Here is a 57,455-nt window from a genome sequence, read left to right as displayed (position 1 = left end):
GTTCCGCGGGGGCGGCGCCGGCGTCTTCGCGCAGTACTCCGAGGAGGCGGCGCATCTCGGTGAGGGCGGTGCGGGCGGTGTCGCCGATGTCGCGGAGCTTGCGGGCGCCTTCGTCGGGGAGGCCGGGGGTGGTGAGGCGGGCGGTTTCCGCCTGCACGGAGATCATCGAGATGTGGTGGGCGACGACGTCGTGGAGTTCGCGCGCGATGCGGGCGCGTTCGCCGCGGGCGGCGTGTTCGTAGAGGGTGTGCGCGATGGCGCGTTCGGTGGCGTTGTGGGCGGCGGCGGTGCTGCGGGCGCGGCGGGCGAGGCCGGTGGCGGTGGCGGCGGCGAGGAGGACGGCGGCGGCCACGGCGAGCAGCCGGCCGGCGGCGTCGAGCCGGCCGCCTTCGGTGGCGCCGGGGTCGCCGACCGCGTAGCCGGCGCCCGGCAGCACGAGGAGGACGGCGAGGGTGCGGGCGCGGCGGGTGCCGTGGCGGGCGAGGCGGTGCAGGAGGAGCGCCTGGGCGGCGACGCCGGCGGCGACGGGGGCGCCGAGGAGGGCGGCGAGCGGGGCGTTCGCGGCGGTGGTGAGGACGGCGGCGGGGGTGGGGTGGGTGCGCAGGAGTGCGACGGGGGCGGTGGCGCCGAAGGCGAGGAGCAGGGCGGCGGTGAGGCGGTCGCCGGCGCCGGCGCGCAGGACGGTGTCGACGGCGGCGAGGAGGGCGAGGAGCGCGGCGGCGGCGACGGGCCCGTCGGGGGAGGAGGCGAGGCGGCGGAACGGGGGAGCCGGGACGCGGCGGGCGGTCGTGCGGTCCGCGTCGGCCGTACGGTCGGCGTCCTCCGCGTACGTACCCTCCGCCCCGCGCGTCACGCCCGTACCCCCCGTCCACTCCCCCCGTGCTCCCTTCACCCCGCCATTGTCCCTGCGTACGCCCCTTCCGGCGTCCCTCCCGCCCTGGACGATCGCGTCCCCCGCACGAGCTACCCCGCCGCCCGCAAGACTCCTCCCCCGCGTGACGACCGGCCCGCCGCCCGGTTCGTAGCCTCCTCACCATGGCAGCGTCAGAAGCAACCATCGAGGTCCGGGAGCTGCGCAAGCGCTTCGGTCCCGTCGCCGCCGTGGACGGCCTGTCGTTCACGGTCGTGCCCGGTCAGGTCACCGGGTTCGTCGGCCCCAACGGGGCCGGGAAGTCCACCACCATGCGCATCGTCCTGGGCCTCGACGCCCCGGACGCGGGCAGCGCGCTGGTCGGGGGCCGCCCGTACGCGGCGCTGCGCCGCCCGCTGCAGCACGTGGGTGCCGCGCTGGACGCGGCGGCCGTGCACCCCAGCCGGCGCGGGCGCGACCACCTGCTGTGGCTGGCGCACTCGCACGGGCTGCCGCCGCGCCGCGTCGACGAGTTGCTGGAACAGGTGGGTCTGGCATCGGCCGGGCGGCGGCGGGCCGGCGGCTACTCGCTGGGGATGCGCCAGCGCCTCGGCATCGCCGCCGCGCTCCTCGGCGACCCGCCGGTGCTGCTCTTCGACGAGCCGGTCAACGGCCTGGATCCGGAGGGCATCCGCTGGATACGCGGCTTTCTGCGCCGGCTGGCGGTGGAGGGCCGGGCGGTGCTCGTCTCCAGCCATCTGATGAGCGAACTGGAGGACACCGCGGACCACCTCGTGGTCATCGGCCGCGGCCGGCTCGTCGCGGACATGCCGGTCGCCGAGGTGCTGGCCGCGGCGTCCGGTGGCAGGGTCGCGCTGCGTACGGGGGCGCGGGAGCGGGCGATGACGGTGCTGGCGGCGGCGGGGGCGACGGTGGCGGCGACGGGCCGGGAGTCGCTGACGGTGTCGGGGCTGCCGGCGGAGCGGGTGGCGGAGCTGCTGGGCGCGGAGGCGGTGCCGTTCTCGGAACTGGCGGCGCACCGGGCGTCGCTGGAGGAGGCGTACATGGAACTGACGCGCGGCGAGGCTGAGTTCGCCGCCGGCCCGGAGGGGGAGGGTCCGCTGTGAGTACGGGTATCGGTTCCGGTACGGGGACGGGTGTGGACTCGGGTGCGGACTCGGGCGTCGGCGCCGGTTCGGGGGCGCGGGCGGGTGCCGGGGGTGTGGCTCCGTACCGCTCGAAGCTGCCGCCCGCGCGTGCCGGCTTCTGGCAGTTGCTGCGCGCCGAGTTCACGAAGCTGCGCAGTGTCGACCGGTGGCTGCTCACGCTGCTTGCGGGTGTGGTCGTGACGGTGCTGGTGTCGCTGGTGTCGGCGGGCGGCAGCGAGACGGCCACGTCCGACGACGGCGGTGGCTCCGGTACGGAAGCGGCGGCGCGGGTCGCCGACTCGTTCCGCTTCGTGCACCGGCCGCTGGCCGGCGACGGCAGCGTGACCGCGCGCGTGACGGACCTGACCCCGGGGGAGGGCACGGACGCGCCGTGGGCGAAGGCCGGTGTGATCGTGAAGGCGGGTACGGAGCCGGGGAGTCCGTACGTGGCGCTGATGCGCACGGCGGGGCACGGGGTGCGGCTGCAGTACGGGTTCGAGCACGACGTCGCCGGCGGCGCCGTGGCCGGAGACGCGCCGGTGTGGCTGCGGCTGACACGCGAGGGCGACCGGCTGACCGGCTACGAGTCCGCCGACGGCGAACGCTGGCGCGAGGTCGGCAGCGTGCCCGCGGCCGGGCTGCCGGACACGGCGCGGGCGGGGCTGTTCGTGGCGGCGCCGGAGACGGTGCGGGTGGAGCGGTCGTTCGGGTCGCTGAGCATCGGGGCGGGGCCGAGTGCGGCGACGGGGGTGTTCGACAACGTACGTCTCGAAGGGGGCGGTTCCGGCGGCGCGGGGAGCATTGAGGCGCGTACGGACTGGCGGGACGAGGCCGTGGGGCCGGCGTCCGGCCCGGCGGCGGCGAACGGCCCGGCCGGCGGCACCGAGCGCGTCGGCGGCACGTTCACCGTCACGGGCTCCGGCGACATCGGCCCGCTCCTGCCCGCCGGTGACCTGACGTGGATGAGCCTGGCGGGGGCGCAGGTCGGGCTGATCGCTTTCGCGGCGCTGGGCGTGCTGTTCATCACCGCCGAGTACAAGCGCGGCATGATCCGTACGACGTTCACCGCCGGGCCGCGCCGCGGGCGGGTGCTGGCGGCGAAGGGCGCGGTGCTCGCGGCGGTGGCGTTCGCGGCGGGGCTGGCGGCGGCGGTGCTGTCGTTCCTGGTGGGGCAGCATGCGTTGCGGGCGGGCGGGCACCGGCCGCCGCAGTTCCCTGAGGTGTCGCTGGCCGAAGGGCCTGCGCTGCGGGCGGTGGTGGGCACGGGGCTGCTGCTGGCGCTGGTCGCGCTGTTGGCGCTGGGGCTCGGGGCGCTGCTGCGGCACACGGCGGCGGCGGTGACGATCGTGGTGGTGCTGTTCGTGCTGCCGCTGGTGCTGGGCGGGGGGCTGCCGCTGGGGGCGGTGGAGTGGCTGTTCCGGGTGACGCCGGTGGCGGGGTTCGGGGTGCAGAGCACGACGCCGCGGTACGAGCAGGTGGAGACGGTGTGCCTGCCGGAGGACGGGTGCATGCCGCAGGGGCCGTGGGCGGGGCTCGGGGTGCTGGCGGTGTGGGCGGCGGGGGCGCTGGCCCTGGCGGCGTGGCGGCTGCGGCGGCGCGATGCGTGAGGGAGGACTGGGACGGCGGGGGCGGCGGCAAGTGACCGGGGCGCGGGTGGCGTTCGGGGGCGTACGGGACGCGGGGTACGCGGCGCGGGCGGAGTGGACCAAGCTGCGCACCGTCCCCAGCACCTGGTGGCTCCTCCTCGCCGTCGCCGCCGTCACCGCGGCGGTCGGCGCGGGCGCGGTCAGCGGGCTGTCCACGGCGCACTGCCCGCCGGCGGGCTGCCGCGAGGACGTCGTGAAGACCAGCCTGGTGGGCGTCTGGGCCGGGCAGGCGGCGGTGGCGGTGCTCGCGTCGCTGGCGTTCACGGCGGAGTACGGCACGGGCACGATCCGTACGACGCTGACCGCCGTACCCGGCCGGCTGCGGGTACTTGCCGCGAAGTCCGCGGTGGTCGGCGCCGCGGTGCTGGTCGCGGGCGGCGCGGGAGTTCTGGGCGCGCTGCTCGCGGGGCGGGTGCTGGTGCCGGCGGGCTTCACCGCGTACGACCTGGGGGCGGGGCCGGTGCTGCGGGCCGGCTTCGGGACGGCGCTGTACCTGGTGCTGGTCGCGCTGCTGGCGCTGGGCCTGGGCGCGGCGCTGCGCGACACGGCGGGTGCGGTCGCGGCGTGCCTGGGGGTGCTGTACGCGTCGCCGCTGGTCGCGGGGATGCTGTCGGATCCGGAGTGGGCCGAGCGGTTGCAGCGCTACGGGCCGGCGTCGGCGGGTCTCGCGGTGCAGTCGACGGTGGACACGGCGGAGTTGCCGATCGGACCGTGGGCGGGGCTCGGGGTACTGGCGGCGTGGTCGGCTGCGGCGCTGGCACTGGGCGCGGCGGTGCTGCACCGCCGCGACGCGTGAGACGGGGCCGAGCCCCGGACGCCCGGAACCCGCGTCGCCAATCCCGGCCGCGTGCCCGGCCCGTACGAGCCCGGCCGTCACCTTCACCCCGTCATCCCCGCCCCGTCACGCCGACACCCCCTCCAGGAACCCCGTCACCGCCTCCCCGAACTCCTCCGGCGCCTCCGACCACGGCAGGTGTCCCGCCCCGGCCAGCACCACCCGCTCCACCCGCGGCAACGCCGCCACCAGCGAATCCACCGCCGTCCGCGGCCGGATGTCCGCCTCCCCGTCCACCACCAGCACCGGCACCTCCAACTCCGCACACCCGCCGCGCAGTCCGGCCGACCCCAGCTCCTTCCCCTCCTCGGCGACGAGCGCCGTGTTCGCCTCGGCGTTCACCCCGAAGAAGGGCGTCGCCATCCGCTCGGCCTCCGCCACCGCCCGCGGACCCGCCGGCGGTACGAAGTCCGCCGACCACTGCAGTACGCACGCCTCCCGCTCCTCCGCCGTACCCCGGCCGCCGCCCCGCGCCGCCCGGGCCCACAGCTCCCGCAGCCGCGGCCCCCGGGTGCCGAGCGCGGCGTCGAGGTTCCCGAGGAACGCGGGGCGCCAGGTCTCCTGCGGGTCGATGCCGGTGCCCGACACGTAGACCAGCCCGCTCACCCGCTCCGGGTGCGCCAGCGCGTACCGCAGGGCGAGGCTCGCACCCCACGAGTGCCCGAGGAGCACGGGCCGCGCCAGCCCGAAGTGCGCCCGTACGGCGTCGAGATCGGCGATCGCGCGCGCCATCGTGAACGGCCCGTCCCGGCCCTCCGACCGCCCGCACCCGCGCTGGTCCCACCGGTACGCGGTCGCCGCCCCGGCCAGCAGCTCCGCCACGTCCCCGAGGGTGTCCCACAGCCCCGGCCCGCCGTGGCAGAACACCACCGGCACCGCGCCGTCCCCCTGCCGCGCGGCCCACAGCCGCGCCCCGTCCCCGGCGGCCACGACCCTGCCGCCCGTCCGTCCCGTGCCCTCACCGCCCATCTCCGCACGTTATCCCCGCCGTTGTCCCGGCCCGCTACCTCCCCCGCAGTGCCCGCCCCAGCAGCCGCACCCCCTCGGTCACGGAGTCGGGGTGGCTCGCCGCGTAGCCGAGGACCAGGCCGGGCGGGCCGGGACGGAGGCGGTGCCAGGACAGGGGCTGCACCTTGACGCCGCAACTGAGCGCCGCCGCCGCCAACTCCGTATCGGTCACCCCTGCCAACCCCGCATCGGCTCTCCCCGCCAGCCCCGCGCCGAACGCCTCTGCCGCCGCTTCCCCACCCGGCCCGCGCCCGCCGTCCATCCCGCGTCCGCCACCCGTCCCGCGCCCGCCGTCAGTCCCGCGTCCCCCGTCCGTCCCGCCTTTCCCGTACGAACCGGAGCTGCCCGCCCCCTCGAACGTCACCGTCAGATGCAGCCCCGCCGCCGCCCCGTGCACCACCGCGCCCGGCAGGTGCTCCGCGATCGCCGCGATCATCGCGTCCCGCCGCCGCCGGTGCCGCCCGCGGAGCAGCCGCAGGTGCCGCTCCAGCTCCCCCGACTCCATCAGCCGCGCCAGCACGAGCTGCGGCAGCACCGCGTTGCCCAGGTCGGTGAAGCGCTTGGCGTTCACCAGCGCGTCCCGGTACCCCGGCGGCGGCACCACCCAGCCCACCCGCAGCGCCGGCGCCAGCAGCTTCGAGACGCTGCCCATGTAGCAGACGCGCTCCGCGAGCATCGCCCGCAGCGCGGGCACCGGCGGCCGGTCGTAGCGGTGCTCGGCGTCGTAGTCGTCTTCGAGCACGAGCCCGCCGCCGTCCTCCGCCCAGCGCAGCAGCTCGCGGCGGCGCTCGCCGCTGAGCACCGCCCCGGTCGGGAACTGGTGCGCCGGGGTGAGCAGCACCGCACGTGAGCCGGTGGCGCGTAGCGCGTCGACACGTATGCCGTCGGCGTCGACCGGCACCGGGAGGATGTCCAGCCCGCCGTTCTCCAGATGCTGGCGCGTGCCGAGCGAACCGGGGTCCTCCACCGCCACCGCCCCCACGCCGTCGGCGCGCAGCACCGGGTGCAGCAGGGTGAGCGCCTGGGCGGTGCCGGCGACGATGACGACATCGTCGGGGTCCGCACGGATGCCCCGGTTCCGGGCGAGCCAGCCGGCGACGGCCCGGCGCAGCGCGGGAGTGCCGTGCGGGTCGCCGTAGCCGAGGTCGGCGGCGGACAACTCGGCAAGGACGGCCCGCTCGGCGCGCAGCCACGCGGCGCGCGGGAACGCGGCGAGGTCCGGCAGCCCGGGGGTGAGGTCGATCGACGCCGGGGCGGCGCGGAGGACTTCGAACGCCTCGGGCCCGGGCGCGGCGGGGAAGAACACGGCCGGCTGCTCCTGCCCGGCCGCCCGGGGGCCGGGACCCGCGTCCACGGGGGCCGCGACCACCACCGTGCCCCCGCGCCGCCGCCCCTCGACGTGCCCGTCCTCCGTCAGCCGCCGGTACGCCTCCGTGACCACCCCGCGCGACACCCGCAGCTCCGCCGCCAGCACCCGCGTCGGCGGCAGCCGGCCGCCCACCGCCAGCCGGCCGTCCGCGATCGCCTCCCGCAGCCGCCACGCCAGCCAGTCCGCCATCCCGCCCGCCGGTGCGTCCCCGACGTCGAGCTGCAGGAAATCCGACCCGTACGCTTTGGACCTCTCGGAGGCCGTCTTCTCCACCCCGTTCATGGAGCCATCGTGGCACGGCCCACTGACAACGCCCCGCCGAAGTCCGTTGCCCCAGCTCGGACCGGGTTCCTCAGCCGGCGCCTCACGCCGTACGCACCCGTGCCCCACCCCGCGCCTCACTCCCCGAACACGAACTCCGGCTCCGCCGCCGTCAGCAGCGCCGCCTTCGGCGCCACGCCCCACAGCCGCTCCATCTCCCCCTGAACCGCACCCGTCAGCTCCGCCACATCCGCCGCAGCCGTCTCGTGCACCGCCTCCGCCACCACCAGCACCCGGCGCGTCGCCTCGCCGACCGCCGAATACCCGCTCTGCCGGTTGGTCCAGCGCCGCGCGTGCGCCCGCCCCGCCGAGTCGGCGAACGTCACCTCCCCCGCCGCCGGATGCTCGCTGCCACCGCCGAACGTCGTGTACGTCTCGTCGCCGCGCGCCCGGCGCACCTCCAGCCACGGCTCCGCGATCCGGTCCACATCCAGTACCGCGACCGGAATCGCATACGCCACGGAGACCGCGTTGCACAGGTCCACCACCGGGTGAATCCGCGGCAGCGACCCCTCCCGCCGCAGCCGCCGCAGCAGCGACTCCGACGCGCACCGGTACTGCGTCGGCCGCAGCCCCAGCCGCGTGTACGTCCGCCGCCAGGCCCGTACCTCGGGGAACTCCCCCTCCGTGCCCGCCGCCAGCCGCCCCCGCGCGACGTCCGTGTACGCCGCGACCCGCGCCTCCAGCTCCGCACCCGCCGCCGGCCCGGGAGCACCCCCGCCCGGCCCGGCCGCGTCGCCGCCGCCGAACTCCCCGTACAGCACCCCCGCCACCAGCTCCGGAAACTCCGCCCGCAGCTCCTCCGCATGCCCGAACCGCATCGTCACGCCACCGCCAGCTTCGCGCCCAGCCCCACGAACGACACCGCGAACACCCGCCGGATCCCCGCCATCACCCGCGGCCGCCCCAGCACGTGCCCCCGTACGGCCGCCGCGCACAGCCCGTACGCCACGAACACCGCGAACGTCAATCCCATGAACACCGCGCTCAGCCGCAGCATCGCCGCCACCGATCCCTCCTGGCCCGCCGGCACGAACTGCGGCAGGAACGCCACGAAGAACATCGTCAGTTTCGGGTTGAGCACGTTGAGCAGCACGCCCGAGACGATCACCCGCCCCACCGGCCGCGGCCCGGCCGCCGCGGCGTCCTCGACGACGAGGGCCTCCTTGTCGCGCAGCGTCGACCACGCCATGTACAGCAGGTACGCGACGCCCAGGTACTTCACCACCTCGAACGCCACGGCGCTGGCGTGCAGCAGCGCCGCCAGCCCGGTGACGGTCGCGACGACGTGCGGGACGGTGCCGAGCGTGCAGGCGAACGCGGCGACCACGCTCGCCCGCCGGCCGTGGGACAGCCCGGCGGCGAGGGTGTAGACCACGCCGGTGCCCGGCGTGACGACCACGACGAGCGTGGTCAGCAGGAAGGCGATGCTCAAGGAGGGCCTCCGGCGGTGGCGATTCGGCTAGGGCGGAACGGCACCCAGCCTCGTCCACCGATGGCCTGTCGGGCAGAGCCAAAGAGGACCGAGATCACGAGTCCATAACTAGGGCACCCCTTCGGCGTCCACCCCCGCCGCCACCATGTCCGCGAACGCCCGGGCCAGCGGGGACAGCGCCGCCCACCGCCGCACCGCCCACCCCGCCCACAGCGGCGGCAGCTCCGGTACGGGTACCAGCCGCACTCCCGGATGCCTCCCGTCCCGCCACCCCGGCAGCTCCGGTACGACGGCGTAGCCGAGCCCCAGCTCCGCCAGCAGGATCGCCGTGTCCCAGTCCGCGACCGACGTGTCGAACGCCGGCAGCCGCACCCCCGACTCCGCGAACCACGTCTCCAGATGCGCCCGCGAACTAGAGTTGCCCGGCAGCCCGATGAGCCGCACCGCCGCCAGGTCCGCCGCCCCCACCGCCGACCGCTCCGCCAGCGGATCGCCCTCCCGTACGGCCAGCACCCACCGCAGCTCCGCCGCGCGCCGCAGCTCCACCCCCCGTACCGGCGCGGCGATCGTGATCCACGCCAGGTCGGCGCCGCCTGCGGCCAGCGCGGCGACGCAGCCGCGGCTGGAGTTCTCCGTCTGGAACTCCAGGCTGACCTGCGGATACCGCTCGCGGAACGCGACGACCGCCGCCGACATGAAGTGCCGTACGGTCGTCGCCCCCGTCGTCACCCGCACCGAGCCGCCGTCCCCGCGTGCCAGGTCGCGCAGCCGCCGCAGCGCGTGGTCCACGCCGCCGATGCCCTCGGCGGCGGCGCCGCGCAGCAGCTCCCCGGCGTGCGTGGGCACCACCCCGCGCGGATGCCGCTCCACGAGGCTGAGGCCGACCTCCCGCTCCAGCCGCTTGACGTGCTGGCTGACGGCCGACTGCGTACAGCCCAGCTCCCGCGCCACCGCGCTCAGGCTCCCCGCCCGGCAGACGGCGACGAACACCCGCAGGTCGTCCAGAGTCATGCGCGTCAAGCTAACCCTTGGGGACGTGCAAGAACACCCGAGGATTGACTTGGAGGGACCGCCGCGCCCACGATGACCACGGTCTTCGCTGTACGCACCATCCGGAACGGGGCACCGCCCCGCACCCCGCCGGGAGCACCCCGCCGGAGCCGACCCAACGGAACGAGGACGCCGCCGTGGAACCGCTCGAAGCCGCCGCGCTCGCCGGCGCCGGACTCGTCGCCGGCGGCATGAACGCGGTCGTCGGCTCCGGCACCCTGATCACCTTCCCGACGCTCCTCGCCCTCGGCTACCCGCCGGTCCTCGCGAACGTCTCCAACACCGTCGGCCTCGTCCCCGGCGTCGTCGGCGCCGTCTACGGCTACCGGCGCGAGCTGCGCGGCCAGCGGCGCCGCATACTGCGCTTCGGCACCGCCTCCCTCGTCGGCGGCCTGGCCGGCGCGCTGCTGCTCCTGCAACTGCCCGCCGAGGCGTTCCAGGCAGTGGTCCCCGCGCTGATCCTGACGGCCTGCGCCCTGGTCCTCCTCCAGCCCGTCCTCAGCCGCAGGCTCGCGGAGCGCAGCGAGGACGACGACAAGGACGGCGGCACCCCGATGTGGTTCGGCGTCCTCGGTACCGGCATCTACGGCGGCTACTTCGGGGCCGCCCAGGGCGTCATCCTCATGGGACTGTTCGGCACCTTCGTCCGCGACGACCTGCAGCGCCTCAACGCCGTCAAGAACGTCCTCGCCGCCCTCGTCAACGCGGTCGCGTCGATCGTCTTCATCATCGTCACCGACGTGGACTGGACGGCGGCCGGCATCATCGCCATCGGCTCCACGCTCGGCGGCTTCCTCGGCGCGCACCTGGGCCGCAAGCTCACCCCGACCCTGATGCGCACGATCATCGTCACTGTCGGGACCACCGCCGCGCTCACGATGATCATCCGCTGACGGCAGAGCCGCCGCGCCCCGGAGGCCACAGGGGGCGCGCCCCGCGGGTACGCGCCTAGCCGAACAGCCGGTCCAGCACCGTCGCGATGCCGTCCTCGTCGTTCGACCCCGTCACCTCGTCCGCGACCGCGCGCAGCTCCGGGTGCGCTCCCGCCATCGCCACCCCGTGGCCGGCCCAGCGGAACATCGGTATGTCGTTGGGCATGTCCCCGAAGGCGATCGTCTCCGCGCCCTTCACCCCGAGGCGGCGGGCCGCGAGCGACAGGCCCGTGGCCTTGTCCAGCCCGTGGGGGAGCACCTCGACGGTGTCGGCGCCGGCCAGGACCACCTCGACGAGGCCGCCGACCGTGTCGCGGGCCGCGGCCGTCAGCGCGTCGTCGTCCAGCTCCGGGTGCTGGATGTAGAGCTTGCCGATCGGCTGGGCCCACAGCTCGGCGCGCTCCGCCACCCGGCGGACCGGCAGGTCCTCACGGGCCACCGCGCGGAAGCCGGGGCCGAAGAGCACCTCGCCCGCGAGCCCGTCCGCGCTGGCGGCCACCGCGACCTCGCCGACCTCGGCCTCCAGCTTCGCCACCGCGTCGGCGGCGAGACGCCGGTCGAGGGTCACGGAGGTCAGCAGCCGGTGGGCGCCCGCGTCGTACACCTGCGCGCCCTGGCCGCAGACCGCCAGGCCCTCGTAGCCCAGCTCGTCCAGTATGTGCCGGGTCCAGGCCACGGCCCGGCCGGTGACGACGATGTGCGCCGCGCCCCGGGCGCATGCCGCCTCGATCGCCTCGCGCGTGCGCGGCGAGACCGTCTCGTCGCTGCGCAGCAGCGTGCCGTCGAGGTCGGTGGCGATGAGCCGGTACGGAAGCCCGCCGCTCATTTCGCGACCGGCTCGAGCAGCTCGCGCCCGCCCAGATACGGCCGCAGCACCTCAGGCACCACCACCGAGCCGTCCGGCTGCTGGTGCGTCTCCAGGATCGCCACGATCGTCCGCGGCACCGCGCACAGCGTCCCGTTCAGCGTCGCCAGCGGGCGGGCCGCCTTCTTCTGGCCCTGCCCGTCGCGCATCCGCACCGACAGCCGCCGCGCCTGGAACTCCCCGCAGTTCGACGTCGACGTCAGCTCCCGGTACTTGCCCTGCGTCGGGATCCACGCCTCGCAGTCGTACTTCCGCGCCGCCGACGCGCCCAGGTCGCCCGAGGCCACGTCGATCACCCGGTACGCCAGGCCGAGCCCCGACAGCCACTGCTTCTCCCAGTCCAGCAGCCGCGCGTGCTCCGCCTCCGCGTCCTCCGGGGCCACGTACGAGAACATCTCGACCTTGTCGAACTGATGCACCCGGATGATGCCGCGGGTGTCCTTGCCGTGCGAGCCCGCCTCGCGGCGGAAGCAGGGCGAGAACCCCGCGTAGCGCAGGGGCAGCCGGTCGGCCTCGATGATCTCGTCCATGTGGTACGCCGCGAGCGTGACCTCCGAGGTGCCGACGAGGTAGAAGTCGTCGCGCTCCAGGTAGTACACGTCCTCGGCGGCCTGGCCGAGGAAGCCCGTGCCCTCCATGGCGCGCGGCTTGACCAGCGCGGGCGTGAGCATCGGGGTGAAGCCGGCGGCGGTGGCCTGGGCGATCGCCGCGTTGACCAGCGCCAGCTCCAGCAGGGCGCCGACGCCCGTCAGGTAGTAGAACCGCGAGCCGGAGACCTTCGCGGCACGTTCGGTGTCGATGGCGCCGAGGATGCGGCCCAGCTCCAGGTGGTCGCGCGGCTCGAAGCCCTCGGCGGCGAAGTCGCGCGGGGTGCCGACGGTCTCCAGCAGCGTGAAGTCGTCCTCGCCGCCCACGGGCACGTCGGGATGCACCACGTTCGCCAGGCGCAGCAGCAGGGCCTGCGTCTCGGCGGCGGCCTCGTCCTGCGCGGCGTCGGCGGCCTTGACGGCGGCGGACAGCTCGCCGGTGCGCCGCAGCAGCTCCTGCTTCTCCTCGCCCTGCGCGCGCGGGATCAGCTTGCCGAGCTGCTTCTGCTCGGCCCGCAGCTCGTCGAAGCGCGTACTGGACGACCTGCGCCGCTCGTCGGCGGAGAGCAGCGCGTCGACGAGGCCGACGTCCTCTCCACGGGCGCGCTGCGACGCGCGCACTCGGTCGGGGTCCTCACGGAGCAGGCGAAGGTCAATCACGCCAGCCAGGTTACCGGGGTACGAGGACCGGCTCGACGCCGATTTCCACCCCTGTGGATTTCTCGGCGCTTTGCGGTGAATAGCCGGTTTCGCGAAGCACGCTTCCCGGCGTACGGAGAAAAGGGGCGGGATGGTGCAATCAGGACATAAAGCCAGCGGACGTCCGCGGCGCGCACGGCAGTTGAGGAATCCTTTTCCACAGGTGGCCGCGGATCCCCAAAGTTATCCACAGGCGGGGGAGGTGGCCTGTGGAAGTCGGTGAAGATCGTTCCACCGGGCCGGTGCTGGCGCAGGAATTCCCCGATACGCCCCCGGCTACACACCCTTTGGAGCGGAATTGCCTACCGCCTTAGAGTGGATCAAGGGAATTCCCGTGACGAGTAACCATCTGAGCAGTTGGACGCCGGAAATCAGTCACTAGACAGATTTGTCGACATTGCCTGTTCGGGCTCCGGAGTTATACACAGCCAACGCCGACAGCCTGTGGATAACTCTGCGAACTGTGCACAGACCCCAGGTCAGGCCCGGCCGTCCAGACACCGCGTCAGCCAGTCGGACGCCTCCACGAAGGCCGTGTCCGACGTCCCCGCCCGCAGCGGCAGCACGTCCGCCGGCGACAGCCCTGCGCGCGGGTACGAACCGAGGAACCGCACCCGCGGGCAGATCCGCTTCAGCCCCATCATCGCCTCGCCCACCCGGCGGTCGGTGATGTGCCCCTCGCAGTCCACCGAGAAGCAGTACCGCCCGATGCCCTCGCCCGTCGGCCGCGACTCGATGCGCAGCAGGTTGACGCCGCGCACCGCGTACTCCTGGAGCAGCTCCATCAGCGCGCCCGGGTGGTCGTCGCCGAGCCAGATCACGACCGACGTCTTGTCCGCGCCCGTCGGCGCCGCCGGCCGCGCCGGGCGGCCGACGAGGACGAACCGGGTCTCCGCGTTCTCCGCGTCGTGGATGTCGGAGACCAGCGGCTCCAGCCCGTACACCGACGCCGCGAACTCGCCCGCGAACGCCCCGTCCACCCGCCCCTCCTGCACCTGGCGCGCGCCGTCCGCGTTCGACGCCGACGACTCCCACACCGCGTCCGGCAGGTGCCCCGCCAGCCAGCGCCGCACCTGCGGCTGCGCCACCGGGTGCCCGGTGACCGTCTTGATGTCCGCCAGCTTCGTCCCCGGCCGCACCAGCAGCGCGAACGCGATCGGCAGCAGCACCTCGCGGTAGATCATCAGCGGCTCGCCGAGCGCCAGCTCGTCGAGCGTGGCGGTCACGCCGCCCTCCACGGAGTTCTCGATCGGCACCAGCGCCCCCGCGGCACCCCCGCTGCGCACCGAGTCCAGCACCGCCGGCACCGAGACCATCGGCACCAGCTCGCGTGTCGCCGCCTCCGGGAGGGTGCGCAGCGCGGCCTCGGTGAAGGTGCCCTCGGGGCCGAGATAGGTGAAGCGGCTGGCGGACATGGGGGCGGCTCCTCGTGGGCGGTCGGCGAGACGGCCACGATACCCACGGGCGAGGGGCGGGGGGCGCCGGTCCGGGGAACGGACGATCATGGAGCGGCCCCGGTGCGGAAGCCGGACGCCCGTGCCGTACGAACCGGAGGGGCCCTGCCCGTAAGAACCGGGCGGCCTCTGCCGTACGCCCCTTACCGGCCCCCGTTCAGCCCTCCAGCAGCCGCTGCCCCACGTACTCGTCCTCCGCCGCCCCGCCCGGCACCGCGAACAGCCCGCTCGCCTCGTGCCGCAGGAAGCGCGACAGCCCGTCGCCCCGGTCCAGCTTGCGCTGCACCGGCACGAACCCCTTCAGCGGATCCGCCTGCCAGGCGACGAACAGCAGCCCGGTATCGGGCACCGGTCCGTCCTTGGTGTCCAGATAGCCGTCGTGGTACGAGAACGAGCGGCGCAGCATCGTCGCCCCGCCGTTCGACTCCGGCGCCGCCACCCGTACATGCGCGTCCCCCGCGATGGCGAGGGAGCCGTCCGCGAGTTGTTTGTTCATGTCCACCGGCGTCGTCTCCTCCCCGCCCGACAGCGGGGCACCGTCCGACCTGCGGCGCCCGATGACGCGCTCCTGCCGCTCCCGCGACAGGTGGTCCCAGGTGTCGAGCAGCATCCGGATCCGGCGGAACACGGCGTACGAGCCGCCCGCCAGCCACTCCTGCCCGCCGCCCGCGGACGCGGGCACGAAGACGTGCTTGTCGAAGTCCGGGTCCTCGGGCTTCGGGTTGTTGGTGCCGTCGACCTGCCCCATCAGGTTGCGTGCCGTACGGGGCCTGTCGGTGGCCCCCGGGGTGCGGTTGAAGCCGCTCATCTGCCAGCGCAGCACCGCCGCGTCGCCCGCCCGGCGCTGGAGCGTGCGCAGCGCGTCGAACGCCACCAGGGCGTCGTCTGCGCCGATCTGCAGCCACAGGTCGCCGTCGCTGCGCCGCCCGTCCAGCGCGTCGGCGGAGAACGGCGGCAGCGGGGCGAGCCCGTCGGGGCGCCGGCCGGCCAGCCCTGTGCGGTCGAAGAACGTCCGCCCGAAGCCGAACGTCACGGTCAGCGCCGCGGGCCCGGCGTCGAGCGCGCTGCCGGTGCCGGCCGCCGCCCCCTTGCCCTCGCTCAGCTCGCGGGCCGTCGCCGACCACCGCTTGAGCAGCGCCGCCGCCTCCTTGCGCCCCGCGCCCGGGGCCAGGTCGAAGGCGGCGAAGTGGCCCGCGGCCTGCAGCGGGGTGGTGATGCCCGCCTGGTGCGTGCCGTGGAACGGCACCCCGGTCGCGCCGATCGACGTCAGCGGCGCGGGGGGCGCGTCCCGCAGCGCCTCGGCGGCGGCCGCGCCGGAGGCGCCGCCGGCGAGGAGCCCCGCCGCCCCGGCGGCCCCCGCCGCGCCGACGAGGCGGCGGCGGGAGACCGGGTGCCGGGGGGTTTCTGCCGTCTCTGTGTCCGGTGCGGTACGGGCGGAACGTGTCGAACTCACGGGATCGTCAACTTCTTCTCTTCTGTCACCTGGTCGATGGGCGAGGTGCGCACGGTCATCCGGAGGGTCCACTCCCCGGGCATCGGGAGCTGCACGCCGGTGGCGGCCCAGTGCCCGTTCTCGACGGGGGTGGGCGTGACGTCGAGCGGGCCGACGTTCTTCTCCTCCAGGGTGAAGGAGAGCCGTACCTCGGGGACATTGAGGAGCTGGTTGTTGGCGTCCGTGAGGTAGATGTGCAGTTGGTTGTCGCCGGTACGACCCGGGTCCACGGTGACCTCCGCGGTCCCGGCGCCGCCCTGCCCGCCCGTGTCGTACGGGATCTTCACCTTGACCGGCCCGACCGGCTGCCGCTGCGCCGACTCGGCCGCGGCCTGCTCGGTCTCGGCCCTGCCGGGCTGGGTTCCCGTCAGGAGCGTCACGACGGAGAGCAATACGACGGCGAGACCGGTCTCGACAAGGACCGACTGGCGCAGGCCCCGGCGCACGGGGTCGGAGTCGCGCTCCTTGCGCGCGCGGGTCGCGTCGACGGCGGCCCGCTGGCGGGCGAGCTGAGCGGCACGGTCGGGGTCGTCGCCGGCGCGGGACCCGGCGTCGCTGCCGGCCCCGGCATCCGCGTCGGGCCCGTCGCCGGAGACGTCGTCATCCTGTACGGAGCCGGAGCCGGAGCCGGAACGCGCGCCGGAGCCCTGCGCCGGCACCGTGACGCCGTCCGACGTCCCGCCGCCGGAGGCGATCGCCGCCGTGCCGGAACTGCCCGCTCCGCCCGCCTCCGCGGTGGCGCCTGCGTGCACGAGCTGCGGCTGCGCCGGCTCGCCCTCCTCCTCCGCGCGCGCCGCGAGCCCCGAACCCGCCAGCCGGTGGGTCCAGCGCCGCGACGTCCAGCCCGCGGTGATCAGCACCGCGACCAGCCCCAGCTTCACCAGCAGCAACTGCCCGTACGACGTGTCCGTCAGCGCGCCCCAGCTCCCCAGCCCGCGCCACGCCTGGTACAGCCCCGTCGCGGCGAGGACCGACACCGACGTCAGCGCCAGCCGCGAGAAGCGGCGTATGACGTACGACGGGACCCGCGGCCCGAGGCGCAGGCTCAGCGCCAGCGAGGCGAGGCCGCCGAGCCAGACGGCGACGGCCAGCAGGTGCAGCATCGTCATCGGCACGGCCAGCCACGGCTGGATGCCGGTGGAGGCGTGCTCGGCCATGCCCCACGTCGCGGCGAGGCCGACGGCGACCACGCCGCCGCCGAGCCCGAGGCCGATGGCCAGGTCGCGGCTGCGCGCGGCGTCGTCCCCGGCGGCGGCAGACTGCGCGGCGGAGGCGGCGGCCTCGGCCGGCTCGGTTGCCGACTCGGCGGCGTCCGGCCCGGCGGCAGCGTCGGAGCCGGAGTCCGTACCCGTACCCGTACCCGTACCCGTACCGGCATCCTCACCGGCATCCGCGCCCGCGCCCGCTTTCGCCTCCGCGCGCGCGGCCTTCGCGCCGGGCGCGCTCTCCCGCCCGTACACCCCGAACAGCACCGCCAGCACCACCGCCGCCGCGCCCAGCAGCAGCAGCCGCGACAGCAGCGCCGTGCCCGGCCGGGTCTCCAGCACGTCGCGCAGCGAGTCGAGCCCGAAGTCCGCGCCCGTGTACGGCCCGCGCAGCAGCAGCAGCGCCACGGTGGCGGCGAACAGCAGCGCCCAGCCGCCGGTCGCCACCCGGCGCACGACCCGGTTGCGCCCGCCGCACACGCCCGCGAACACGGCGCCGCCGACGAGCAGCACGAAGCCCCCGTACGCCACGTAGCGAGCGGTGTCGTACAGCGCCTTGGCGCTGCCGTTGTCCTCGCCCGCCTCGGACACCGCCACCGTCGTCTTCGACGGCTTGCCCACGGAGAACGTGAAGGCGCCGGAGATGGGGTGGCTGTCGGCGGACACGGTCTTCCAGACCACGGTGAACGTGCCGTCCGGCAGCCCTGGGCGCAGCGCGGCCGTCGCCGTCTTGGCGTTGCCGTCGACGTGGGCGGCGCCGCCCTTGGTGACGTCGTTGCCGTCGGGGTCGAGGACGCGGATGGCGTCGTCGGCCAACTGGACGCCCTCGGAGAAGTCGAGTGTGACGGCCTGCGGGGCCTCCTGGACGACGGAGCCCTCGGCGGGGTCGGTGCCGGTGAGCGCGGCGTGCGCCGCGGCGGGGGTGGCGCCGGGCACGAGGACGCACAGCACGGCGGCGACGGCGGCGCACAACGCCCCGAGCGCACGCCCGCGATGCGCGCCCTTGCGATGCATCGACCGCCGGCGGATCGGTGCGCGGCGGGCTCGGTGGAGCTGTCCGGTTGGGGTCATGACACGCCTCTCACTCCGCGGGGCGGTACGTCGTCGGCTGCACCGGCACCTCGACCTCGATCGGCTCCGACTCGGCGAAGTGCAGCACGAAGGACACCTTCTCGCCAACCTCCGGCCGGCGATCCAGCTTCTCCAGCATCAGATGGGCGCCGCCGCGGGCGAGGGTCAGCTCGCCGCCCGCGGGCACGTCGAAGCCGTCGACGGCGCGCATCCGCTCGCCTTCGGTGGTGTGCATGGTGACGTCGTCGGCGAGGTCGGTGCTGACGGCGGTGAGCCGGTCGTCGGCCGCGCCGTCGTTGCGTACGGTCAGATAGCCGGCGGCGAGGTCCTTCATCACCGGCTGCGGTACGAAGCCGGCCCCGGCGCGCAGCCGGGGCCCGGAGCCCGGTCCGGAGCCGGAGCCGTCGCCGGACTCCGCCTTCCTCCCCGTACCGGCGTCGTCACCGGAACATGCGGTCAGGCCGAGGGCGAGGGACAGGGCACCAGCAGTAACTACTGATACCCGTCGCCTGCGCCTCACGGGTTCTGCCCCTTCACCAGCTTCGGCATGTCCTTCGCGTACTGGTCGGCCGTCACCCCGGCCAGATACAGCACGTGTGCCTTGTCATCCTTCGGCGAGTACGCCAGCACCTCCGCGCCGTGGCTGACGGTGATGCTGCCGTCCTTCTCCTTCACCGGCTTCTCCAGGTGCACGCCCACGCTCCGCGCGGCGTCCCTGACCGCGGCGAAGTCGCCGGTGAGGCCGATGAAGTCCTTGTCCTGGGCGTCGAGCCACGTGCCCATCCGCTTCGGGGTGTCCCGCTCGGGGTCGGTGCTGACCATGACGACCTGCAGCTCGTCCTGCTCGGCGCGGGGCAGCTTCTGCTTGGCGATGGCGATGTCGCTCATCGTCGTGGGACAGACGTCGGGGCAGTTGGTGTAGCCGAAGAAGAGGAGGGTGGGCTTGCCCGCCGTCTCGGCGACGAGGTCGTACTCCTCGCCCTCCGTATCGGTCAGGACGAGGTCCGGTTTCTCCTTCGGGGTGTCGAGGACGACACCGGGTTTGCTGCTGCCGCCGGAGATCTCCACGGCGGGTTTGGCGCCGTCGTCGCCGGAGTCGGAGCCGCAGGCGGTGAGGGTGAGGGCCGCGGCGGCGGCGAGGGCCGCGGCGGCGTAGGCGGTGGTCGTACGGGTTGTGCGCATGCTGTTGATCCTTGAGGGCTCGCGGGTGGCCCGCCCGGTGCTGCCGGCCGGGCCACCCCTTGCGTATACGTGCCGGGTGCGGGTGCCGCGCCTACTGCGCCGCGGACGAGCCGCCCGCGCTGCCGCTGCCCGCGCCGCGGCGTCGCGACAGCACGCCGAACGCGACGCCGCCGGCGCCGAGCACGATGCCGACGACGCCCAGCGTGCGGGCCATGGTGTCGGAGGAACTGCCGTCGTCGGCGGCGCTGTCGTCGGTGCCCTCGCCCTCGGCGGCGGCGGGTTCGGCGTCGTCGCCGTTCCCGGCGTCGTCGGCGTCGTCGTCACCGGCGCCGCCGTGGCCGCCGTCCTCCGCGGGGGTCAGGGCCAGCACGGGCGCCGGGCTCTCCGGCTCCTCCGCGCCCTCCCCGGGGACCTCGATCCAGCGGACGACCTCGTCGTTGTCGTACGTCTGGACCGCCTTGAACACCAACTGGTCGGCGTCCTCGGGCAGCGCGCCCATGGAGACCGGGAACCGCTGGAACGTCCCCGGCTCGACCTTCCCGCCGGACCACGTGACCTTGCTGACCGCCTCGGTGATCTTCTCGCCGTGCGACTCGATCGGGGTGTCGAGCTTGGCCTGCTCCACCTTCACGTCCCAGCCGGGCACGGGCTCGGGCATGACGGACGTCAGCGGGTGGTCGGTCGGCAGGGTGACCTCCAGCTTGATCGTGGAGGCGTCGTCGCGCTCGTTGGGCACCTTGAAGTTGACGGTGGCGTACCCGCCCTGCTCCGCCTCGCCGGGGTCGATACTGACGTGCGCGGCGGCCGGCCCGGCGAGGAACAGGACGGCGCCGGCGGCGACGGCGGTGCTGACGGACATTCGCCGCATACGGGATGACTTCATGACTTACACACTCCGGTGGGTGTGGATGGATTGGGGGTTGGCGCGCGTGCGGCAGCGGCGCGACCACCCGCTCACCCGAAGCCCTGCGCCCGCGTTCGCCCGTGTCGTATGGGGCGTGCGGCGCGTGGGCCGTAAGCCGGAAGGGGTGCCGTCGCGTCAGGCCGCGAGGGCGAAGGCCGGGGGCCCGCGGCGTACGACGGTGTGCTGCAGTTCGCGTACGGTACGGGCGCTCCGCTCGTCGTACGCGGTCGCCGCCCCGGGGCGCAGGTCCGGCCGGCCCGCGCCGTCGAACCCGGCGTCGAGGGCCCGCCGGTAGCGCACGGCGGCGCGCAGCGGGGCGAGGCCGGCGCCGGTGGCGAGGTGCAGCAGCGTCGTGAGCGCCGCGTCGCCGCGGCGCAGCAGCCACCCGGCGGTGAGGGCGGCGAGGAGGTGGCCGAGGACCATCGGCAGGGAGTACGTGGACAGGTCGAACGCGGCGCCGAGTCCTTCGCCGATCCCGCCGCCGTCCGCGGCGTGCCCGGCGCCCGTACGGCTGCCGGCGCCGGCGTCCGGGTCGAGCCCGGCGTTGGTGACGATCTCCCGGGCGCGGCCCTCGGTGAGGTTCATGGCGGCGTCGTTGCACAGCAGCCGCCGGGCGAGGTCGAGGGCGGCACTGCCGCCGTCGCCGCCGGAGCCGCCCGCGTGCGCACCGCCGTGGCCCCCGGCCGCGGTGCCGACGGCGCAGTGCTGCCCGAGCCCGAAGACCCCGTGCAGCCCGATCTGCCCCCCCGCCAGCAGCGCCGCGATCCCGGGCAGCGACCGCTCCCTCCCGGCCAGCGGCACGGCCACCGCGAACACCAGCGCCGCGGCGACGCCGAGCGTCCACAGCGGCACCGTCTCGTTCGAGGCCAGCACGTGCCCGCCCGCGGACAGCGCGACGCAGACCGCGGTGAACACCGCGGCCCGCAGAAGGCGCAGCTCCGCGGTGGCGGGAGCGTGAGGGACAGCCATGGCGGGCGCCATCATCTCACCGCACGGCCGTACGGACCCCACCGGGGCGCCGGTCGGCCGGATCCGGGCCAGGACATCTCCCACCCCGAAAGGCGGAAGAAACCCCTCCGCCGAATGAGGGTTCTCACGCAACTCGCGTGCTTACGGTGCCGACACAAGGGTTATACGTACCGTATGTCGGGGTGGCGGCCAGGAGGCTGAACGCATGAGCATGTGGTGGTCCCTGCGACTGCGCCGGGAGGCGGCCAGCGTCCCGCTCGCCCGCCGCCTGCTGGTCGGCGCGATGGAGACGGCCGGGGTGGACCCGGATGTCGCCTTCGACCTCTCCCTCGCCCTCACCGAAGCGTGCGCCAACGCCGTCGAACACGGCGGCGCGGCCCCCGGCGAGGACTACCGCGTCACCGCCTGCTTCGACGGCGACCGCTGCCACATCGAGGTCATCGACTCCGGCCCCGGCTTCGCCACCCCCGCCCCACCCCCCGACTCACCCGCCACGCCCCCGCCCCTGACCGACACGGGCGCTGAGGGCGGCCGCGGCCTGTTCCTGATCGCGGAGCTGAGCGACCACGTCGACATCCGCGACCGCCCGGGCCGCGGCGCGGTGGTGAGCTTCGACAAGATCCTCAAATGGCGCGAGGACGCGCCACTCCAGGCGGCCTGACTGACAGGCTGCCGCTCTGACCAGCTACTTCGACCGGATCAGGTCGTGAAATCCAGGACTTCAGGTCACTGCGAACGACCCGGAATCAGGCTGCCAGGGCACATTGAGGGCACAGGTGCGCATGATCTTGCTTCGCTGTGCCCCCGCCCGGTGGCGGTGCGAAGGCCGCATCGATGGCCTGGCGGGTGCGGGCCTCGCTCTGCGGCATGAGGTGGGTGTACGTCCGGAGGGTGAAGCCGGGATCGGAGTGCCCGAGGTACTCGGAGAGAGCCTTGATGCTCTCCCCGGCGTCGAGGAGCACGGAGGCGTAGGCGTGACGCAGTGCGTGCATGCCGTCGTCCGGCGCCGCGGCGTAGCGCGGTGAGCCCTTCTCCCGCGGCGGTATGACGCCGGCCGCGGCGAGGGCGGCCTTCCAGTCGTACTGGTTGAAGACGCTGCGGTGGTACCCCTTGCCTTCGTCCGTCGTGAAGAGCAGCCGGAACGTGCGCACCTCACCGTCGGGCGTCCGCCACGGGAGGGCGACCCGCTTCGGTGAGAACCTCTTGATGTGCTGCTCCAGCACCCTGGCCAGTTCCTCCGGGAGCGGGACCTCCCGCACTCGGTCGCCCTTGGGCAGGGCGAAGACCATCGTTGACCTGACGAGTTTGATCTGCCGGTTCACCCGGACCAGTTTCCTGGCGAAGTCGATGTCCTCGACCGCCATGCCGAATGCCTCGCCCTGGCGAAGACCGCAGCCGAAGGTGAGTTTTCCGCCCGCCTGGAACCGCTCAGGCAGTTGGTCGATGACGGCGTGCACCCGCTCGATCGTCCATGGCACGACCTTCTTCCTCGGCTTTCGCGGCAGCTTGACCGAGTTCGCCTTGCACGGGTTCTTGACGATCAGCCCGTCGTCGACTGCGGCGTCGAGGACGGCCGTGAGGATGGAGGCGGCCCAGGCGATCGTGGATGCTTCCAGCCCGGCCTGTTGCAGCTTCTTCACCCACCCTTGGATGAGTGACGGCTGCGAGAGCGAGCGCAGTTCATAGCGTCCGAGGTGGGGCTCTATGTGGTTGCGGACCACTCCCTCGTAGGCGTCCACGGTCCCCATCCCGGCGGTCGCGGCTGCGAGCCATCGCTGGGCGTACCGCTGCAGGGTGATCTTCCCGGCACCCGGGTCGATGTAGGTGCCCTGCCGCAGATCGTTGCCGACGGAGTCCGCCGCGGCTTCCGCGTCGACCTTCCGGTCGAAGTTCAGGGCCCGCTGCTCACCGCTGGAATCGCGATAGCGGACCTGCCAGCGCTTCCCCTTGCCGTGTGCGCTGGTCGGGACCTTGCCCTTGTGCTCAGGGCATTCCGTGTCGTCCTTCTTCGGATACGTCTTGTGCCAGTGGTCGTAGACGTCAGCCATCGAGCAGGGCCTCCTTGAGGTCGTCCAGCAGGTGGATGAGTTCGGTCTTGTTCAGGTGGCCCAGCGGATTCGGGCCCGGGGGGTTGCCTCCCTTCGTGACGAGGTGGTCGGCACGGCGGCCTTCAGGCCGGGTGCGGAGGGCGTGGTCGAGCGCGCTGTCGTCCTCTTGCGGGAGGAGGGGGTGGATGCCGTCGGCCCAGTCCCAGGCGTGGCGGGTGGTGACTTCGCCGGCGCCGGTGACGGTGGTGGTCGTGTCGTCGGCGACCGGGGGCAGCAGGAGGGCGGCGGGGGAGACGCCGAGGGCTGCGGCGAGGGCGGCGAGGTCGTCGACGTCGCAGCGGCGGTCGCCGCGTTCGATCTTGCTCAGTGCGGTGGAGGGGATGGGGCGGCCCAAGTCGGTCAGGCGCTCGGCGAGTTGGCGCTGGGAGAGGCCGAGGAGGGTGCGGATGCGTTCGATGTTGGTGGCGGTCTGACGGCCGGTGGGGCCGATCTCCACGGGGCGGGTTGCCATGACCGCGATGTTGACCTGGACGGCGGGTCTCAGGCAAGTCCCAGTGTACGGCTTCGGGGTGCGGAGCCGGGGCGGTCGGCGGGGTGCGGCGGGGAACATAGACGACGATCGCCGGTTAGCCAAACCGGCGTTGTTGCTGACAATTGACGGATCGAGTTCAACAGCCGGTGTCGTTTGGTCGTGTTACATGGTTTCGGCCACAATGTCGCCGGATGGGTTCCCGATCGTGTGGCACCGTCCGGTGCTGCACGGCCACCGTCTCGTCATGATGGAGAGTGTTGGATGCGTTCATCCCGTGCCGCCGAGTCCGCCGCAGCCTCGTCCCGTACGCCCTCGTCCAGCTCGGAACGCCGGCCGCTGGCCTCCCCGGAAGAGCTGTCGGCCTACCTCGGTGTTCCGCTGGGGACCTTGTACTCCTGGAACCACCGGGGGATCGGTCCGAAGGCGACCAAGGTCGGCCGTCACCTGCGCTACCGCTGGCAGGAGGTGGAGGCGTGGCTGGATTCCCGGACGACGGACCACGACGCGGCCTGACCGCAGAGACGAGGTGGCCCCCGGTGCGCCAACACCAGGGGCCGAAGACACCTCAAGAAACCGCCCTGTAAGCGATCTACCAAGCGGTGCGGGCCGGGTGACTGCCCGGCCCGCACCGGGTGAGGAATGTCCGTGAGCGAGGGTACAGCCCCGACCCCTCCCACCGAACCACCACAATCCGCCGGCACCGGCCGGGAGGCGGGTGATCACCTCGTCGCTGCGGCCCGCGCCAGCCAGGAACGACAGGGACCCCAGCCCTCCGCACCCGTCTCGCACCGGGAACAACGCGGTCACGCCCGCGCCGCCGAACTGGCCGCACGCGCTCAGCGCAACGCCGCCCGAACGGCTGCGGCACGGAAACAGAACCCCCCTGCGGAACCTGCGAGTTCCGGTCAGTCCACATCCGCAGACCACACCACGACTTCCGACCGCGACAGAACATCCGGTCAGCCGACGGCGGCGGAACCAGCGGTGGGCGCCCTGACCGCAACGGAGGCACTGACCGATGTGCAGGGGGCTGCGGATATCTCCGAGAGTTCCGCTGACCCGCCTTCCGCTGACCTGACCGCTTCGGCTGGTCGGGGTGTGGCTGAGGGGGTTGAGGTGCTGGCCGAGTTGCGGTCGGCGATCGCCCGGTACGTCGTACTGCCCAATCAGGAGGCGCTGACCGCGGTCACGCTGTGGGTGGCGGCCAGCCACATCCAGCCGGTGTTGCAGCATGCGCCGAGGATGGCGATCGTGGGGCCGACGAAGAAGTGCGGGAAGTCCCGTCTGCTGGACATCCTCGCCGAGACGGTCAACAGGCCGATGATCACGGTGAACACCAGCCCGGCGGTCATCTTCCGCATCATCGGCACGAAGCCGCCGACGCTGCTGGTGGATGAGGCGGACACCATCTTCGGCGCCAAGGTGGCGGAGAAGAACGAGGAGTTGCGCGGGCTGCTCAACGCCGGGCACCAGCGCAACCGCCCTGCCTGGCGGATCACCGGGCCAGCACACGAGCCGGCCGCGTTTCCCACCTTCGCCATGGCGGCGCTGGCCGGGATCGGTGACCTGCCGGACACCATCATGGACCGCGCCATCGTCATCCGGATGCAGCGCCGGCACAAAGGCGAGGAGATCGCCGACTTCCGCGTGCCCCGCGACAGCCGCGTCCTCAACGACCTGCGCGAGCGGCTGACCGCGTGGCTGACCCCGCTGACCGAGCAGGCCGCCGAGATGACCCCGGCGATGCCGGTGGCCGACCGTGCAGCGGACACCTGGGAGCCGCTGGTCCTGGTGGCCGACATCGCCGGCGGTGACTGGCCCACCCTGGCCCGCACCGCATGCGTGGCCATGACCGCGCACGAGGCCGGCCAGGACGAGGAAGCCAGCCTCAAGACCCGCCTACTGCGCGATATCCGCCGCGCCTTCGCCCACGCCGGCAACCCCACGGCCATCCGTACCCGCGACCTGCTCGCCAGCCTGTGCCAGGACGCCGAAGCCCCTTGGGCCGACCACGCAACCGGTGGGCTGAACGCCTACCACCTGAGCAACCTGCTGCGCGACTTCGGCATCACCCCGGCCAACATCCGCTTCCCCGACGGCACCCAGGCCAAGGGATACCCCCGCAGCCGCTTCACCGACGCCTGGGACCGCTACTGCCCCGAACCCGAACCCGGAGCCACCCCACCCCACCACCCGGGACCGTCCCCACCCGCCGCCCCGTCCGCGACCGCGTCCCGGTCCCCGAGCACGGTCCCCGCGCCGGTCCCGGTCCCGAACACGGTGGCGGTCCCGCCGCCCGGGCGGACGCCCGGTCCCGCCCGCCGCCGCTAGACCGTCCCGGGGACCGCCGGATGCGTCCCATCCGTCCCACCGCAGGTCAACGCCGGGACGGATGGCTTCGACGGGACGCACACATCCGTCCCAGTCCTCCGGTCCCCGATCCGCGGTCCCCGGTCCCCGGTCCCCGGTCCCCGGTCCCCGGTCCCCGGTCCGCGGTCCGCGGTCCGCGGTCCCCGGTCCCCGGTCCCCGGTCCCCGGTCCCCGGTCCCCGGTCCCCGGTCCCCGGTCCCCGGTCCCGAGCATGGTGGCGGGTCCGTCCCGGGACCGCCGGATGCGTCCCGTCCGTCCCCGTGCAGCTCAGCGCCGGGACGGATGGGGTGGCCGGGACGGACTCATCCGTCCCGGGCCCCGTATCCGTACCTGTGCTGACCAGCCCTGCAACGCATGGGACGGATAGCACCCGACCCCGCACCGAGGAAAGAGGCAACCATGCCCGGCCCTGATCAGACCGCCGGCCGCCGCACCGACACCGGCGACCCGCCTGCCGACCGCGCAGCAAGGTATCCCCCTGGACCGTCCAAGATCGGCTCCAGGGGGGGTGTTTCCGCCCCGGGGGTGGCGGAGACTGGGGCCCGGCTCCAGGGGGAGCCGGACCAGAGCGGGACGGGCGGCGAGTCCGCCGGGCCGTTGCCGATCCGGGCCGCCAGCGCCGCCGCCGTGCACCGCGCCGCCCGCCGCCGGCGCCGCGATACCCGCCAGCGCACCCGACGCCTGACCGTGCGCTTCAGCCGTGCCGAGGAAGCGCAGATCAAGACGCGGGCCAGGGAGCTGAACATCGCCGTGGCTCATCTGATGGCGGACGCCACCATGGCCGTGGTGGACCACACCATCCCGCTCGTCGGTCAGCGCACCGCCACCGACGACCTGATCGATGAACTCGCCGCCCTGCGCAGTGCCATCTCTCGGGTCGGCAAGAACGTCAACCAGATCGCCAAGCGTCTGAACTCCCGTGGCCCCACCCACCCCACGGACGCGGCTGTGCTGGCAGCCGCAGTGCAGGCCATCACGCTCACCCAGGCGGTTCTGGAGTCCGTGGACTCCTCGGCCTACCAGGCCGCCACCGACCGGGCGCGCTAATGATTGCGAAGATCATGAAGCCGGGTCACAGCACCCGCAACACGATCGCTTACCTGTACAAGACCGGCCGCACCCACGACCACACCGACCCGCACCTCGTCGCGGCCTGGGATGAGCTGGTCCCCGACCCCGGCCGCACCGACAATCCCCAGCAGACACTCGCCCAGTTGGTGCAGGCCCTTGATCTGCGGGTGAAACAGGCCGGCGACCGCGCTCCGAAGGGGCACGTGTGGCACTGCGCGATCCGGGCCGCACCCGAGGACCCGGTCCTCACCGACGAGCAATGGGCCGAGGTCGCCCGCCGCATCGTGCACGCCACCGGCATCGCCCCTACCGGAGACCCGGACGGCTGCCGCTGGATCGCCGCCCGCCACGCCGACGACCACATCCACATCGTCGCCACCAAGATGCGCGGCGACCTGCGCCGCCCCCGCCACTGGAACGACTACCACCGCGCCGACGCCGAACTGGCGAAGATCGAGACCGAGTGGGGGCTACGTGCCTACGACCGCGGCGACCGCACCGCCGCCAAACGCCCCACCCGCGCCGAAACCGAGAAAGCCACCCGCCGCACCGGCAGCCCCGTCACACCACGGGAGAAGCTGCGCGCCACCGTCCGCACCGCAGCCGCCCACGCCCAGGACGAAGACCACTTTTTCGCTCTGCTTGCCGGGGCCGACGTCCTCGTGGACAAGCGCATCGCGCCCTCCGGGGACGCCCTCGGCTACAAGGTCGCCCTCGCTGGAGATACCAACGCCGCCGGAGAGCCGATCTGGTTCCCGGGTGGCAAGCTCGCCCCGGACCTGTCCCTGCCGAAGATCCGCGCCCGCTTCACCAGCCAGCCCTCCGACGCCCACGCCACCCGCCGAGCCCATCCTGCCGAGCGCTGGCGCCAGACAACCGCTGCGCTCCGTGACGCACACCGCACCCTGCACGAGAACCGCAACCCGTCCGCCGCCCAAGCCGAGCTGGCCGCCGCCGGCGACCTACTGGACATCCTGCCCACCCTCACCACCGGCACCACCCGCCGCGAACTCTTCGCCGCCGCCCAGACCTTCGAACGCGCCACCCGCTCCCGCATCCGCTTCGACTACGCCCAAGCCGCCGAACTCCGCACCTCCGTTAAACACCTCCTCCGCACCGCCGGCCAGCCCATTCCCGACGCCCCCGTCCTCGACCTGATCCTGACCCTCACTCTCCTGACCATCGCCGCCGCCCACTGGCACCGCGCCCAACGCCACACCCAGCAAGCCACCGCAGCCCAAGCAGCCCTGCCCCACCTCCGCGCCGCCTACCGCCACACCGCCGCCTCAGCCTTGAACGACCTCACCCAGCGCACCCCGGCACCCGAGGCCGTCGACCGCCACGCCACCCTCGTCCGCGGGGCCCTCCCAGAGCACGCCGAGCAGATCCTCACCGACCCCACCTGGCCAGCTCTGGCCGCCACCCTCCACCAGGCCGAGTCCGATGGTCACAGTCCAGCCGACGTTCTGACCATCGCCATCGACAGCCGCGAACTCGGCACCGCTGATTCCGTTGCCGAGGTGCTTGTCTGGCGTATGCACAACATCGCGGGAAGGGAGTCCCGACCGGCCGAAGGAGCACAGGCCCGTGTCACCACCCGCAGCCGCACCGAAAAACAGCAGGTACGGGCACCGGGTGGTCATCGCCCCCTGGCTCCGTCCCCCAGTCCGGAGCGCTCCCGACGACGGCGATAGCGACGCTGCCTGGGTGTGGTGGGTGTCCGACCGGCTTTATCACCGCCCTGGCTCGGGGCGCCACGCCGGGTGGGTGTGGCCAAGCGCCTGCCGGGAACACGGAGGCAGCACATTGGGCTGCCCGTTCGACTCCGAGACGTGAAAACTTTCGTAGAGAGCGGGACAGGCTTGCTGGGGCCCGTCCTTTCGGAGGCCAAGTTCTGGGCGCCGTTGTGTCTACTTGCCGCTCTTGCGGCTGCTGCCGCATTCATGGCGGAATGGCAGCGCAGAGCCACCCTGATCGCGTTGGTACGCCACGCTCCCAGCGGCACGGTGGTGGTCCAGGAGCGGGGACGAGGGGGGCCTGCCGTGCAGGTGCATGTCGGAACTCCTTCGGAAACGGATCAGGAGGAAACCGGGGTGGCGCAACAAGGCCAGGAGAAGGTGCAACGGGTCTCCGACTTATGGGAGCGGGAAGCGATCGGCTTGACCCGCTATGCCATGGTGCGGACCGGCGGTAACCAGGCCGCGGCCGAGGATCTCGTGCAGCAGACGTTCATGGCCGCCTTCCTACAATGGGAGTCACTCGCCGGCTTGGACGCGGAGGAGCGCCGTAGCTGGCTGCGCACCGTGTGTCGGCGCAGGTGGATCGACGGCATCCGGCGGGAAGTCCTCGGGGAGCGGCTGCAGGCTGGTGTGGAACGACTGTACGACCACGTCAGTCCCGACCCGGCTCACGCGGTCATTGCCCGGGACGACTTGGACCGCTGCTGGCAGGTGATCCGTGAACTCCCAGACCGGCGCAGGGAGGTTGCCCTGCTGTACTTCATCGAGCAGCAGTCCGAGATGCGCATCGCGGAGATGCTGGGCATCCAGGCATCGGGAGTGCGCAAACATGTAGCCAAGGCCCGGCAAGCACTGCGCGAGGCAGTAGGCAGGCCCGTGGACGCCGAATCAGTCGAGACAGCAACGTCGCAAGACGGAGAGGAGGAGCAGGCATGACGGACAACGAGCAGAGCCGCGCCATCGACACCGACATCCTGATCGGCAACATGCTGCACCAGACCGAAGCCGTCGTAGACATCGATGAGCAGAGCCTCGCGCAGCGCAAGAACCGGCTGCTCGACTGGATGACAGAGCCCCCGCTGCCTGCTCTGGAACCGGACGAGAACCGCGAGGGCCCGGAGACTGCAGGCCAGCGAGTCCGGACCGAAGGTGGCCCGGAACGCCCGCTCAACGAGGTGGTCTTCCTGACCGTCGCAGAAGTGGCCGCCGTCATGCGAGTGTCCAAGATGACGGTCTACCGCCTCGTCCACACCGGTCACCTCCCCGCGATCCGCGTCGGGCGGTCGTTAAGGATTCCCGAACAAGCGGTCCACGAGTACGTGCGAGAGGGCTACCTGGGACGCATCGAGACCACCGATCGCCCGTGACATGCGCTCCCAGGGCGGACTTTCACCCAGCAGGTGACCCCAGAACCGCGCGAGGGCCGGACACGATCTCCGTGCCCGGCCCGCTGCCCGCTCGCAGTGTGCCGTCGCTGTGGTCCGGTAGATCCGCCGCCTCAAAGGCTCAGTGCCTTGCTTGCCGTGCGAGGCGAGGCCCGTTCACCAACCGATGGTCAGTCGGGTGTCGGGCCGGGTGATGCGGGCGCCGTCGCCGAGCTGGTCGTCTTCGGTGGCAGCAGGGTAGGCCGTGATGAGGGGTTGGCCTGGGCGCTGCTGGCTCCAGCGGTGCAGAAGGTCGCCGATCTGCTCGGTGAGCTGGTCGGCGTTCGGACCGTGGGTGATGATGCCCAGTTCATCGGCGTCGTCGTCGACGGGGCGGGACGTGAGGTAGGCGAGGGTGCTGTCGACATACATGGCGGCACCGGACCAGCGGCGAGCGGGGGCGGCCAGGCCGAGGTCGCGAGCAGCGGGGCCGATGGACAGCTTGCCGAAACTCATGCCGGAATCGACCGTGGCGAGCCAGAGGTCGAGATGAGCTGCCTGCTCATCGTGGCGCACGTGGATTCCGGTCCACTGCTGGTGAGCGGGGTAGGTGAGGACACCTGCCAGCGCGGCCTGGTCCGGCTCGTCGTCCGCGTCGATCTTGAGGATGGCGTCGTCGGCGAGTCGGACGTGGATCTCGCCCATCTCGGCCGCGCCACGCAGGGGGACGAACCCGCACACCGCCGAGTTGGTGCTGACCATGCGGTCCTCTTCGGTGCGGGTGAAGGCGATGGACCGCGTCAGGCCGCTGCCGTGCAGGCGCAAGGGGACGACGAGCCGTCCGCCGGGCGCGAGTTGTGCCCACCAGGCGGCCGGGATGTCCCAGGCGCCGGCGGTGACTGTGATCCGGTCGAACGGCGCGTGGTCCGGGGCGCCGAGAGCGCCGTCCTGGCACAGCACTGTGACGTGCTCATAGCCAGCTTCGGCCAGGTGGGTGCGGGCACCTTCGGCGAGGTCGTCGTCGAGTTCGATGGTGACCACCTGCCCGCTCTCGCCGACGAGTTCGGCGAGCAGGGCGGCGTTGATACCGGTGGCCGCACCGATTTCCAGGACCCGCTGTCCGGGGGCGGCGTCGAGCTGTTCGAGCATCGTGGCGACGATGTTCGGGCTGGAGGCGGAGGAGACCGCGGTGCCGTCGGCCGCACGCTTGGTGACCACCTGCTTGGGCGCATACGCCGTGGCGAGGTCCACCTCGGGCAGGAACAGATGCCTTGGGATGGTGCGGAAGGCGTTCTTGACGGCCTCCGTGCGAAAGGTGCCGAGACTGTCGATCTTGGCCACGAGGGCGTCGCGCAGGCCGCGCGGATCAGTGGTCGGTGCAGGGGCGGTGTCCATGGTCACTGGCCTGACTGTAGTGGGCTGAGCAATGGCGACATCGGAGCCTCGCGGGACCGTGCCGCTGCCCGGCTTGCGGTGGAAGACGGTGCGGCTTGCGGCACGGGCGACAACGGCCTGGTGCTCCGCGCTGATGCCGAGACGGTTGAAGGCGAACAGCAGATGGTCGGTGAGGACGGCGCGGATGCCGCGGGTCAGAGCCCCGTGGCCGGCGAGGTCGGCGAGTGCTTTCGCGGCGTTCTCATAGGCCGCGGGCCAGGCGGGAGTCTGGGCAAGAGGGCTGCCAGGGCTGTCGTCGGCGGCGGTGATGAGCATCTGAACCCTGGCCTGGGTCGACGCGGACGGCGCCATGGCGTGGGTGGCACGGTGTTCGGCGACGGCCGTCCAGATGTCGCCCTGCTCGTAGAAGTCCTGGCCGGCCGCCTGCATCATGCGGGTGGCCAGCCGCAGACCGATCTCGTGCCGGTGATCCGGCCCGCCGCACGCGCGGGCAAGGTGGGCGAGGACGTGCCGGCTGTCGGCATGGAAGAGACGGTGGGCGATCTCTATGGCCCGCTTGCCGCCGAAGCGGTAAGTCTCCGGCTCGTACACGACGTCGGCGTAGGCGTTCAGGCCGGAGGCTTCGGCCATCTGCATGAGGAGCGTGGTGGTGTCCTCGTCGCGGTTGGCGGCAGGCCGGAGGCGCAGGCGCCAGGTTTCCCGCTTTCGGATGAACCACCAGGAGGTGATCGCTCCGTCGTCCTCGGCTTGGGCCAGCAGCGGCAGGTGATGGCGGACGGCCCGGTTTTCGGCGGCCTGCCAGGTGTCGCTGGACAGGTTGACCTGCCGCCAGGCAGGGGCGGGTTCGTCGAGTGTGATCACGGATACTTCCTCGGTCTAGTTGATCAACAGGCAGGTGGGCCAGCCGCCGGCGGTGTCGGTGGCGATGCTGTGCAGGGTCAGGGCGATGCCTGCGCTGCCCTCGATGAGGCCGATTGCTTGATCGGGGGCGGTGTCGTGGGCGTGGTCGAGGAGGCGGACCAGCAGCCGGTCCAGGCCGTGGACAGTGCCGGGGGTGGTGGCGTCGGCTGCGGCGTGCCAGGCCGTGGCGACGATTCCCGCCCATCCGTGGCAGAGGGCGGGGTCGGTGACGCGGGCGAGCTGGGCGGGGTCGGCCAGGCACCGGGTGAGGGCGTCCTCGGCCGTGTGCTGGCGGGCAGTGTCGTCGAGAGCGAGGGCGGCGAGTTGCTGGGCGCGGGCGATGCCGGGGGTGCCGTAGCACCAAGAGGGGCGGGCGGGTCCGTCCCGGTGCGGGCGGCCGTCTTCCAGTTCGTCGAGGGTGATCCGCTCGGGCCACCAGGGTCCGGCGGCCGACGGCTGGCGCCAGACGTCCAAGTGGAGGCTGATGGTCTCGATGGCGTCGGCGTGCCCGTCGACCGTGATGCCCTCGCGCATCGCGAGGGCGAGCAGGGCCTGGGCGGCGGTGATGCCGTGGGCCATGCCGAGGTTCGCGTGCCCGTGGTCGAAGGAGGAATCGCGCATCCCGGCCGGGAGGTCGGCTGTCCACCAGCCTGGTGCCCGGCTTCCGGCGGCGTCGTCCGCCGGGATGGGCCGGGTGAGGCTGACCAGGTAGTCGAGAACCCGGCGGAGCAGGGCGCCGCCGGGATCGCGCCTGAGTAAGTAGGCACCCAGCCCCACGAGGCCGCGGGTGAGGTCGAACTCGTACTGCGAGGGCCGCCGTGCGGCGTCCATCCGCTGGGCGGCGGCCGTCAGGCGGGTACGGACGAGCTGGGCCACGGCGGCGTCCAGGCGGGCAAGGGCGCCTTGGTAGCGTCCAGGGGCGGCGAGGTGCAGCGCGAAGCCGACGGCAGGGGCGCCGAACCAGAGACCGGCCCCCGGCCCGGCGGTCAGGCCGTCGCGTGTGGCGCGGGCGAGCCATGCCTGCATCGCCTCGGTGCCGCCGAGGCCGTGCTGGACACGCAGGCCGTGCAGAACGGCGATGCCGGCGGCGCCTTTAGACAAGGACTGGTCGCGCCAGCGTGGGCTGTCGGGCCGTACGTCGTCGCCGTAGTCCACATCCGGCGGCATGGCCAGGGTGTCCGCGAGTTCGGCGGCGATGGTGGCTGCGTGTGCGCGCAGGGCCGCGGCCGTGGCTGTCGTGGTATCCCGCACGGTTACCGGCCTCCTTCCCGGTGTTGTCGATCGGTGTGGCGTGTGGCGCCGGCCAGGGCGACGGCTCGGGCCAGCTTGTAAGTCGTCGCCTCGGACGTACCCCCGGGGACGTGGGCGCGGACGTGATGCAGGTGCAGCAGCGAGCCGAGCACCGTCGCTGGAGCTGGGAGATTGCCGGTGATGGTGAGGCGGGCGGTGTAAGCGGCAGCCGCCTGCGTGCGGGCTGCCCAGGCCGCAGCGAGATCGCTGCCACCCGGCAAGGTCTCCAACGCCCCGTCGTGGGCGAGGCGGAGCATGTGGCCGCGCGTCTGACGATCCTGGGGACCGGCGCCGTCGGCGTACTGGGGGTGGTCGAGCAGCCAGCCCAGCCCCGCCTGTCGGCCGCCCATGATGGCGGCGGCGAGGTCGGCCATGCTCGCGGCGGTCAGCGCCTGCGGCGGGATCTCCCGGTGAGCGTCCAGGAAGGCGAGCTGGGCGAGGACGGCGGCAGAGTCGGCGGCGAACAGATGCTCGGCAGCGTTCATGGACTCCCCCGCACCGTAGCGGCCTGTCTCGGGTCGGTAGGTGTCGAAGGCGATCTCCCCGGCCAGCCCCGCCTGCCGTAACTCGCCGGCCCAGGCTGCGAGGTGACCGGCGGCCCGCGCCGTGTCGGCGTCACGGACCCGCAGCCGCAGGTGAGGGCAGGGGTGGCGGTAGCGGACGAACCACCACTTCGGCGGCTCGGTCCAGCGGGTCAGGAGCGCGGACAGGTGTCGGGTGAGTATGTCGTCGGCCGTCTCGCTCGGGCCGTACAGCTTCGCGAACAGCACTCCTCCCCCGGCCCGGCTGTCGGCTACCGGAGGTGGGACGGAGGTGAGGAAGGACGGTGACGCCGCAGGCGGAGCTGTCGGAGCCAGCGGAATGACGATCTCGTGGGCCCGGCCGCCGCACCATCCGTGTTCGGTGCCGTTGGGCGCCTCGGCCACGGTGACCGGCCCGTCGGCGGCCTGAAGATGGGAGCGCAACAAGGCCCAGTCCATGGTCTGGTCCAGGTCCAGTCGCAGACGGCGGTCGCCGTCTGCGACCGCGACGGTGGAGGGTAGCTGCCGGCGGTCGCGGAGCGCCTGCCAGGCCGCCGCCCACTGCTGCGCGGGGGCCTTTGGCCCGGGGAGGTCGGATGGGTCGATCCGCCACTGGGCAGGGGCGAGGATGCTTCGGCCGTAGCACGCGCGCGGCAGGTAGGGCAGACAGGCGGCGGCGCCCCAGTCGAACGCGGTGACTGCCGGGTGGGTGGAGCGTGGAATCTCGAACAGCAGCCTTGCCAGATCCGGCATGGTGTGCCGGGCTCCGGCGTGCGGCAGCATCGGCTCCACAACCCGCCGCTGCGAGCGGGAGACGACGTACAGGCGGGTGGTGTCCGCGGCGACGGCCAGGTCTGTCAGTGGGAGGTGCCCGTCGCCGTGGCGGTGCTCGGCCAGCGAGATGACGTGCGGCAGAACGGGCATCACGCGCAGGACGTTCTCGCTGCCCACTTGCCGGGGCGGGTACGAGAGTTGTGCCGCCATCGCCCCGGCCACCCCGGTCACCGTCGATGGATACAAGGCGGTGGTCTCGCCCCGGTCTCGTTCCTCCAGCAGATCGAGGAAGCGGCCGGTCGTGGCTCCGGCGCGGCCGAACCCGCTCACGGCAAGAGTGAACTCGCCCTCACTGAGGGCAGCTTGGGATCGGGCGCGCAGGTCCACCGAAAGGTCCGCCGGTGACACCGGCGAAGCGCTGTCGGCGGCAGGGCCGATCCGTTCCAGGTCCGCCTCCTCCAAGACGATCTCGCTCACGCCGTCGAGGGCGGCCTGGTGGGCGAGGGAGAGCAGGGCTTCGTCCCGCGGTGTGAACTCCCGCTTGGAGGACGGGACGGTGAAATGGCGCGGGTAGCCGAGTCCGCCAGCGGAATCGGTCAGCTCGATGACCGGGACGAGGGTTCCGGGTCCGTACCGGGCCAGGAAGTCGTGGTGGTACTCGCGCCACGATGTGCTTGCCGACGGCTGCGGCGTTAGCCGGATCAGGGCCTGGGCCGCGTCGGCAGCCTCCATGGCCACCGAGCGGGGCAGTACGAGGTCGGCGTCCAAGGAGAGGTCCACGGCCAGGGGCTGGTCGGTGACGCTCGACAGAGCCCGCATCCGGTCCTTGACCAAGCGCCGGTGCTGCTTGCCACCCCCGGCCCCAACCTGGCCGTGGCCGCTCATCTGATGGTGAAGGACTCGGAGTTCCGCGTGCACCGTCTCCACCTCGGGCACGGCAGCGGCGCCCGCCGCGTCCAGAGCGCTCAGTAACCATCCGAGGGGGTCTGTGCAGGTGCCCAGGGCACGCAGGCTGCTGATGAGTACGCCGGAGGCCATCAACTGGCCCACCACGCTCATCAGCGCATCGCGGGAGGCGCCGGGGTGCTCGGCGGCGGTCTTCTCAGCCAGGGTGCCAGCCGCGACGGGGGTGCCGGCTGCTTGGCAGATCGTGTGCACGACTGGAACCCGTCGTACGGTCACCTCCGCCACGTCCTCGCCCGCGCTGCGGACGGCGGTGGCCAGGTGGGGCTGCCAGGGCACCACCAGCTTCTCTCCGCGCTCGAAGGCGAGGTTGTTGACGACGACAGGCAGCCGCTCCCGCAGGGACGGGCACGCTTCGAGCCGGGCGATGATGTCGGCGAGCCACACGGCGTCGACCCTCGTAAGTAGCCGATGGTCGTCGTTCCACGACAGGCGGAACCGGTCGCCGAAGCGGAGGGAGCCGACGCCGGCGAACGTGCCGAAGGGGGTGGCCCGGCCGCGTAGACGGATCAGGTACCGGGCCAGGGAAGTGGCCATGTGCCGCAGGTCAGCGACAGCGCATTCCTGCCCGGCCAGGGTCTGGTCGATCCGGTCGGCCAGAGAAGGGCTCGCCAGCGTGACGGCTTCGCCGAGGGCGCCGACCGTCCACACACTCGCGAGCCAGGACCGCCATGAAGCGGCGTCGGCTGCCTCACCTGGCCAGGGCGGCAGGTGCTTGTCCGATCCGTAGGTGCTCGCCCGCCACAGCGCCGCCGTCTGCGGTCGGAAGTACCGCGTGTGCTCGATCGCTGCCACCTTCTGCTGCCTCTCCACGCCGCGACCTGGGCTTTCGGGCATGGCCCCCGGGGGGCCCGCACCGAGACTTCCTCGCCGCAGACACCCCGGGGGCGTCAGAGCCGGGTCAACTGCTTCAGCAGTCGCCGCCGCGGACGGTGTCGCAACCGTCGTCCGTGGACGACAGCAGGGCCGCGGCCACCGGGCCGGTGGTGACGATGCTGACGTTCAGGTCCAGGTCGATAACGTCGGCCACGGGTGCGGCGGCCTGGGTCAGCTCGACGTTCGTAAGCATGATTCCTCCAACTGGTCGATGGTGCTTCTCACTGGTGATGCGACCTGGTCGCGACGCCGAGCGGCGCAAGGACCAGGAGACAGGGAGCTGCGTCTACGCGGCCGGATTGTGTGGGGAGGTCAGCGTGTACCTACTCGCGACGCCCGTCCCCTTGCCCTTCCGCCTGGACATCCGGAGTTGAAATCGCCGCCGGTTCGCCGCGGGCCTGCGAGATGAACGCCGCCGGGACCGTGGTGCCCAGAAGGGCGAGGAGGGCAACGGGGCGCCACACGCTTAATCGGATGGGCTCAGCAGGACGCGCATGCCGTGGCGGTGTCACCGGGCCGCCTCCCGGATCGCCGTGAGACTCGTGGTCCACTCGCAGCCACCGCCGCGCTCAGGAGCCAGCCACGCCACCGGCGGCGTGCTCGGCACCGCGAGAACGGGCTCCGTGCGAATGTCGTCCACGTCGGGCGCGACGGCCTGGAGGACGCCCACCCGGTCGCCGTGTTCGGTGTCGACTACTCGGCGGCCCAGCCATGGGTGCGACCGATGGCCCATCCCCAGATCTCTGGCGCTCATTGTCGTCTCCGCCTCTGCGGTTTGGTACGAGGTGTGCCAGCGCCCGTCACGCACGGGCTGAGCTGATGACGTCGCCTGTGGGCGAAATTTCTGCTCCCCCTCCTGTGCGTGAGGGCCTGGCTACACCTAGACAACTGGGCGGAGACGGTCATGAACAGGCCGAAGCGCCCCGCGGCAGCGCGCGCAGCACAGGACGATTTGACACTCTCTTTACCACTGCCGCCCGCTGCCGAGTCCTAGCGTGAAGACATGGCCCTGAACACGGCCTTAGCCACTCACCTCGCCGAAACCGGCATGACCGAGACCGAGTTCGCCGAGGAGGTCAATGACGCCATCGGGCAGCTGTCAGGCCGTCGGGGAATGCTGACCGACCGCAGCGTGCGCCGCTGGCTGAGCGGCGAAGTCGCCTGGCCTCAGGCCAAGCAGCGCGTCGCACTGGAAACAGTGACAGGGAAGTCACCCGAGGACCTGGGATTCGTCCGGCGAGGGAAAGGCACCCACCCAGCACCACCGGAGGATCCTGTGCGGCGACGCACCTTCATCACCGCCAGCGTCGGCACAGTGGCTGTGCCCTTGGCAAGCACGAGCAGCCCTATACCGCGCATCGGAAGCTCGGACGTGGACCGTCTCACCGCCAAGCTCGCCGATCTCGTGGCCTCGGACAACCGTCATGGAGGCACCCAGGCCGTGGAGGCTCGGGCCGTCCGCCTGGCCGCCCAGACCCTGGACCTGCAGCAGAACAGTATCGCCAGCCAGCGGGTACGCGGAGAGCTGTACTCCCTGGCCGCCGCCTTCACTTCGTCGGCTATGTGGGCTGCCATCGACGGCCGACGCCTGGACGAGGCCACGCAGCACCTGAACAAGGCCGTGACCCTCGCCGGGCTATCCGCCGATCCGGCGGTGCAGTTCCGCGTCTGGGGCCACGCCGGAGCGCTGTACCGCCAGCTTGGCCGCAGCACGGACGCCCTCGCCGCCGACGACGCCGCCCGCAGCACCCCCATCACCCGCCGCGACCCGCTGTACGCCTCCCTCGCCCACGCCCGCACCGCCGTCCACCGTGCCGACGACGGCAACACCCCCGCCGCCCGCCGCTCACTGGACCACGCACAGCACGCCCTGGACCGCGCTGACGCCGACGCCCACCGACCACCGTGGATGGCGTTCTACGACCAGGCCGAACTGGAACTGCTGGCCCTGACCACCCATCTGACCCTGGGCCGCTGGGCGGAAGCCGAAGCACACGCCCACCGCCACCTCACCCTGCTGCGGTCCGGCTTCCAGCGAAACCGAGCCCTCGCACTCGCGCACCTCGCGCACGCCCAACTCGGGCAGGACGACCTGGAACACGCGGTCACCACGGCTCTGAAGGTGCCGGCAGAGACCCGGCACGGCCGCATCTCCGGCCTGCTGGATGCTTTCGGTGAGCGGCTGACCAGGGTGGCACCCCGCGCCGCCGAGACCCGCCACTGGCTCGAAGCCCAAGCCGCCCGAACAGAAAAGAGCACACGCCAGTGACCGTCGAATTCCAGCGCTACGACCAGAGCCGCATCGAGGAGGTACGCCAGACGATCTGCGACATCCACGTCGAAGTCCGGGCCGGCGACCTCGGCCTGACCGGACCGTTCTACTCCCGTGAACGCTTCAATGAACGCCTCTCGGGCCACTCAACAGCCCCCGGCTGGGAGGCGGCCATCGGCTACGAAGACGACACCCCGGTTGGCTTCGCGTACTGCCTCCCCCTCGCCCCGAACACCCGGTGGTGGAAGACCATGACCACCCCGCTGCCCGACGGCTACACCACCGAGGACGGCCACCGCACCCTCGCCGTCAACGAGATCGTCGTCCGCAAGCCCTGGCGAGGCACCGGCACCGCGCAGGCCCTCCACGAACACCTCCTCGCCCCTCGCGCCGAACAGCGCGTCACGCTGCTGGTCAACCCGAAAGCCGGCGGCGGGAAGGTCCAAGCCGTGTACGAACGGTGGGGCTACGACAAGATCGGCGAACAACAACCCTTCCCCGACTCCCCGGTCTTCGCCGCCATGATGCGCGCCCCTCTGCACAGGGCGTGAATCGCGGAGCGTCGCCGCGGGTGGCCCGGGAGCCGTCGTTCCCACTGGGATGTGTGCTCGCGGGGGTGGTCCGAGCCATTCCGGGTCAGCGCAGCACTGGAAGGTCGGCGTGCAGGCGGCGGCTGCCGAAGAGGAGGCCGTTTGCGGAGCGATGTAGTGCTCGTCGCGGCGACCGTGTCTGACATCCTCTCCCCGAACCCCTATGACCTGTGTCTCCTCGGGCTGCTCTCCGAGTGTGAACAGCCGTTGCTTGAGCAGGGCCGCGGTGATGGTCCGTGGGTCGAGGTCGCAGACCTCGATGAAACGGAGCTGGTGATGGGATTTCCCTGGCACCTTGAACGGGTCGTCCAGCACGGTTCGCACTGGTGTGAAGGTGATCTCGTCCAGGCGGGCACCCAGCTCCGGATGACCGATCTGCACGAGTTCCTCGGCGAGTTTCTGGCGTAGGCACTCGTGCGTGCCTTCCCGGTGTGCTCCCTCGCGGTACCAGCGGGCGAAGGCCGGCAGTGCGCTGCCAGCCTCCTCTTCTCCCAGATTGAACCCCACACCACGCCCGACGTGCTCGACGACGCCCGGACCCTGGGCGAGGAGGACTTCATGGCCGGTGCGACCGAGGACCGTTACCCCGACATCTTCGAGCTGGCGCAAGGAGTGGACGGCGGAGGCCGTGACAGTACCTGTGTCGAGGTAGCGATCCGCCTCGCCACCCTGCCTCACCCCAGGGTCCGGCTGAACCACGACATCCCGGCGAGCGTCGCCGTATCGCGGATGGCATCCACCTCTGCGACCGCCTACTTGAGACTCGTGGTGGGCTTGGCCTGGCCAGCGGTCGGGGGAAGGCGGCAGGTCTCGCACCGTAGCCGGGCCGTTCGATCTCCGCCTGCGTGTGGACCGCGCTGGTGGGCGAATGCTTCCAGCCATCCTGTAATGCCCTCTTTCGCCGCTTCTCACTCGCTGCGACCATTCAAGTTCCATGAGTCATCTACGGTGCCGGTGAGCACCGCAAGGGGGGCTGAGGTCGTGAGCGATGATGCGCGACTCGTTGCAGTTGCCACTGCTGCCGCTGCTGTGCTGGTAGCTGACATGATCAAGGCTGGGTGGTCTTCTACCCGGGAACTGGCGGCCCAGATATTCCGGCACGGCGGTGAGGCTGAGGAGCGGCGCCAACTGGACCGGCTGGATGCCGATCAGGAGCAGACCGGAGCGATCGATCCTGCCGTGCTCCGTGACCGATGGCAACGACGCTTGATCACCTTGGTGGAAGACTTTCCCGCCGCTGCCGCCGATCTCTCTGAGCTGGCCAGTCGAGGTCCGGCCGGTGAGCCTGGTGCCGTTACACAGACGGCAACAGGGAACACTGGGCCGACTGTGCAGATAGGTGGGGACAATGTCGGCCAAGTGGACACGGGGAGCGGCCAGTGACGTCGCCGGGCTCGTCCCCGTCTGCCAGCCCACAGCAGTCCATGGCTGGCATCCACGCTCCCGCGGCGCAGATCGGTGGGCACAATTTCGCGCCGATCACCCTCCAGCACCGACCAAAACTACCCACGCGGAAGGTGCCTCAGCAGGATCTGGAGGCGGCGGCGGAGCCGTTATGGGCCAATACGCCGACCCCGCAGCGCGCAGTCGATGTGCTGCGTAACTATGGCCTCGCCGTTATAGTCGGCGAACCAGGAACCGGACGCCGCATCTCTGCTGTGCGGGCATTGACTTTATCTCAGATGGCACACGCTGCCTCTGCTGAGATCTTCTATGTATCTCCCGACTGGGATGACGATGAGACGCCCGACAACACGACTCTGCCATCCCCGGTGTCGGGGCGCGGGTACATAATCGACGCGTCCAGCCGGCCACTTCTACCGGTCGCCGCCCAGGCTCTCGTGACCTGGGTCGATGAATTGCGTTCAGCCGGAGCTTTCCTCGTCGTGCTGTGCCGTCCGCACGGTTGGAAGGATGAGATCCGCTACGTGGTCGATGCCGTGCGCCCCGCTCCTCTGGAGGTGGCGCACAAACATCTTGTCCATCGACTTCGGGCTCCTCAGCACGCGTCCTGGCTGAAGCAGGACCCCAACCAGGGCACTTCGCGTGGCATCCTCCGCAACCCCACTCCATCCGATCCGAGCGCTGGGGTCTTCGCAGATCTCTTCACCAGCAGCGTCAGCCCGCAGGATGCAGTCGATATTGCCGAGCGCCTTGAGCGTATCGAGCCGCAACGAGTCAGCCGGGCCCTGGAGAAGATCTCGAACCGGCAGCCGGCGGAGGTACGAGAAGAGGGCAGCAAGGAACTCAAGTCCATCCGGGATGAAGTCCTGCTCTGGACGAGTTTCTTGGAGCAGAAGCTGACCGAGGCAGGTACCCGCGGACAGGACCGGGTCATGCTCTTGGCTGCTGCCTACCTCGAAGACGCTCCGCTGGAGATGTGCATTCGGGCTGCAGCCGAATTCAATCCGCAGGACACTCCCGCTGCCCGGCGCTTCCGTGAAGGTCGGAGTCCACGCCGCCGGATGAGGGATGTCGGAGTGGACGTTACACAGGATGACCGAGCCGGATTCGACAGCAAACCGGGACTCGCCGCCGCAGCCATTCGTACCGACTGGCATCATTGGGCTGACGAGCGGGACGAGACCACGAGGTGGTTAAAGCGAATCTCGGCCCCCGGTGGGATTGCGGAAGCGTGGTCTCAGCAGATCGGTGAACGCGTTCTGGAACTCTCCCGGACTGCTGTCGAAGCCCCATTCTTTCCTCTCATCGGGGATTGGATCAACGCTGTGGATGTGGGCAGTGATCGGATCCCCGTAGTAGCACGCTTGCTGACGGAAGCAGCACTTACCGACGAACTCGCCCGTGAGACGCATAGGACGCTCCTCAACTGGGCAGCGAAAAGCAATAGCGCCCAGCGTATGTCGGTAGCGCTGGTGTGCAGGGGAGACTACGGCCAACGCTGGCCGAGTCGAGCACTCGTCCGCCTCCGACACATCCTTGCGCAGGATGATGACGCAACAGAGGTCGCCGCCGCTGCGTTGATCAGCCACGCCGAGAGAGGATCTGGTGCCCTCTCGCGTGCGGCCGGAGTCGTTGAAGGCTGGATTGAGGACTATCCAGGGAATCCAGCAGGCCCCCGGGCATTTCTTGCCCTCGTCGATCCCGAGGGCGCCGCGACTGTTCTGAAGCGTCTGATGGCACTTGCCCAGAAGACGCCAGAGGTAAGGGACTTCCTCATCAGCGGTTGGCTAGCGGCACTGCACCACACCGCACTCCGCGAGCAGACTTTCAGCTCTCTGCTCACCTGGGCGCAGGCAGCACATGCAGGTCAACTGCAGCGGGATCTTACCTTCGGCATTCTCACCGAGGTGCGCGACCAGCACACCCCGCTCGATGCCATGTACCGTTTCCTCTACGGAAGCCCGGAGCGTGACGACCAAGCGATCATCGATGCACGCTTCGCGCTGGCGAAACTGAGCGCCTGCGAGCATGGCGCCAGCGCCCATCCGGACTGTCCTCTAGGGAGCCCGGTCAAAGCCAACGAACCTGAAGAGAATACGGCTGGCGAAAATGGCACACCGCAATGATCCGGCGCCGGTCGGCGCTCCCTTCTTTTCCCTTGATCCGCTGGCTGCTGGCGCCTGCCACGACCTGGCGAGCACGTCAGTTGGCCATCCAGTACGGACATGGACTCGATTCCGCAACGGCATGGAGGCTGGCCCGCATACACCGCCACCCTGATGAGATTGGTTATGCCAATCAGGAGTTTCGGCGGCCTCGCCGGAACGACGGCGGGTGAGAGGGTGCGCCGGAGTCAACCCTGGCACGGTGCACGGCGTCAGCCGGGGTGCCTCCACGTCCAGGCCCTAGGGACAGTGCACATCGAGTGCACGCTGGGGTCGAAAACGCCGCTGACCAGCGGAGAACAGTGAAGGTGATTCTTGCTGGTCAGCGGCGTTCTAGCGGTGAACCTGCAGGTCAGGGCTGGGTCGGAGGCACTTGATCCTCAAATGGCGCGAGGGCGCCCCGCTGCAGGCGGCCTGACACCGGGGGCGCCGGGCGGTGCGGGGGCTACTCGAAGGTCACCTTGCCGCGGTCGTCCGTGCGGACGGGGAGGTCGTTCCAGGTGAAGTCGAAGTCGCCGCTGCGGCATGACCAGAGGATGTCCTGGCAGAAGTAGCCGGTGTCCTCGCCCGGTGGTGCGGTGAAGACGTCCGGCAGGCGGTCGCAGCGCGGGTCGCGGGGGGCCAGGGGGCCGTCGGCGTCGCTGCGGGCGACGTGGCGGGCGTATGCGGCGTAGACGGCTCTGGCGGTGTGGACGCTGGTGAGGGGTGTGGTGTCGTAGCGGGGGCGGGTTTCGGGGGTGGTGTCGCGCGGGGTGCCGGTGCGCTCTACCGTCCAGGGCACCTCCACGTCCGCGTAGAAGACGGTGCAGCGGGTGGTCGCTCCGGCGCGGGCTCGGAGGGTGCCGGTGCAGTGGCCCGGGCGGACGGGGCGGAGGTCGTCGGCCATGAGGAGGGTCTCGCGCTGCAGGCGGACGAGGAGCCGGTCCGTGGCGTTCGCGCCGTGGCCCGCCGCCGGTACGGCGCGCGCGGCGGCGGCGGTGGTCAGGGCGGGGGTCCCGCCCCCGGGGCGGATCTCGACGGGGCGCCGGTGGCCGCTGACGTCGGAGGGCCCGGGGCGGTCGTCGCAGCGGTGCGACGCCTCCGTACAGCCTGATAACAGGGTCACCACGGCTGTCACGGCCGCCACGGTGGGGGCCAGGGCGCGGCTCATTACTCTGTTCTACCTCCGGACACCCCTCTGAACGAACAGTGCGCCCCGTTCACCCCGGCGTACGCCCCGGCGGCTCCCCGCGCGCGCCCCCGCGGATCGGCGTGGTTCCAGGCGTGTCCCAGGGTGGGGCCGCAGGGGGCGTAGCGGCGGGGGCTGCTCCGGCCGTGCGACCGTTTTGCCCTGAATATACGATTCTGGCGTTGCTGTTCCCTCCTGGAAGGAACTCCGATGCCCCGTACTCGGAAAGCGACCCTCGGCGCCCTGGGCGCCACGCTTTGCGCGACCGCTCTGGTCGGTACCGCAGGAACCGCCCACGCACAGGACGACAACGGCGTCGCCAAGAAGAGCGCCACGGACATAGCCAACCGGGCCGTGTCCGCGTTCAACGACGCCCGGTCCCTGCACCTCACCACGGAGAGGACGGGGTCCGGCCTCAGCCGCACGGACGCGACCAGCCTCGACGTCAGCGCCGACCGCGACAACAACTGCGTCGGCACCGTCGGCTTCGCCGCCGACGGCGGCAGCCTGGAGATCATCCGGCACGCCGACAAGGTGTGGGTCAAGGCCAACGCCGCCTGGCTGCGGAACAACCTCCCCTCCGACCAGTCGCAGGACGTGCAGAAGCTGGAGGGCAAGTTCCTCCAGGGCACCGCCCAGGACCAGGGCCTTTCCGACCTCGCCAGGGTCTGCAGCATCAACGAGCACCGCGACACCCTCAAGGACGCCACCTCCGTGGGCACCCTGAAGAAGGGCAGCGAGACGACCGCCGACGGCAAGCCCGTCATCGACGTCACGAGCAAGCACAACGGGATGGACATGACCCTGTCGGTCTCCACCCAGGGCAAGCCGTTCCCGGTGCGGGCGACCTTGAAGGGCGACGGCGATTCGCAGACGACGAACTTCACCTTCGACCAGCCCGTCCCTGACAAGACCCCGCCGGCCGGCGAGACGGTCCCCTGGGACGGCTGACGCTCCGGCCGAGCCGGTCCCGCTGCCCGTCCGCGTTCGCTTCGCCGCGATGTCAGTCCCCGATGTGAGACTGGTGCGCATGAGCGAAGAGCGCGGGCGGGCACGGGATTTCGGCATCCCGCTGACCGGCGAGCCGGGGGAATGGAACGCGATCACGGACGTGCCGGGCGTCCAGGTCGGGTACGTGACGCTGGTCGACGGCGACGACGTACGGACCGGGGTCACGGCGCTGCTGCCGCGCGGGCGCGACGGCGTCGGCACGCCGTGCGCGGCGGGGTGGCACTCGCTCAACGGCAACGGCGAGATGACCGGCACGGCGTGGCTGGAGGAGAGCGGCTCGCTGGCGGTGCCGGTGCTCCTCACCAACACGTACGCGGTCGGGCCGGTGCACCGCGGCGTGGTCGAGTGGGTGCGTACGCACCGCAGGGACATCGCGCCGGAGTGGCTGCTGCCGGTGGTCACCGAGACGTGGGACGGGTACCTGCACGACATCCACGGGGCGCACGTCACCCCGGCGCACGCGGGCGCGGCGATCGACGCGGCGGCGGGCGGGCCGGTCGCGGAGGGCGGCGTCGGGGGCGGCACGGGGATGCGGTGCTACGGGTACAAGGGCGGCTCGGGGACGGCGTCGCGCGTGGTGCGGTACGGGGCGGAGCGGTACACGGTCGGGGTCTTCGTGCAGGCCAACTTCGGGGCGCGGCGGGAGCTGGTGGTGGCGGGGGCGCCGCTGCTGCCCGGGCAGTGCAAGGCCCTCGCCCGGCGGGTGCCGCTGGGCCTGGCGCGTACGGGCACCACCGGCAGCCACTTCTCCGGCGATCTCTTCCTCGCCTTCTCCACCGCCAACCCGGGCGCCCTCACCAGCACGTTCCCGCCGCGCCCCGCCGCGGAAGGGGATGACGGCGGCGCCGGTGACGACGCTCCGTACGAGACGCTGCGCTTCATACCCTGGGGCCGCGTCGACCCCTTCCACACGGCCGTCGTCGAAGCCGTCGAGGAGGCCGTGCTCAACGTGCTGACCGCCGCCGAGCCCATGACCGGGCGCGACGGCCACCACGTGCCCGCGTTCCCGCTCGCGGCCCTCGCCGGGCTGCGGGAGGCGCGTACGGACTGAGCCGGACGCCGCGCCCGGCCCTCGCGGGCGGCGTGTCGGTCCGTGCCCCGCCGCTCGCGGTGCCCACGATGGGTGCGCCGAGGCGAGAGGAGCCGCACCGTGGCCCTGCACCAGACCGACCGCGGCGTCGCCGGACCGTACGACGACGTCTACGCGATGCCCATCAGCGAGCACGCGCTGCCCAAGTACTTCATGCCCGAGGAGGTCTCCGACCCGCGCGCCGTCAAAGCGCTCATCCGCGACGAGCTGGCCCTCGACGGCAACGCCGCGCAGAACCTGGCGACGTTCTGCACCACCTGGGCCGAGGACGAGGTGCACAGCCTCATGGACGAGTGCATCGGCAAGAACATGGTCGACAAGGACGAGTACCCGCAGACCGCGGACATCGAGAACCGCTGCGTGCACATGCTCGCCGACCTGTGGCACTCCCCGCACGGCGAGACCACCATGGGCTGCTCGACCACCGGCTCCAGCGAGGCCGCGATGCTCGGCGGCCTGGCGCTCAAGTGGCGCTGGCGGCAACGCCGGAAGGCCGAGGGCAAGCCCGCCGACCGGCCGAATCTGGTGTGCGGTCCCGTGCAGGTGTGCTGGGAGAAGTTCGCCCGGTACTTCGACGTCGAACTGCGCCAGGTGCCGCTGGAGCCGGACGCCACCGGGCTGCGCCCGCACCAACTGCGCGAGTACGTCGACGAGAACACCATCGGCGTCGTCGCCATCCTCGGCGTCACATACACCTGCGACTACGAGCCGGTCAAGGAGATCGCCGCCGAACTCGACGCGATCCAGGCCGACACGGGCCTGGACGTGCCCGTGCACGTCGACGCCGCCAGCGGCGGCTTCGTCGCCCCGTTCCTCCGCCCCGAGCTGGAGTGGGACTTCCGGGTGGAGCGGGTGGCGTCCATCAACTCCTCAGGACACAAGTACGGCATGGCGCCCCTCGGCGTCGGCTGGGCAATCTGGCGCTCCGCGGACCTGCTGCCCGAGGACCTGATCTTCCGCGTCAGCTACCTCGGCGGCGACATGCCGACGTTCGCGCTCAACTTCTCCCGGCCCGGCGGCGAGGTCGTCGCGCAGTACTACAACCTGCTGCGGCTGGGCCGCGCGGGCTACCGCCGCATCTATCGTGCGGCGGCCGGCAGCGCCGAGTGGCTGGGCGAGCAGATCGCCGGCATGGGCCCGTTCACGCTGCTGTACGACGGGCGTGGCGCGCTGCCGGCGGTGTCGTGGACGCTGAAGGACCCGGCCGGGGCGGGCTTCACGCTGTACGACGTGACGGAGCAACTGCGGCTGCGCGGCTGGCAGGTGCCGTCGTACCCGCTGCCGCCGCGGCGGCAGGAGACGGTCATCCAGCGGGTGCTGATCAGGCACGGGATCAGCCACGACAAGATCGAGCTGCTGGCGGCGGACGTACGGGAGGCGCTGGACCGGCTGAAGGACGGTGCCGGGACGCCGGCGCCGCAGCAGCCGGGCTTCCACCACTGAGCCGCGTGGGGCATGCCGCGCCGGTGTGTGACGGCGCGGCCCGCCGGGCGGACGTCAGGCGGACGCCAGGCGGGTGACCGGCGGGTGCCGGGCGGGCGTCAGGCGAAGAGGCCGGAGCGGTGCGGCTCCCGCGGCATGCACGGATCGTTGTCGGTGGGGCGGCCTACCCTTAGGGCGGGTGTGCGGGGGAAGGTCGGCTCCGGTCCCCCCTCAGGCCAGGCGGCGGGCGTCCGACTGGTGGATCCGGGCGAACACCAGCGTCAGCACCGCACCGCCCACCGCCCACGCCGCGATCACCAGCAGCGGCCCCGTCATCGCCCGCCCGTCGAAGTACGCGATCGACCGCGCCGTCCACGTCCCCGCCCCCGGGATCAGCGCAGGACCGATCTCCCGCCAGAACGGCGGCAGCAGCGGATACGGATACGCCCCGCCCGCGCTCGGGTTGCCCGCGATGACGATCACCAGCACCGTCATCCCGATCCCGAGGATCCCCAGCATCCCCTGGAACGCGAACGTCGTCGCCCCCGCCGCACACACCACCAGCGCCCCCAGCGCCGCAAGACCCAGCACGCTGCCCGGCAGCGCCCCCAGCACCGGGCCGATCACCACCGCACCCAGCACCCCCAGCGCGATCGCGTACAGCACCAGCACCCCCAGCCGGATCACCGCCCGCCGCGTATCCGCCGGGCGCGCCCCGTAGCTGACGGCGAGGATCGCCGCGCACAGATACCCGCCGACGCCCCACCCCACCACCAGGTAGAACGACGACAGCCCGCGCGCGTCCCCCGGGTCCGCCGGCGCCACGTCCACCGTCCGTACGTCCCGGCCCTGCGCCCGCTCCGCCGCCGTCACGACCTTCCGTACCGCGTCCGACAGCGACGGCCCGCCGCCGCTCGCGACCAGCAGCAGGTCCGTCGACCCCCGCGGGTCGGCGACCAGCGCGCCGTCCAGCTTGCGGTCCCGGATCCGGTCCACCGCCGCCTCCCGCGACGCCGTCGCCCGCGCCGACAGCGGCGAGCCCGGCAGCCCGTTCAGCCCGTCGACCAGCTTCCCCCGCTCCTGCGCCGGGGCGACCACCCCGACCGGTACGTCCTTCGGCTTCGGCGAGTGGAAGGCACCCGCGTACGAGGTGATGAACAGCACGCCCAGCGCCAGCACCCCCAGCACCAGCAGCGCGGACCGCGGCGTCACCGCGTCCTTCACCTGATGCCGGACACTCTCCCCGCCGCCCTCCGACCCCCCGCCCCCCGAACCGCCGCCCTCCGACCCCCCGCCCCCCGAACCGCCGCCGGGCACGCCCCCGTCAGCCGCCCCGCTGCCACCCAGGCCGTCCCCGCTGTCCAGACGCATGCCCCCAGCCTCCGCGACACCCCCCGCCCCCGCACCGCGGATACACCCGAACGAGCCGCGCCCCCCTCACGGCATCACCGCCAGCACCAGATACGCCGCGAACAACGCCAGATGCACCCCGCCCTGCTGCAGCGTCGCCCGCCCGTGCGTCACCGTCAGCGTCCCCACCAGCACCGTCATCGTCAGCAGCACCAACTGGCTGCTCCCCAGCCCCAGGTGCAGCGGCCCCGCCAGCCAGATCGACGCGATCGCCACCGTCGGGATCGTCAGCCCGATACTCGCGATCGCCGACCCGAACGCCAGGTTCAGGCTCGTCTGCACCCGGTCCCGGCCCGCCTCCCGCACCGCCGCGATCGACTCCGGCAGCAGCACCAGCAGCGCGATCGCCGCACCCACCGCGGAGCGCGGCAGCCCCGCCGCGTCCAGCCCGTCCTCGATCGCGGGCGACACCCCCTTCGCCAGCCCCACCACACACACCAGCGCCAGCAGCAGCAGCCCGAGACCCAGCCACGCCGTACCCTTCGACGGCCGGTGCGCCGGGTCGTCCAGGTCGTCGATCACCTCGCCGCCCGGCGTCACCGGCAGGAACTTCTCCCGGTGCCGCACCGTCTGCGTCGCCACGAAGATCCCGTACAGCGCGATCGACGCCAGCGCCGCGAACGCCAACTGGGGCGTCGCGAACACCGGCCCCGGCTCGCTCGTCGTGAACGTCGGCAGCACCAGACTCAGCCCCGCCAGCGTCGTCACCGTCGCCAACTGTGTCCCCGTACCCTCCGCGCTGAAAAACGCCTCCCCGCGGCGCAGCGCGACCAGCAGCAGACTGAGGCCGACGATCCCGTTGCACGTGATCATCACCGCGGCGAACACCGTGTCCCGGGCCAGCGCGTTCGACTTCTCGCCCCCGTCGACCATCATCGTGACGATCAGCGCCACCTCGATGATCGTCACCGCCACCGCCAGCACCAGCGCCCCGTACGGCTGCCCGATCCGCTCCGCGACCACCTCCGCGTGATGCACAGCGGCCAGCACCGCGGTGATGAGGAAGAAGCAGACGACACCCGTCATGACGCCCGAGAGCGAACGCTGCCACGTGAAGACGAGCACCACCGCGGCCGCCAGCGGCACGACGACCGACCAGTGGATGCGCCGGGAAGCCGTGCGGACGGTCATGTTCCGACACTGGCACGCGGCACTCGCCCCTGCTCATCATGCGCGGCCGGACGGCGTTCCCGTACGCCCCGGGCATTCCCGGCCCGTACGCCCCGGGCGCTCCCGTCCGTACGCCCCCTGTGCCCCCGGCCCGCTACGCCCCCGCCGCCGCCAGCCGGTGCTCCTGCGGGCTCACCCCGTGCACCCGCTTGAACGCCGTACTCAGCGCAAACGGGCTCCCATACCCCACCCGCCGCGCCACCGCACCCACCGTCGCGTCCGGCTCCCGCAGCAGATCCGCCGCCAACGCCAGCCGCCACCCCGTCAGATACGTCATCGGCGGCTCCCCCACCAGCTCCGCGAACCGCCGCGCCAGCGCCGCCCGCGACACCCCCGCCCGCACCGCCAGTTCCGCCACCGTCCACGGATGCGCCGGATTGTTGTGCAGCAGCTTCAGCGCCCGGCCCACCACCGGATCGCCCTGCGCCCGGTACCAGCCGGGCGCCCGCGCCTCCGGCCGCGCGAACCACGCCCGCAGCGCCGCCACCACCAGCAGATCCAGCAGCCGGTCAAGCACCACCTCCTGCGCCGGGTCGTCCCGCGCGATCTCCTCCCCCAGCAGCGGCAGTAGCGGGCAGTCCCACGTGTCCCGGCGCAGCACCACCAGCCGCGGCAGCGCGTCCAGCAGCCGGGCGCCGATCTCGCCGGTGTTCTCGTACGAGCCGATGAGCATCATCGCCGAACCCTCGCCGCTGTGCCCCCAGGTCCGTACCCCGAGATCCATCTCGCCGGCGAGACTCTGCCCGTCCGGCGTCTCGCACCGCCCGCCGGGATGGATCAGCGCCTGCGGCTCGGTGGCCGGATCGTCGGAGAAGACATAGGGATCCGGGCCGCGCATGATCGCGATCTCGCCCTCCTCCACCCGCACCGGCTCCGCGTCGTCGTACGTCACCCACGCCGTGCCCCGCGCCTGCGCCACGATGCACAACGGCGCCCGGTCCACGATCCGCACCGCCCACGGCGGCTCCAGGATCGCGCGCATCATGAACGCGCCGTGCGCGCGCGGGCTGTCGAGGAGTCCGGCAATCGAATCCATACGCCTCAGCGTAGACGCTCACGTATGCGAGCGAGTCTTTGAAGCATGGAGCGTCCAGCCGCACGCCGCTTCACTGTCCCTATGACACACAACGAGCAGAACACCCACCTCATCATCGGCGGCACCGGCAAGACCGGCCGCCACGTCGCGCGGACCCTCACCGCCCGCGGCCACGCCGTACGCGCCGTCTCCCGCCGCAGCGACACCCCCTTCGACTGGCACGCCCCCGACACCTTCACCCCCGCCCTCCGCGGCGTCCGCACCGCCTACCTCACCTACGCCCCCGACCTCGCCGACCCCGCCGCCGCCCCCGCCATCCGCGCCTTCACCGAGACGGCCGTACGCGCCGGCGTCCAGCGCCTCGTCCTCCTCTCCGGCCGCGGCGAACCCGAATGCCACCCCAGCGAGGACGCCGTCAAGGAATCCGGCGCCCAGTGGACCATCGTCCGCTGCGCCTGGTTCATGCAGAACTTCGACGAGGACTTCCTCCTGGAACCCGTACTCTCCGGCGAACTCGTCCTCCCCGCCGCCGACGTCCAAGAGCCCTTCCTCGACACCCGCGACATCGCCGACGTCGTGGTCGCGGCCCTCACCGAAGACGGGCACAGTGAGACCACATACGAACTGAGCGGGCCCCGGCTGCTCACGTTCGGCGAAGCCGTCGCCGAGATCAGCAAAGCCACGGGGCGGGACGTGCGCTACGTGCCCGTCACCCCCGGACAATTCCGCGAGGTCGCCGCGGGACACCTGGCGCCCGAACTCGTCGAGATCTTCGTCGAACTCTTCACCCGCATACTCGACGGCCGCAACGCCCACCTCACCGACGGCGTCCAGAAGGCCCTGGGACGCGCCCCCCGCGACTTCACCGACTTCGTGCGCGAAGCCGCCGGGAGAGGAGCCTGGAATGTCTGACTTCCGCACCGCCGCGCTCTTCGCGGCCGTCCTCACCACGGGACTGAGCGCCGGCCTCTTCTACGTCTGGTCGTACTCCGTGATGCCCGGCCTCGCCCGCGCCTCCGACCGCACCTTCGCCGAAAGCTTCCAGCAGATGAACCGGGCCATGATGAACGGCTGGTTCGCCCTCACCTTCGGCGGCGCCTTCGTCCTCCTCCTGCTCGCCGGCGGACTGCTCCTCGGCGCCGACGGCGACCAGCGGTCCAAGCCGCTCCCCTGGCTCATCGCCGCGCTCGTCCTCTACGTCGCCATGCTGGCCATCACCTTCGCCATCAACGTGCCGATGAACAACGAACTCGACGCCGCCGGAGCTGTCGACCAGATCAAGGACCTGGCCGGGCTGCGCGAGCGGGTGGAGGACAGGTGGGTGCGCTGGAACAACGTCCGCTCCGTCGTCATGGTGCTCTCCTTCGGCAGCGTGAGCTGGGCGCTGCTGCAGTACGGACGCGCCACCGGCAAGGGATAGCCGGGTGGCGGGACGAGGCCGGCACCGGGGGCACGGGGCTCCGGGGCCGGCCTTCGTCATGCGCGGGGTGCGGTGCGGCGGCGGGGCCGGGGTGCGGGGCGTTGCGGTACGGAAGGGGGCGTACCCGCATACAGGGAAAGCCCCCGGCGGGGCCGCCTCCGTGTGAACTGGGGAGTATCACGGGGCGGCACCCGCGGGGGGCCGGGGGACGGGGGATGGATCAGGGGTGGAGAGGGGCGTACGGATCAGCCCGTGGCTCAGTCGTCGGAGCCGTCGTCACCGGAGTCGTCGCCCCGGTCGTCGCTGTCGTCGTCCTGGCCGTCGTCGCTGTCGTCATCGTCGTCACCGTCGTCCGACTGACCGTCGTCGTCCCCGCGGTCCGCGACGATGTCACCGCTGGCGGCGTCGACGTTCACCTCGTACCACTTGCCGTCCTCGCCGAGGACCTCGATCTCCCACTTGCCGGCCTCACTCTTGCCGTCGTCGTCCGCGGCGTCGAACTCGGCGGAACCCACCGTCCCGGCGTGCTCCTGCAGCGCCGCCGCGATCGCGTCGTCCACGCTCACCTTCGCCGCGGCGAGCGCCTCCGCCTCGGCCCGGTCGTCGTCTCGGCCGTCGTCGTCCCGGTCGTCCCGGCCGTCGTCGTCCCGGTCGTCCCGGCCGTCGTCGTCCCGGGCGTCGTCCTTGCCGTTGTCGTCGCCCACCTGCACGTCCGCAGGCACCGAGGCGGCGTCCGCCCCGCTGTCGCCGCCGTTCGAGGCCGCGAACGCGGTCACCGTGCCGCCGGTGATCAGAGCGGCCGACGCGACGGCGGCGATGACGATGTTGCGCTTCATGAGGGTTCCTCCTGCTGTCGACGGCCCGTGCCGCTGTCTGCTGACAGGGACCAAGCTGCCTGAGCGACCCTGAAGGCATCCTGAAGGCACCTGAACGGTTCTTCAGGTTCGGTTTGCGACCCTTAGGGGCATGCGACTGCTGATCGTCGAGGACGAGCGACGCCTCGCCACCTCCCTCGCCCGCGGGCTCGCCGCCGAGGGCTTCGCCGTGGACGTCGTCCACGACGGCGTCGAGGGCCTGCACCGGGCCACCGAGACCGACTACGACCTCATCGTCCTCGACATCATGCTGCCCGGCCTCAACGGCTACCGCGTCTGCGCCGCCCTCCGCGCCGCCGGCGACGAGACCCCCATCCTCATGCTCACCGCGAAGGACGGCGAGTACGACGAAGCCGAGGGCCTCGACACCGGCGCCGACGACTACCTCACCAAGCCCTTCAGCTACGTCGTCCTCCTCGCCCGCGTACGCGCCCTGCTGCGCCGCCGCGGCCGCACCGCCGCCCCCGTCCTGCGCGTCGGCGCCCTCGCCGTCGACCCCGCCGCGCGCCGGGTCCACGTCGGCGACACCGAGGTGACGCTGACGACCAAGGAGTTCGCGGTCCTCGAAGTGCTGGCGCAGCGCGCCGGGGAGGTCGTCGCCAAGTCCGAGATCCTCGACCACGTCTGGGACTTCGCGTACGACGGCGACCCCAACATCGTCGAGGTCTACGTCAGCGCCCTGCGCCGCAAACTCGGCGCCCGCACCATCCAGACCGTACGCGGCGCCGGCTACCGCCTCGCCGACCCCGACCCCGACCCCGACGTCGGCGGCAGCGCCCGTGCGTAGCCCCTTCTCCTCCGTACGCGCCAAGGCCGCGGTCGGCGCGACGGCCGTCGTCGCCCTGGCGCTCATCGCCGCCGGGGTCGTCGTCCTGCTCGTACTCCGCTCCAACCTGCAGGACCAGGCCCAACTTCGCGCCGAGGTCGACGCGCGCCGCATCGCGACGGAACTGAGCAACGGCATCCCCCTCGCCGACCTCGACCTCCCCGACGACAACCCCACGGTCGTACGCGACGACAGGGACCAGATCGTGCTCGCCAGCGAGGAACTGGGCGACATCACCGGCGCCGGCGACGGCCCCACGGAACCGCCGCCCGCCAGCCGCACGGAGAGCCCGCCACCGCCGAGTCCTTCGCCGACACCGACACCGACACCGACGCCGACACCGACACCGACGCCCACGCCGAGCCCGACGGGGGACTCGGACGACTCCGACGACTCCGGGGACGACAACGGCGGGGACCGCGACGACGACGCGGACGACGACGCCGAGGACGCGGCGGACGACGCCGCGGACGCCGCAGACGACGCGAACTCCGATGACTCGGCCGACGACTCCGACGACGACTCCGGGGACTCCGGGGACGACGACCCGGCGCCGCGCCGCGGCGAGGTCGAGGACGACGCGGAGGACCGCACCGGCACGGCCGTACTCGACGGCGAACGCGCCGATTACCGCCTGGCCGGCCTCAAGGTCACCTCCCCCGACGGCCAGACCTACACCGTCTGGGCCGGCGTCCCCCTCGACACCGAGCAGAACGCCGTCGGCACCGTCGGCCGCGCCATGCTCGCCGGGCTGGTGCCGCTGCTCGCCGTGGTGGCCGGGGTGACCTCGCTGGTCACGCGGCGCGCGCTGCGCCCAGTCGAGGGCATCCGCGGCGAGATGGCCGCGATCACCGCCTCCACGGACCTCTCCCGCCGGGTGCCGGAGCCTGCCACCCACGACGAGGTCGCCCGGCTGGCCCGTACCACCAACGAAACCCTGACCGCGCTGGAGAAATCCGTCGAACGCCAGCGCCGCTTCGTCGCCGACGCCTCCCATGAGCTGCGCAGCCCCATCGCCTCGCTCCGCACCCAACTGGAGGTCGCCGCCGCACACCCCGAACTCCTCGACCTGGACGGCGCGGTGGCGGACACCGTACGGCTCCAGCACCTCGCCGCCGACCTGCTGCTGCTGGCCCGGCTGGACGCCGGAGAGGAGCCTTTGGGCAAGCCGGTCGCGCTGGGCGCGCTGGTACGGGAGACTGTGGAACGCCGCAGCGCGGAGGGCCAGGAGAGCGCTGGTCCGGGGCGCGGGGTGGCGGTCGTGGCCGGGGAACTGGCGGACGCGACGGTGGCCGGCTCACGCAGCCAACTGGAGCGCGTCCTCGGCAACCTGCTGAACAACGCGGTACGGCACGCCGCCGACCGGGTCGACGTCAGCGTGCGCCGCGAGGGGGCGTGGGCGGTGCTGGAGGTCGCGGACGACGGCGCGGGCGTGCCGGCGGCGGACCGGGAGCGGATCTTCGAGCGGTTCGTGCGCCTTGATGACGCCCGTAGCCGCGACGAGGGCGGCGCGGGCCTGGGCCTGGCGATCGTCCGGGACGTGGTCGTACGCCACGGGGGGGCGATCGGCGTCGGCGAGGCGGCGGGCGGCGGGGCGCTGTTCACCGTACGGCTGCCGCTGAGCGGATCGACGGCCGGCGACTGACGACTCAGGGGTTAACGGCGCGGTGGTAACGGCCCAGGGTTGACAATTGACGGATGACAGATTTCAAAGTCTGTCATCCGTCAATTGGCAGGTGTCAGGCGTCACACGCCAACCAGCCGAGCGGGGCGCCGAATTCGTGCAAACCTTCCGCGCCCCGTCTGCGTCTTCTCCAGTGCACCGGCCGGTGTCCGCCCGTACGCACCGGTCGGTGCTCCGCTCAGTCCCGCCGGTCAGGCCCGCAGGCGGGCCATCCACGCCTCGACCTCGTCCGCCTGCCGCGGCAGCCCGTCCGACAGGTTCCGGCAGCCGTCCTCCGTCACCAGGATGTCGTCCTCGATCCGCACGCCGATGCCCCGGTACTCCTCCGGCACCGTCAGGTCGTCCGCCTGGAAGTACAGCCCCGGCTCCACCGTCAGGCACATCCCCGGCCGCAGCGTGCCGCCCACGTACTCCTCGGTGCGGGCCGCGGCGCAGTCGTGGACGTCGATGCCGAGCATGTGCCCCGTGCCGTGCAGCGTCCAGCGCCGCTGGAGCCCCAGCTCCAGCACCTTGTCCACGTCCTCGACCTGGAGCAGCCCCCACTCGATGAGCCTCGCCGCCAGCACCCGCTGCGCCGCGTCGTGGAAGTCGCGGTACGCCGCCCCCGGCCGGACGGCGGCGATGCCCGCCTCCTGCGCCTCGTACACGGCGTCGTAGATCCGCCGCTGCAGCGGCGTGAACGTGCCGTCGATGGGGAGGGTGCGGGTGACGTCGGCGGTGTAGAGGTTGCGGGTCTCGACGCCGGCGTCGAGCAGGAGCAGCTCGCCGGAGCGGACGGCGCCGTCGTTGCGTACCCAGTGCAGCGTCGTGGCGTTCGGTCCTGAGGCGCAGATGGAGCTGTAGCCGACGTCGTTGCCCTCGACGCGCGCGCGGAGGAAGAACGTGCCCTCGATGTAGCGCTCGCTGGTGGCCTCGGCCCGGTCGAGGATCTTCACGACGTCCTCGAAGCCGCGCGCGGTCGACTCGCAGGCGTACTCCAGCTCCGCGATCTCGAACCCGTCCTTGACGAGCCGCATCTCGGAGAGGAAGACGCGGAACTCCTCGTCC

General features: G+C 72.3%; 49 protein-coding genes and 2 pseudogenes (2 of these 51 only partly in view). 22 read left to right on the top strand and 29 right to left on the bottom strand.

The window, feature by feature from the left end:
* Positions 1-853, bottom strand: the 5' portion of a protein-coding gene (locus OG946_RS17320; protein WP_442814627.1) for a sensor histidine kinase. Its footprint begins 440 nt before the window's first position; 853 of the gene's 1,293 nt are visible here — the first part of the coding sequence; the start codon lies at positions 851-853; its stop codon lies off the left edge, out of view.
* 182 nt (positions 854-1,035) lie between these two features.
* Between OG946_RS17320 and OG946_RS17315 the strand changes: the two genes are divergently transcribed.
* The 3 genes from OG946_RS17315 to OG946_RS17305 are packed head-to-tail and all read left to right on the top strand — an operon-like array spanning position 1,036 to position 4,440.
* The gene (locus OG946_RS17315) at positions 1,036-1,977 is read left to right on the top strand and encodes an ABC transporter ATP-binding protein (protein ID WP_326796989.1); all 942 of its coding nucleotides are present in this window, start codon (positions 1,036-1,038) and stop codon (positions 1,975-1,977) included.
* Positions 1,974-3,605, top strand: coding sequence for an ABC transporter permease subunit (locus OG946_RS17310; protein WP_326796988.1), 1,632 nt, complete (start codon positions 1,974-1,976; stop codon positions 3,603-3,605). Before OG946_RS17315 ends, OG946_RS17310 begins: the two co-directional genes overlap by 4 nt.
* A 31-nt stretch (positions 3,606-3,636) precedes the next feature.
* Positions 3,637-4,440, top strand: coding sequence for an ABC transporter permease subunit (locus tag OG946_RS17305; protein WP_326796987.1), 804 nt, complete (start codon positions 3,637-3,639; stop codon positions 4,438-4,440).
* 105 nt (positions 4,441-4,545) lie between these two features.
* Here the strand turns inward: OG946_RS17305 and OG946_RS17300 are convergent, their stop codons facing one another.
* The 5 genes from OG946_RS17300 to OG946_RS17280 form a co-directional block, all read right to left on the bottom strand.
* Entirely contained in the window at positions 4,546-5,448 is a 903-nt protein-coding gene (locus OG946_RS17300) for an alpha/beta fold hydrolase (protein ID WP_326796986.1), read from the bottom strand.
* Between the two features lie 34 nt (positions 5,449-5,482).
* Entirely contained in the window at positions 5,483-7,138 is a 1,656-nt protein-coding gene (gene pdxR, locus OG946_RS17295; RefSeq protein WP_326796985.1) for a MocR-like pyridoxine biosynthesis transcription factor PdxR, read from the bottom strand.
* A gap of 116 nt (positions 7,139-7,254) precedes the next feature.
* Positions 7,255-7,998 carry a B3/B4 domain-containing protein gene (locus OG946_RS17290; RefSeq protein WP_326796984.1) on the bottom strand — a complete coding sequence of 248 codons (744 nt, stop codon included), beginning with the start codon at positions 7,996-7,998 and terminating at the stop codon, positions 7,255-7,257.
* 2 nt (positions 7,999-8,000) lie between these two features.
* Complete coding sequence (locus OG946_RS17285) at positions 8,001-8,612, bottom strand: LysE family translocator (protein ID WP_326796983.1); 612 nt, start codon at positions 8,610-8,612, stop codon at positions 8,001-8,003.
* A gap of 108 nt (positions 8,613-8,720) precedes the next feature.
* Positions 8,721-9,623 (bottom strand): LysR family transcriptional regulator, encoded by a 903-nt coding sequence (locus tag OG946_RS17280; RefSeq protein ID WP_326796982.1) that lies wholly within the window; start codon positions 9,621-9,623, stop codon positions 8,721-8,723.
* Positions 9,624-9,799: 176 nt separating this feature from the next.
* Here OG946_RS17280 and OG946_RS17275 point away from each other — a divergent pair, with 176 nt between their 5' ends.
* Complete coding sequence (locus OG946_RS17275; protein ID WP_326796981.1) at positions 9,800-10,555, top strand: sulfite exporter TauE/SafE family protein; 756 nt, start codon at positions 9,800-9,802, stop codon at positions 10,553-10,555.
* A 55-nt stretch (positions 10,556-10,610) separates the two neighbouring features.
* Here OG946_RS17275 and OG946_RS17270 read toward each other — a convergent pair whose 3' ends face one another.
* The 9 genes from OG946_RS17270 to OG946_RS17230 all read right to left on the bottom strand — a co-directional run bounded on the left by OG946_RS17270 (position 10,611) and on the right by OG946_RS17230 (position 21,094).
* Entirely contained in the window at positions 10,611-11,420 is an 810-nt protein-coding gene (locus OG946_RS17270) for an HAD family hydrolase (protein ID WP_326796980.1), read from the bottom strand.
* The gene (serS, locus tag OG946_RS17265; RefSeq protein ID WP_326796979.1) at positions 11,417-12,706 is read right to left on the bottom strand and encodes a serine--tRNA ligase; all 1,290 of its coding nucleotides are present in this window, start codon (positions 12,704-12,706) and stop codon (positions 11,417-11,419) included. Before serS ends, OG946_RS17270 begins: the two co-directional genes overlap by 4 nt.
* A 518-nt stretch (positions 12,707-13,224) precedes the next feature.
* On the bottom strand, positions 13,225-14,160 hold the full coding sequence (pheA, locus tag OG946_RS17260; protein WP_326796978.1) for a prephenate dehydratase: 936 nt from the start codon (positions 14,158-14,160) through the stop codon (positions 13,225-13,227).
* Positions 14,161-14,356: 196 nt separating this feature from the next.
* Positions 14,357-15,652 carry an iron uptake transporter deferrochelatase/peroxidase subunit gene (gene efeB, locus OG946_RS17255; RefSeq protein ID WP_326796977.1) on the bottom strand — a complete coding sequence of 432 codons (1,296 nt, stop codon included), beginning with the start codon at positions 15,650-15,652 and terminating at the stop codon, positions 14,357-14,359.
* Positions 15,649-17,967: a copper resistance CopC/CopD family protein gene (locus OG946_RS17250; protein ID WP_326796976.1), complete on the bottom strand. Its 2,319-nt coding sequence runs from the start codon at positions 17,965-17,967 to the stop codon at positions 15,649-15,651. The genes efeB and OG946_RS17250 overlap by 4 nt, the downstream gene beginning before the upstream one ends.
* Before the next feature lie 10 nt (positions 17,968-17,977).
* Entirely contained in the window at positions 17,978-18,487 is a 510-nt protein-coding gene (locus tag OG946_RS17245; RefSeq protein WP_326796975.1) for a copper chaperone PCu(A)C, read from the bottom strand.
* Positions 18,484-19,149: an SCO family protein gene (locus OG946_RS17240; protein WP_326796974.1), complete on the bottom strand. Its 666-nt coding sequence runs from the start codon at positions 19,147-19,149 to the stop codon at positions 18,484-18,486. The genes OG946_RS17245 and OG946_RS17240 overlap by 4 nt, the downstream gene beginning before the upstream one ends.
* Positions 19,150-19,240: 91 nt before the next feature.
* Positions 19,241-20,017: a YcnI family copper-binding membrane protein gene (locus tag OG946_RS17235; RefSeq protein WP_326796973.1), complete on the bottom strand. Its 777-nt coding sequence runs from the start codon at positions 20,015-20,017 to the stop codon at positions 19,241-19,243.
* Between the two features lie 171 nt (positions 20,018-20,188).
* The gene (locus OG946_RS17230; RefSeq protein ID WP_326800282.1) at positions 20,189-21,094 is read right to left on the bottom strand and encodes a hypothetical protein; all 906 of its coding nucleotides are present in this window, start codon (positions 21,092-21,094) and stop codon (positions 20,189-20,191) included.
* Between the two features lie 133 nt (positions 21,095-21,227).
* On the opposite strand from OG946_RS17230, the gene OG946_RS17225 reads away from it, so the two are divergent.
* Positions 21,228-21,683 carry an ATP-binding protein gene (locus OG946_RS17225; protein ID WP_326796972.1) on the top strand — a complete coding sequence of 152 codons (456 nt, stop codon included), beginning with the start codon at positions 21,228-21,230 and terminating at the stop codon, positions 21,681-21,683.
* Between the two features lie 85 nt (positions 21,684-21,768).
* Here OG946_RS17225 and OG946_RS17220 read toward each other — a convergent pair whose 3' ends face one another.
* Together OG946_RS17220 and OG946_RS17215 are read right to left on the bottom strand one after the other, a co-directional pair.
* Positions 21,769-23,070: a tyrosine-type recombinase/integrase gene (locus OG946_RS17220; protein WP_326796971.1), complete on the bottom strand. Its 1,302-nt coding sequence runs from the start codon at positions 23,068-23,070 to the stop codon at positions 21,769-21,771.
* Positions 23,063-23,581, bottom strand: coding sequence for a helix-turn-helix domain-containing protein (locus tag OG946_RS17215; protein WP_326796970.1), 519 nt, complete (start codon positions 23,579-23,581; stop codon positions 23,063-23,065). Before OG946_RS17215 ends, OG946_RS17220 begins: the two co-directional genes overlap by 8 nt.
* Positions 23,582-23,863: 282 nt before the next feature.
* Between OG946_RS17215 and OG946_RS17210 the strand changes: the two genes are divergently transcribed.
* From OG946_RS17210 to OG946_RS17185, 6 genes are all read left to right on the top strand, one after another.
* The gene (locus tag OG946_RS17210) at positions 23,864-24,115 is read left to right on the top strand and encodes a helix-turn-helix transcriptional regulator (RefSeq protein ID WP_047016719.1); all 252 of its coding nucleotides are present in this window, start codon (positions 23,864-23,866) and stop codon (positions 24,113-24,115) included.
* Positions 24,116-24,700: 585 nt separating this feature from the next.
* Positions 24,701-25,933 (top strand): DUF3631 domain-containing protein, encoded by a 1,233-nt coding sequence (locus OG946_RS17205; protein ID WP_326796969.1) that lies wholly within the window; start codon positions 24,701-24,703, stop codon positions 25,931-25,933.
* Between the two features lie 564 nt (positions 25,934-26,497).
* Positions 26,498-27,019: a plasmid mobilization protein gene (locus tag OG946_RS17200; protein ID WP_326796968.1), complete on the top strand. Its 522-nt coding sequence runs from the start codon at positions 26,498-26,500 to the stop codon at positions 27,017-27,019.
* 14 nt (positions 27,020-27,033) lie between these two features.
* Complete coding sequence (locus tag OG946_RS17195) at positions 27,034-28,737, top strand: relaxase/mobilization nuclease domain-containing protein (protein WP_326796967.1); 1,704 nt, start codon at positions 27,034-27,036, stop codon at positions 28,735-28,737.
* Positions 28,738-28,875: 138 nt separating this feature from the next.
* Positions 28,876-29,718 carry an RNA polymerase sigma factor gene (locus OG946_RS17190; RefSeq protein WP_326796966.1) on the top strand — a complete coding sequence of 281 codons (843 nt, stop codon included), beginning with the start codon at positions 28,876-28,878 and terminating at the stop codon, positions 29,716-29,718.
* Positions 29,719-29,957: 239 nt separating this feature from the next.
* The gene (locus OG946_RS17185; protein ID WP_326800281.1) at positions 29,958-30,149 is read left to right on the top strand and encodes a helix-turn-helix domain-containing protein; all 192 of its coding nucleotides are present in this window, start codon (positions 29,958-29,960) and stop codon (positions 30,147-30,149) included.
* A gap of 174 nt (positions 30,150-30,323) precedes the next feature.
* Here OG946_RS17185 and fxlM read toward each other — a convergent pair whose 3' ends face one another.
* The 5 genes from fxlM to OG946_RS17160 all read right to left on the bottom strand — a co-directional run bounded on the left by fxlM (position 30,324) and on the right by OG946_RS17160 (position 37,619).
* Positions 30,324-32,402, bottom strand: coding sequence for a methyltransferase, FxLD system (fxlM, locus tag OG946_RS17180; RefSeq protein ID WP_326796965.1), 2,079 nt, complete (start codon positions 32,400-32,402; stop codon positions 30,324-30,326).
* A 15-nt stretch (positions 32,403-32,417) separates the two neighbouring features.
* Positions 32,418-33,692: a lanthionine synthetase C family protein gene (locus OG946_RS17175; protein ID WP_216725713.1), complete on the bottom strand. Its 1,275-nt coding sequence runs from the start codon at positions 33,690-33,692 to the stop codon at positions 32,418-32,420.
* A 2-nt stretch (positions 33,693-33,694) separates the two neighbouring features.
* On the bottom strand, positions 33,695-36,802 hold the full coding sequence (locus OG946_RS17170) for a lantibiotic dehydratase (RefSeq protein WP_326796964.1): 3,108 nt from the start codon (positions 36,800-36,802) through the stop codon (positions 33,695-33,697).
* A gap of 97 nt (positions 36,803-36,899) precedes the next feature.
* Positions 36,900-37,058, bottom strand: coding sequence for an FxLD family lanthipeptide (gene fxlA, locus OG946_RS17165; RefSeq protein ID WP_107086122.1), 159 nt, complete (start codon positions 37,056-37,058; stop codon positions 36,900-36,902).
* 315 nt (positions 37,059-37,373) lie between these two features.
* The gene (locus OG946_RS17160) at positions 37,374-37,619 is read right to left on the bottom strand and encodes a hypothetical protein (RefSeq protein WP_047016715.1); all 246 of its coding nucleotides are present in this window, start codon (positions 37,617-37,619) and stop codon (positions 37,374-37,376) included.
* Between the two features lie 249 nt (positions 37,620-37,868).
* Here OG946_RS17160 and OG946_RS17155 point away from each other — a divergent pair, with 249 nt between their 5' ends.
* Entirely contained in the window at positions 37,869-39,134 is a 1,266-nt protein-coding gene (locus OG946_RS17155; RefSeq protein ID WP_326796963.1) for a Tat pathway signal protein, read from the top strand.
* Positions 39,131-39,688, top strand: a complete 558-nt coding sequence (locus OG946_RS17150) for a GNAT family N-acetyltransferase (protein WP_326796962.1) — start codon at positions 39,131-39,133, stop codon at positions 39,686-39,688. The genes OG946_RS17155 and OG946_RS17150 overlap by 4 nt, the downstream gene beginning before the upstream one ends.
* Before the next feature lie 195 nt (positions 39,689-39,883).
* Here OG946_RS17150 and OG946_RS36130 read toward each other — a convergent pair.
* Positions 39,884-40,609 (bottom strand): annotated as a pseudogene (locus OG946_RS36130) (hypothetical protein); the annotation flags it as partial.
* 99 nt (positions 40,610-40,708) lie between these two features.
* Between OG946_RS36130 and OG946_RS17140 the strand changes: the two are divergent.
* Both OG946_RS17140 and OG946_RS17135 read left to right on the top strand, forming a co-directional pair.
* Positions 40,709-41,110: a hypothetical protein gene (locus OG946_RS17140; protein WP_326796960.1), complete on the top strand. Its 402-nt coding sequence runs from the start codon at positions 40,709-40,711 to the stop codon at positions 41,108-41,110.
* 41 nt (positions 41,111-41,151) lie between these two features.
* Positions 41,152-43,257, top strand: a complete 2,106-nt coding sequence (locus OG946_RS17135; protein WP_326796959.1) for a hypothetical protein — start codon at positions 41,152-41,154, stop codon at positions 43,255-43,257.
* A gap of 484 nt (positions 43,258-43,741) precedes the next feature.
* On the opposite strand, the gene OG946_RS17130 is transcribed toward OG946_RS17135, so the two are convergent.
* Positions 43,742-44,446, bottom strand: coding sequence for a hypothetical protein (locus tag OG946_RS17130; RefSeq protein ID WP_326796958.1), 705 nt, complete (start codon positions 44,444-44,446; stop codon positions 43,742-43,744).
* Positions 44,447-44,674: 228 nt separating this feature from the next.
* On the opposite strand from OG946_RS17130, the gene OG946_RS17125 reads away from it, so the two are divergent.
* From OG946_RS17125 to OG946_RS17115, 3 genes are all read left to right on the top strand, one after another.
* On the top strand, positions 44,675-45,415 hold the full coding sequence (locus tag OG946_RS17125) for a hypothetical protein (RefSeq protein ID WP_326796957.1): 741 nt from the start codon (positions 44,675-44,677) through the stop codon (positions 45,413-45,415).
* 79 nt (positions 45,416-45,494) lie between these two features.
* A complete protein-coding gene (locus OG946_RS17120; protein WP_326796956.1) occupies positions 45,495-46,526 on the top strand; it encodes a P1 family peptidase in 1,032 nt (343 codons plus the stop codon).
* A gap of 99 nt (positions 46,527-46,625) precedes the next feature.
* A complete protein-coding gene (locus tag OG946_RS17115) occupies positions 46,626-48,008 on the top strand; it encodes a glutamate decarboxylase (RefSeq protein WP_442814396.1) in 1,383 nt (460 codons plus the stop codon).
* A 210-nt stretch (positions 48,009-48,218) separates the two neighbouring features.
* On the opposite strand, the gene OG946_RS17110 is transcribed toward OG946_RS17115, so the two are convergent.
* From OG946_RS17110 to OG946_RS17100, 3 genes are all read right to left on the bottom strand, one after another.
* A complete protein-coding gene (locus OG946_RS17110; protein WP_326796955.1) occupies positions 48,219-49,358 on the bottom strand; it encodes a DUF3533 domain-containing protein in 1,140 nt (379 codons plus the stop codon).
* Positions 49,359-49,424: 66 nt separating this feature from the next.
* Positions 49,425-50,528, bottom strand: a complete 1,104-nt coding sequence (locus OG946_RS17105) for a calcium:proton antiporter (RefSeq protein ID WP_326796954.1) — start codon at positions 50,526-50,528, stop codon at positions 49,425-49,427.
* A 133-nt stretch (positions 50,529-50,661) separates the two neighbouring features.
* Positions 50,662-51,603 (bottom strand): AraC family transcriptional regulator, encoded by a 942-nt coding sequence (locus OG946_RS17100; RefSeq protein ID WP_326796953.1) that lies wholly within the window; start codon positions 51,601-51,603, stop codon positions 50,662-50,664.
* A gap of 81 nt (positions 51,604-51,684) precedes the next feature.
* Here OG946_RS17100 and OG946_RS17095 point away from each other — a divergent pair, with 81 nt between their 5' ends.
* Positions 51,685-52,515, top strand: a complete 831-nt coding sequence (locus tag OG946_RS17095; RefSeq protein WP_326796952.1) for an NmrA family NAD(P)-binding protein — start codon at positions 51,685-51,687, stop codon at positions 52,513-52,515.
* Positions 52,508-53,023 carry an anthrone oxygenase family protein gene (locus OG946_RS17090; RefSeq protein WP_101423529.1) on the top strand — a complete coding sequence of 172 codons (516 nt, stop codon included), beginning with the start codon at positions 52,508-52,510 and terminating at the stop codon, positions 53,021-53,023. Before OG946_RS17095 ends, OG946_RS17090 begins: the two co-directional genes overlap by 8 nt.
* A gap of 257 nt (positions 53,024-53,280) precedes the next feature.
* Here OG946_RS17090 and OG946_RS17085 read toward each other — a convergent pair whose 3' ends face one another.
* A complete protein-coding gene (locus OG946_RS17085; RefSeq protein WP_326796951.1) occupies positions 53,281-53,859 on the bottom strand; it encodes a PepSY domain-containing protein in 579 nt (192 codons plus the stop codon).
* 130 nt (positions 53,860-53,989) lie between these two features.
* Between OG946_RS17085 and OG946_RS17080 the strand changes: the two genes are divergently transcribed.
* Positions 53,990-54,685 (top strand): response regulator transcription factor, encoded by a 696-nt coding sequence (locus OG946_RS17080; protein WP_326796950.1) that lies wholly within the window; start codon positions 53,990-53,992, stop codon positions 54,683-54,685.
* Between the two features lie 523 nt (positions 54,686-55,208).
* A pseudogene (locus tag OG946_RS17075) lies at positions 55,209-56,369 on the top strand (sensor histidine kinase); the annotation flags it as partial.
* A 230-nt stretch (positions 56,370-56,599) separates the two neighbouring features.
* Here the strand turns inward: OG946_RS17075 and OG946_RS17070 are convergent.
* A protein-coding gene (locus OG946_RS17070) for an aminopeptidase P family protein (protein WP_326796948.1) crosses the window boundary here: on the bottom strand, positions 56,600-57,455 show its 3' portion. Its footprint extends 740 nt past the window's final position; 856 of the gene's 1,596 nt are visible here — the last part of the coding sequence; its start codon lies beyond the right edge, outside the window; it ends in the stop codon at positions 56,600-56,602.

Source organism: Streptomyces sp. NBC_01808, assembly GCF_035917395.1.
GTDB lineage: Bacteria > Actinomycetota > Actinomycetes > Streptomycetales > Streptomycetaceae > Streptomyces.
The sequence above is the reverse complement of the archived record's forward strand: the minus strand, read 5'-3'. Positions and strand labels throughout refer to the sequence as shown.

Bases quoted from the DNA above. Each gene is read 5' to 3' on its own strand.
- OG946_RS17315 (WP_326796989.1), top strand. From the start codon at position 1,036: ATGGCAGCGTCAGAAGCAACCATCGAGGTCCGGGAGCTGCGCAAGCGC.
- OG946_RS17300 (WP_326796986.1), bottom strand. From the start codon at position 5,448: ATGGGCGGTGAGGGCACGGGACGGACGGGCGGCAGGGTCGTGGCCGCC.
- pdxR (WP_326796985.1), bottom strand. From the start codon at position 7,138: ATGAACGGGGTGGAGAAGACGGCCTCCGAGAGGTCCAAAGCGTACGGG.
- OG946_RS17290 (WP_326796984.1), bottom strand. From the start codon at position 7,998: ATGCGGTTCGGGCATGCGGAGGAGCTGCGGGCGGAGTTTCCGGAGCTG.
- OG946_RS17280 (WP_326796982.1), bottom strand. From the start codon at position 9,623: ATGACTCTGGACGACCTGCGGGTGTTCGTCGCCGTCTGCCGGGCGGGG.
- OG946_RS17270 (WP_326796980.1), bottom strand. From the start codon at position 11,420: ATGAGCGGCGGGCTTCCGTACCGGCTCATCGCCACCGACCTCGACGGC.
- pheA (WP_326796978.1), bottom strand. From the start codon at position 14,160: ATGTCCGCCAGCCGCTTCACCTATCTCGGCCCCGAGGGCACCTTCACC.
- OG946_RS17250 (WP_326796976.1), bottom strand. From the start codon at position 17,967: ATGACCCCAACCGGACAGCTCCACCGAGCCCGCCGCGCACCGATCCGC.
- OG946_RS17240 (WP_326796974.1), bottom strand. From the start codon at position 19,149: ATGCGCACAACCCGTACGACCACCGCCTACGCCGCCGCGGCCCTCGCC.
- OG946_RS17235 (WP_326796973.1), bottom strand. From the start codon at position 20,017: ATGCGGCGAATGTCCGTCAGCACCGCCGTCGCCGCCGGCGCCGTCCTG.
- OG946_RS17225 (WP_326796972.1), top strand. From the start codon at position 21,228: ATGAGCATGTGGTGGTCCCTGCGACTGCGCCGGGAGGCGGCCAGCGTC.
- OG946_RS17220 (WP_326796971.1), bottom strand. From the start codon at position 23,070: ATGGCTGACGTCTACGACCACTGGCACAAGACGTATCCGAAGAAGGAC.
- OG946_RS17215 (WP_326796970.1), bottom strand. From the start codon at position 23,581: ATGGCAACCCGCCCCGTGGAGATCGGCCCCACCGGCCGTCAGACCGCC.
- OG946_RS17210 (WP_047016719.1), top strand. From the start codon at position 23,864: ATGCGTTCATCCCGTGCCGCCGAGTCCGCCGCAGCCTCGTCCCGTACG.
- OG946_RS17195 (WP_326796967.1), top strand. From the start codon at position 27,034: ATGAAGCCGGGTCACAGCACCCGCAACACGATCGCTTACCTGTACAAG.
- fxlA (WP_107086122.1), bottom strand. From the start codon at position 37,058: ATGCTTACGAACGTCGAGCTGACCCAGGCCGCCGCACCCGTGGCCGAC.
- OG946_RS17160 (WP_047016715.1), bottom strand. From the start codon at position 37,619: ATGAGCGCCAGAGATCTGGGGATGGGCCATCGGTCGCACCCATGGCTG.
- OG946_RS17155 (WP_326796963.1), top strand. From the start codon at position 37,869: ATGGCCCTGAACACGGCCTTAGCCACTCACCTCGCCGAAACCGGCATG.
- OG946_RS17135 (WP_326796959.1), top strand. From the start codon at position 41,152: ATGGCTGGCATCCACGCTCCCGCGGCGCAGATCGGTGGGCACAATTTC.
- OG946_RS17130 (WP_326796958.1), bottom strand. From the start codon at position 44,446: ATGAGCCGCGCCCTGGCCCCCACCGTGGCGGCCGTGACAGCCGTGGTG.
- OG946_RS17125 (WP_326796957.1), top strand. From the start codon at position 44,675: ATGCCCCGTACTCGGAAAGCGACCCTCGGCGCCCTGGGCGCCACGCTT.
- OG946_RS17120 (WP_326796956.1), top strand. From the start codon at position 45,495: ATGAGCGAAGAGCGCGGGCGGGCACGGGATTTCGGCATCCCGCTGACC.
- OG946_RS17110 (WP_326796955.1), bottom strand. From the start codon at position 49,358: ATGCGTCTGGACAGCGGGGACGGCCTGGGTGGCAGCGGGGCGGCTGAC.
- OG946_RS17105 (WP_326796954.1), bottom strand. From the start codon at position 50,528: ATGACCGTCCGCACGGCTTCCCGGCGCATCCACTGGTCGGTCGTCGTG.
- OG946_RS17100 (WP_326796953.1), bottom strand. From the start codon at position 51,603: ATGGATTCGATTGCCGGACTCCTCGACAGCCCGCGCGCGCACGGCGCG.
- OG946_RS17095 (WP_326796952.1), top strand. From the start codon at position 51,685: ATGACACACAACGAGCAGAACACCCACCTCATCATCGGCGGCACCGGC.
- OG946_RS17090 (WP_101423529.1), top strand. From the start codon at position 52,508: ATGTCTGACTTCCGCACCGCCGCGCTCTTCGCGGCCGTCCTCACCACG.
- OG946_RS17085 (WP_326796951.1), bottom strand. From the start codon at position 53,859: ATGAAGCGCAACATCGTCATCGCCGCCGTCGCGTCGGCCGCTCTGATC.
- OG946_RS17080 (WP_326796950.1), top strand. From the start codon at position 53,990: ATGCGACTGCTGATCGTCGAGGACGAGCGACGCCTCGCCACCTCCCTC.